Source organism: Duganella rhizosphaerae (genome assembly GCF_040364205.1).
Classification (GTDB): domain Bacteria; phylum Pseudomonadota; class Gammaproteobacteria; order Burkholderiales; family Burkholderiaceae_D; genus Rugamonas; species Rugamonas rhizosphaerae.
On record NZ_BPWK01000013.1, the window covers coordinates 166004 to 212594 of the forward strand.

Below are 46591 nucleotides of genomic sequence, written 5' to 3' on the forward strand. Positions count from 1 at the left end.
TTCGGTACGCAGCAAGCGCGGTCAGCTGATCGCCGGCGATGCGAAGCTGGAGGCCTATCCGGGGCCGCTCGCCATCGAGCAAGAGCAGTTTTTCATCACCGCGATGCGCGGCGAGCCAGCCCGCACCATCGCCTACGCCCAGGCATTGCCGAACATGCCCGCCGGCGAATTTGCCGTTACCCAGGTCGCCCAGACCTTGCGCGGCCACGAAGCCTTTCGCCATGATCTGTTCGTGTTGACCATACGCGAGCACCTGCTGATACTCGCTATCGTGATCCTCGGGCTGGTGATCACCTTGCGCTGGACCCTCAAGCCACTTGCCCGCTTCGGACAAAAATTGCAGCAGCGTAGTCCGGGGTCGCTGGAGACACTCGATGCCAGCGGCGAGGCGCTCGAACTGCAACCGCTAGCCGATGCGATCAACGATTATGTCGGACGGCTCGATCATGCGCTGTCGTCCTACGAGCGCTTTGTGGCCAATACTGCCCATCAATTGAGGACTTCGTTCGCCATCATTTCGTCGCAGCTCAATTTCGCGCAGCGCAGTCCAGGCGTACACGGGGAGCAGAAGGAAGTGTTGACGGCGATTCAGAAATCGGTGCAGCAGGGCACACGTGTCATCAATCAATTGCTGGTGCTCGCCGCGTTGGAACGCAAGCGCCAGCATGGGGCGCGCGCAGCGAGCACCCAATTTTCGGTGCCGCTGGTGGAGGCGATCGACTTGCTGGCGCCGTTGGCCCAGCAGCGGAAAATCGACCTCGGCATCGACCGCATCGACGAGACCGTCATGGTGTCGGCGCCAGCCCACCTGCTGCGGGAACTGGTGTCCAACCTGGTCGACAACGCGATCCAGCATACGCCTGCTGGCAGCACGGTGACGATTACCCTGGCGCGGCGCGCCGGCGAGGGCTGGCTCAGCGTTGTCGACAACGGACCGGGCATCCCGGCGGCCGAGCGCGGCAAGGTATTCGAGCGCTTTTACCGGCTCGACGAAGCGCGCCCGAATAGTTCGGGCCTTGGACTGGCCATTGTGAAGGAAATATGCGACGCGCTGGGCGCGCGTATCGCACTGTCGGTCCCTGCGGGCGGCCAAGGATTACAGGTAGATGTCCTGTTTTCTGCTGGCTGAACCTTAATGGCGCTTTAACGTTGGCTTTGATCTAATGTGTGGGATTTATTCCCTCATCAATAGAGCCTACACCGAATGTCTTCCCGCCGTCTTTGCCTACCCGCCGCGCTGGCTGCTTTTGTCGCGCTTGCCGACGCCCAAACCTTGAACGTCGATGCGCCCACCACGGTCGTGGTGGCCGGAAAGCGGTCCGACGTGATCAACAAGATCGATCGCAAGGTGTATCGCGCCGACGCCGACCTGCTGGCGGCCACCGGCAGCGCCGCCGACATCATGAACAACATCCCGTCGGTGGAAGTGGATATCGATGGCACCGTCAGCCTGCGCGGCGACACCAACGTCACCGTGCTTATCGACGGCAAGCCTTCCAGCCAGATGCAAGGCGCCGCCCGCGGCGGTGCCTTGCAGGGCTTTGCCGCGGCGGACATCGAGCAGATCGAGATCATCACGTCGCCGTCGGCGGAGTTCAAGCCTGACGGTTCGGGTGGCATCATCAATATCGTCACCAGGAAAAATCGCAAGCGGGGCGGAGCCGGCCAACTGTTGGCCAACGTCGGTAACGACGGCCGCCACAACGCCGGCCTGAGCGGTAGCTACAATACGGGCAACCTCGACTTCAACGGCAGCCTGGGCAATCGCAAGGACTGGCGCCAGCGCATCAGCGATAACCAGACCGGCGTGCGCGATGCCGCACAGAGCTACTCGCATCAGGTGCTGGATGAATCCAACGACCGTTGGTACGGCAAGGGCGGCGTCAAGTACGCGCCCGACGACCGGCGGGCGCTGGGCCTGACGCTGGACTATGCCAGCCGTGCCGAGCGTCGCGTCAGCGCGGAAAGCGCCAGGCCGTTCGACGCGCCGGCCTACCAGCGATCCGGTAGCGGCGGCGGCCCCCGCGCCGACGCCGGCGCGGCGCTGACCTTCGACCAGAAGCTGGCCGTTCCGGGCGAAGCGCTGTCGCTCTACCTGCAGCGCAGCCACTCGATCGAAACCAACCAGTACGACTATGTATCGGTCAACGCGGCGCCGGCGCTGCAGCGCGATTTCGGCCAGCAGGTGTACGACATCGCGAAATTCACCAGCGCCTATGTGCGGCCCGACGGCGCCGGCGCTACGCTCAAGCTGGGCTACGATATCGAATCCAACCACAACGACTTCAACAATTGGAGCGCCAGCGGCGCAGGCGAGCCGCCGGCCGTCAGTCACGCGGCCGACAACCGCTTCCGCTACCATCAGACCGTCAACGCGGCTTACTCGACCTATGGGGTCAAAGCGGGCATGCTGGAAGCACTGGGCGGCGTGCGCTTCGAACAGGTCGACATCCACACGTTGCAGAAGGTATCCGGCGATAGCAGCGGCCAGCACTACCGCAAGCTGTACCCGACGCTGAACCTGCTCTATACGCCAAACGAGCAGGACGTGTTGACGGCAGGCTTCAGCAAGCGGGTACGCAAGCCGGATCCGGAAGACTTGAATCCCTACATCAGTGCCGCCGATCCCAAGAATCTGCGCCAGGGTAATCCGGCGCTGCGGCCGCAGGTCACCGATGCGCTGGAGCTGGGGTACCGGCACGAGGGCGGCGGCGCAGCATACGGGTTGACCGCCTATTACCGCCGCAGCCGCGATGGCGACACCGAGGTGCTGACGCCGCTCGATGGCGGCGTGGTGCTGATCACCAAGGCCAATCTGCCGACCAGCCAGTCCGGCGGCCTCGAGTTCAGCTCGGCGGGCAAGCTGATGCCCAAGCTGGGTTTTAATGTCAGCGGCAATGCGTTTTACAACCAGATCAATACGCAGGCACTGGGTACCGGCGGCAACCGTTCCAGCCTGGGATTTAACGGCAAGGGAACGCTTGATTACCAGGCCGGCGCGCGCGACCGGGTTCAACTCGGCGCCAACTACCGGGGCAAGCGCTTGACGCCGCAGGGATATGTGATGCCGGTCGGCGTCATCAATGCCGGCTACCGCCATCAGATCGACGAAGTGCTGACGCTGGTGGCGACGGTGTCCGATCTGTTCAACAGCCAGCGCAACCGGCGCGTCTACGATACGGCCGATTTCAGCGGCAGCTACCGCCGTCATCAGACGGGGCAGGTGGTGTATCTCGGCCTGGCCTATACCTTCGGCGGTGCGAAGAAGAGCAAGGAGGCCGAATTCAACTACGATCAATGAACGGACTTCACAAAAAACAGGCTCGTCGCACGGCTCGACAGCGCTGTCGGGACCGGCCTGTCGTCCTGCACTATTTGTCTGCGGGCGCGACCACCAGCACCTTCAATGTTCCGTCCATTGACGCCGGCAGATATACGTACTTGGTCGCGGGATCGAACGCCATCGTCTTCGCGCCTGCCGTGGTCGGCACATTGGCCAGCACGCGATAGCGATCGGGAGATAGTTGCTGGGCCACGGTCAGCGTGGCGCTGTCGCCGTTGGAGACGTAGTTGCGGCCCGTCTCGGCGTCGTAGGCGGCGGCGTCAGGATGGGCGCCGATGGCAAAGTCGGCCACGTGCTTTCCATCCCGCGCATCGACCACCATCGCCATCTTGTTTTTGCATGCTGAAAACAAGCGCGCGTGGACAATGTCGAGCGCCAGCCCAGTCGGTTCCTCACAGCCGGCCAGCGGCCAGTGCGCGATGACCTTGCCGGCCGCGATGTCGATCACTTCGATCGCGTTTTTGTCCTCGATGTTGAGGTAGATGCGACCGGCGCCGTCGCTCACGGCGAACTCCGGACGGCCGCCGACTTTGATGGTCGAGACGATGCGCATGCTTGGCACGTCGAACACGGTGACGTTGGCGCTATTGCCGTTGAAGACGTACAACTGATGGACTTGCGGAACATGGAGGATCGCGTCAGGATTTTTTCCGCTGACCTTGACTTGCTGCTTGACGGCCAGGCTGTCGAGCGCAAACACGGTGACGCTGTCCGAGCGGCCGTTGCTGATGAAGCCCAGGTTCAGTTCCGGCGCGAAGGCAACGCCGTGCGCGCCTTCGGTGCCGGTGATGGCGCCCGCTATCTGATGCGTACCCAGTTCGACCACCTGAACCTGGTTGCCGTGTGTGATGTACAGCCGCTGGTGGCTGGCGTCGATGCTGGCATAGTCCCATTTGCCGTCGCCGCTCAAGGAGATGCGGTCACGGATGGCAAATTCGGGCGTGGCGGCCGTGCTGTATGGCGTTACGAAGGAACCCAGCAGCAGGGCAAGCAGGCCGGCAAAGCGTGTGGTGTGCAGGAGGACGAATAGCACGAGGCGCAGCAGGCGGGAGGCAGCTGCTTTCATGGGCAAGTTATCGGCGGTTGCAAGGCCGGCCCGTCGCGTCGGCAAACCATTTGCTGTGCGACTTGACTTCCAGCGCGCCGGCAGCGACCTGACCAGCAAGCCAAGCGAGCAGCAAATCCATGTTGTCGTAGGACCATTGATAAGTTGAAGACGGCGAGTTGACGATGTCATGTCCATTCACAAACACATATGAACCATCCGCCATTGCGGTTTGGATGGCCGCCTGCACTTGCACGAACGTGGCGTCATAGGTGAGATTGACCTTTGCGGTATTGAGCTTGAATACCTGCTTATCGTTGCCCGTGTAATAGAGCCCATCCATGCCGGATTCGGGGGTGTACCCGGCAGCGCGAGCAGACAGAAAGCCAGCTGCTTGCAACGCCGCAATGCTCGTATTGTCCCACACAGACTCGACCCAGACGTGATGATTTGGCCCGTCTCCAGTGATGCCCAATTCGCGCATTCCCGCGCGGCCAATCAACAGATTTTGCAGATACCTCGCGTCACCCTGCGCTGCCAGACTGTCGTGCACGCTCTGGTGCAGGACAAAGTCAAACAGTGCTTCAGGTTCGTTAAAGCGGGCCGTCACCCGTTCAGCGCTCATGTAATTGGGCTTACCCAACAAACCCGTCACAATCGCGAACGATGCCGGCAAATCGTACTGTTTGAGGCGGTCCATCAAATACGTGTCCCATGCCAAAAATCCGTCATCGAATGACAATATGACAGTGGGCAAAGTGCGCTTAGGCAGCGCGCCCACAAACCCGATCCAGATCGATTCGGTTTTCGTTGTCGTTGCTGCGAGGGTGAATGTCATCTTGCAGCGGGCCAGATTGGAGGCCGTGGGCGCGCCGATGATGGTGCCGACGGCGTTTGCGGCCTTCGGGCAGAACCACTGATTATCAACCAGCATGGCAGTATCACCAATGCCGTCGCCGTAATGCGTAGCATTGATACCGGCGCACCAGAAATTCGTATACCTGCTGTCGCCCAGATAAGTATTCGCACCATCCAGAAACAGCGACGCATTCGTCGTCTTCATGGCATAGCCAAATCGCTTCAAATCCCATGCATCTGGAATGCGCGGCACACCGTTTCCGGCTGCTCCGTTGGTTCCGACCTTGATCTTGGTCCCCTGGCTTACACCTGGCGGTATGTCGATGCGAATCGTAGGCTCGCCATCTTTAAACGTCACACTCGGATCAACGGTCACCGTCAATCCAGGCGACACGTCGCTATTCCAGTACCTGATATCGTTGGTCGGCATAAAATCGAACGGCCCGCTGCCTTTGTATGGCGGCTGAACGACAAGTATGTCCGGCGGTGAACTGGTTTGCCCTGCTGTGGCGCCGGAGGTCCCGCCACCACATGCGGACAGGGTCAACGGCGAACTGGCGACTGAAAAATATAGCGCATGTCGCATAAATTCTCGACGATTCAAGTTCAAGCCTCCTAAGATTCTGTCATGCATGGCGCGGCTGCAGCGCCATGCATGTACGCCTTCAAAGCAAAAAATTGCAGGAAGCTCGATCGAACTGCCTGCTTGATCCGGTCACGCTTTCATATCGATGCGTATTCGGCCACATAGCCGATTGACACGGACCATCCATGTCGCGTCGGGGACTATGTTAGGGCATGCCGTCAAGCGCACGGATTACGATTTTGTAATGATTGATACATCGACATTTATATAGTCACTTCAACTGTGGCAACCACACCGGGCTTGTCAACGCAGTTGACGCGTCGGCTTGGTCACCCTGGAGCGCGCAGCTTACCCCCCATCGACCTTCAAGTGCTGGTATCCAGGCAACCATCGTTTTGAAGAATGTTTTAATAAGGCGGCTCCTATTCAAGGATTCTTTAACATGGCGCCCGCCACCGGAACGACAGTCGCCATTACAAGATTGGCTGAGAGCGTCCGCGTCTTCGTCCCGCATCCGCTGCCACCGGACACGCCGCGGCTGGACACCGACTCGTACGCCAGCGCCAACCGCCTGGCAGAACTGGCCCTAGCGCGGTTCAATGGCGTCGCCGGTTTTGTGCTCTCGGAGGACTGCCTGCTGTATGGCGCCGTGCGCAAGGAAGCATGGCTGACCTCCCAGATCGGATGGACCCAAGCCACGCTCGACGATCTGTTCGAAAGCGAAGCGGGCATGGAGGTGGACAACCTGGCCGGCGTGGAAGAAATCATCAACTACTTGCGCGCATTTCGCTTGGTGCAGGTCGACCTCCAAGCCGCCCGTAGTGCCCATCAGCGTGCGCCTGATCTGCGAGGCGCACCGCTTGCTGCGGGATGGCGCGCATAGCGCCGGCAAGTAGCCCGGCGCAGTGCGACGCTCGCAAAATCGGGGCGGCGGTATCTTCACCGGCAAAGCGGCCTTCGTCGCTGCGCCGCGTGAACGCGTCACCGAATTTCTGGGTGACCTGGAACGCTTCATCCACACGAACCAGACCGGCTTGCCAGCGCTGGTCAAGGTCGCGCTGATTCACGCCCAATTCGAAACCATTCACCCCTTCCGCGATGGCAACGGCAGGATAGGCCGCCTGCTGATTCCGCCTTGCTGGAACACTGGCACTTGATGCAGGCTGCTCTACATCTGCGGCTATCTGAAGCAGTATCAAGCTGAATACTACCGCCTGCTGTTCTGTACCCGCACTGAGGGCGACTGAGAAGCGTGAATCGCCTTCTTCCCGCAGGGCATCGCCAGCGCCGTCGCCCAGGCGGAGCGCACCATCGTGATGGTGCAGATGACGTCGATATTCTCCGGTATCCTGAGCCACTCTTCCGCCACGGTGAGCAACATCGGCGCCAGCGTGTGGGTGATGGACCCGGCCGTGAACACGGTCGTCAACACCATTCCGCTGCCCGATTATCTGCTCGACGCCGTACGCAGCTTGCCTGGCGTGCGCTACGCGGTGCCGCTCTGCTCGGGCGGCGCGCTGGTCAAGCTGCGCAGCGGAGCCTTGCAAGCCGTGAGCGTGATCGGCCTGGACGACAGCAGCCCGTTCGGCCGGCGTGTGCTTGAACGCGGCAACATCGAGGACATCTACCCCGAAAACGGCTTCATTGTCCTCAGCGATGCCGAATTCAAGAAGCTGGAAGATCCCGTGCTCGGCACGGAATTCGAACTGAACGTTCACAGAGGCGTGGTGGCCGGCATCGCCAGGGTCGCCGCCGGCGGCCTGTTCGGCGTACCGACCCTGTGCACCACATACAGCCGCGCCATCCGGTATTTGCCAACGACGCGTTTCACGGCGTCATATGTGTTGGTCGAGCTCAACGATGCACAAGCGGTGGCGCGCATCAAACAGGCGGTGGCGCAGTTGGGCTACCTGGCCTTGACCAAGCAGGAATTTATCGACCGCATCAGCAATTTCTACAAGTACAAGCCTCGCATCGGCACGAATATCCCGTTGATGACCGCGATCTGCTTCATCGTCGGCCTGTCTATCTCGGGTCAAAATTTTTATACCTTCATTCTCGAAAGTCGTGACAAATTCGGCGCCCTGAAATCCATGGGTGCCAAGGGAAGGGAGCTGGCTGGAATGATTCTGTTTCAGTCCATATTTACAGCTCTGACTGGCTATGGCATCGGCGCAGGACTGTGCACATTGTTGTTGGCCCTTGCCAAGCTGCGGCTATCCGATTGCGCGTCACTGATCACGTTTGGCAACCGGGGGCTGGCGTTCGGCATGGTACTGCTGATTGCCGCGATTTCTAGCTATATCGGCATCCGAAAAGTTTTGTGGATCGAACCGTTCGACATTTTCCGGGGTTAAAATTGGTCGGCGCGCGGTGCACCTTCTACCTGTTGCAGTGTGTACCGGGAAATATGATCGAGGAGCGGTGTTTGAACAGACTGACCGATGCGGCGCGACGCGCATATGCGAATCTGTCGCATGCTAGGCAACAATGGCTGGTGTTCAGTGGCGCGCTGGCCGTGGAATTGGCAATCTTCGTCGTCGACTATCTGACTGGCAGCGACATTCGATTGCATACGCTATACATCTTTCCCGTGTCCGTGATCGCCTTGAAATGCGAGCGACGCTGGCTGCAGGGCGTCGCATTCGCGATGTCGATGGTGCTTCAGTTGGTGACATACGCGCAAGAAAAAATTCCATCGATCGAGTACATCGTCGACGCCTCCGTTGCGGCCCTGTCCTTGCTGGTGGCAATGACGCTGGCGGGGATGGCGAGAATCAACCATCAGCGTGCAATCGATCTGGCGACCAGCGACGAGTTGACGGGCATCGCCAACCGGCGCGCCTTCATCGCGGCGCTCGATGCCGAGATTGTCCGGCAGCGGCGCAGCGGCCGCGCGCTATCGCTGGCCATAATCGACCTGGACGGGTTCAAAGCGCTTAATGATACCCGTGGACACGGCGCCGGCGACGATGCCTTGCGCCTGCTGGCGTCCATTCTCGCGCGGTCGGTGCGGGCGTCCGATTTGCCGGCACGCTTCGGTGGCGATGAGTTCGCTGTTCTGATGCCAGGCATGCCGGCCGGGGAGTGCGGCCACTTCTGCAAGCAGTTGACGGAGGAGGTTGCCCAACGCATGGTTGAGGCCGGTTTTGCGATCACGGCCAGCATCGGCTTCATTTGTTTCGAGGCGCCGCCCGATTCCAGCCTGGCCGCCGTTGCGCAGGCCGACGCCGCCATGTATCGCGTAAAAGAAGCCGGCCGGCGCGCCCACGCCAGATAATTTTCGCGGCGAGTTGAACGGTGGCGCGATTGATCCACATCATGCGTGGAATTTTGCCGACGGTGCTCGCATAGAGCAGGAATGTTGGCTGGTTTGGCGCGTGGCGTGATTGCATTATCATCAGCCTATTCCGTTGACGCCTTGCGTCGGGACGGTGGTGTATGAGCGATTTCAACACACGGTAGCTCCTGAAACGACGGCCCCTGCAACGGCGTCGGACATGCGGCGGGGCAGCCGGTTTCAACTGCGGCACGGCATGAAGCGATCATGGCTGCTAGGCCTGCTCGGTCTGGCAACTCTGCTAGCGGCGGTCTCTCTTTGGCGCACCCGCGCGCCTGCAACGCCAAGCTATCTTGCCGCCTCCGTCGAGCGCGGCGCCGCCGCCCCCGCCGTCAGATCGAGTGGCACGGTCAATCCAGACACAGTGATTCAGGTAAGGTCCTAATTTTCCGGTGTCATTCGGACAATTTCCTGCGATTTCAACATGCGCGTAAATGCCGGACAACTATGCGCGAAATTCGATCCGCGTCCGTACCGGTCGACCGTAGCGCAGGAAACGGCAGTGCTGGCCAGGGCGCGCGCGCAGGTCGACAAGGACCGTCCCAATTCGCAATACCCCATATTGATCGACAACCGCAACGGCGATGCCCGTCCCGCCCCTGCATCAACGCGACGGGCCTCAGTCGCAGCTACCGTGTCGGCGACATCGACGTGCACGCCTTGCGTGGCGTGGACCTGAAGATCGAGTCTGGAGAGATGCTCGCGATCATGGGGCGTCGGGCGCGGGACAATCGCGACGCCGCTGGAAGCGCTCTACCTGGTATTCATGGGTACGACGAGGGTACGTAATAGCTTTACCTTTCTGGAAGGAGCCCGAGCAATTCGCTACGCCGAAGCCGTCCGGCAAGTACCTGCAGGCGCGCGCTGGCGTGCACTCCATTGGGGGGCGCTCAAGCAATACAAGAGCCGTGCCGAAGTGAAAAAAGCCGTGGCCGACAAACTAAACGCCATCGGCAGCATAGAAAAGCCGGCGGTCGACGACACTGTCAAAGTCGTCGCCTCGGTTCCATAGCCGACGGCCTCCACCGGAGACTACTCGATGAAATTACAGACTCTAGGCGCAACGGCCGCCTTGCTGTCAGTCGGCCATGCTGCGGCCATCGACTTGGGCGACGAGACCCTGAAGCGGAGGCGCGCACGGGCGATCGGCAGGCGCAAGGATTGTAAGCAAAGATTGCCGCCAACAAGCCTTAGAAGGCCGGACGGCCGCCGTGATGGCGCAGGTACGTAGCACGGCTTGACGGCGCTGTCGGGACCGGTCGGTCCGCCTGGATTATTTGTCTGCGGGCGCGACCACCAGCACCTTCAACGTTCCGTCCATTGACGCCGGCAGATATACGTACCTGGTCGCGGGATCGAACGCCATCGTCTTCGCGCCAGCCGTGGTCGGCACGTTGGCCACTACGCGATAACGATCGGGCGATAGTTGCTGAGCCACGGTCAGCGTGGCGCTGTTGCCGTTGGAGACGTAGATGCGGCCTGTGGCGGCGTCGTAGATGGCGGCGTCAGGATGGGCGCCGATGGCAAAGTCGGCCACGTGCTTCCCATCCCTCGCATCGACCACCATCGCCACTTTGTTTTTGCATACTGAAAACAAGCGCGCGTGGACAATGTCGAGCGCCAGCCCGGTCGGTTCCTCGCAGCCGGCCAGCGGCCAGTGCGCGACGACCTTGCCGGCCGCAATGTCGATCACTTCGATCGCGTTTTTGTCCTCGATGTTGAGGTAGATGCGACCGGCGCCGTCGCTCACGGCGAACTCCGGACGGCCGCCGACTTTGATGGTCGAGACGATGCGCATGCTTGGCACGTCGAACACGGTGACGTTGGCGCTATTGCCGTTGAAGACGTACAACTGATGGACTTGCGGAACATGGAGGATCGCGTCAGGATTTTTTCCGCTGACCTTGACTTGCTGCTTGACGGCCAGGCTGTCGAGCGCAAACACGGTGACGCTGTCCGAGCGGCCGTTGCTGATGAAGCCCAGGTTCAGTTCCGGCGCGAAGGCAACGCCGTGCGCGCCTTCGGTGCCGGTGATGGCGCCCGCTATCTGATGCGTACCCAGTTCGACCACCTGAACCTGGTTGCCGTGTGTGATGTACAGCCGCTGGTGGCTGGCGTCGATGCTGGCATAGTCCCATTTGCCGTCGCCGCTCAAGGCGATGCGGTCACGGATGGCAAATTCGGGCGTGGCGGCCGTGCTGTATGGCGTTACGAAGGAACCCAGCAGCAGGGCAAGCAGGCCGGCAAAGCGTGTGGTGTGTTTCATGTCATGGTCCAAAGAGGTGAGGGAGTATCAATAGCTGAGGTTGACGCCGGCCTGATAGGTGGCGCCGTAGAATTCCCGCTGGATGGTGCGGTTCGCTGTGCCTTCGGCAAACTTGAGCGGCGTGTCGCTGAGGTTTTTCGCGTTGAGATACAGCGAGACGTGTTTGTTGAGCGCGTATGAGCCGCCGAAATCGTATGACGTGCGGCGCTCGGAATACACGTCGAGCGCGGCGCTGCTGCCGATCGCCCACAAATTGCGCGACAGCGTGTACATGCCGAGACGGAGATTCCACGGGCCGGCTTCGTAGAAGATGGCCGCATTGACCGTGTTGCGCGAAGTCGATGGCAAGGTCGAGGTTTCGCCGGGGCGGATCTCGAAGCGCGAATCGACAAAGGTATAGTTGGCGCTGGCGCCAAGGCCGCCCAGCCAGCCTGGCAAGGCGGTGAAGCGCTGCTCGTAGTTCAACTCCAGGCCGCGCGCGACCGACTTTCCGACATTGGCGAACGAGTAGACGTGGGCGACGCCGACAAAGCCGGCAAACAAACCATTGTTGGGGAAGGTCTGGTTGGTCTGGCTGGCCGCGATGTAATTGCTGATTTCTTTGTCGAAAATGCCGATGGAGGCGATGCCGGCGTTGGCCAAATAACGTTCGAACGACAGGTCGAATGAATTTGCTGTGGTCGGCTTCAGGTCGGGATTGCCGCGGGTGACGGTGTTGGCGCCGGGATCGATATTGAGCGCAGCCGATACCTGGCTGAAGCCGGGCCTGGCGATGGTGGACGAGAAGGCCGCGCGCAATAGCGTCGACTCGCCAAGCTCATAGCGTGCCTGCACGCTGGGGAACCAGTTGACGTAGTTGCGGTCCCGGCTGTCCGGCTGGATCAGGGTATTGCCGTCGGCGTCGGCGCCCTTGGCATTGGCCGCGTAGTTGGCACGCGTCGCCTCCACCCGCAAGCCGCCGGTGATGCCCAGTGCGCCAGAACGCATCTGGTATTGGCCGTAGCCCGCGTAGACGTCTTCCTTGTCTTGCAGATACTGAAGCGCGGCGTTTTGGGCGTCGGAGGCGAACACGAACTGTTTGCTGCCATACAGGTTTTGCAGCAGCCCCGGCGTCAGTTGCGGGCCATTCTGATAGAGACCGTCATAGAACGCGATGCCGGGACCTCCCGAGGCTGCGGTCAGCGGCAATGCCGGAAGATTGGCGAACGAATAGGGCTGGCCGTTCACCACGCGCTTGCGCAGCCGGGCGCTGGCGCCGGCCTTGAAGCTCTCTTCGTCGTAGCCGCCGACGCGGGTATCCCACCTGAGATTGGCGGCCACCGACCATTCGTGGTCCGATATGTCCGTTGTACTGTTCTGCAATTTGACCAGCGCGTAATTGGCCGGATTCAGGTAGTCCGCGCCGTTCACGGTAAACGCCGGCACGCTGCCCGGTCCGCTATTGGCATAGCTGACGGTGGCCGCGCCAGACGGCGTGTAGTTAAAATCGGAATTGTAGTCATGCATCTTGTTGTAGGAGCCGCGCGTATAGCCCAGGCGGTAGTCCAGCACCGCGTGTTCCAGCTGGTTTTTGCCGCCGGCCACGAAGATCTTGTTGTTAATGGTTTCCTGTTCATCGCGCAAGGTCTTGTCGAAGCCATTGGCGCCCATGCCGTCGATAAAGCCGCTCGGGGTGGCGACCGGCGCACCGTCCGGCGTCACGGTCAGCCGCTGGCGCAACACCGACTCGGTATAGCCCGCGTCGAAGCCGCGGATGTAATAGCTGTTGCGCGCATCGGGCTGGTAGCCCAGGTCGATGCCGACACCGTGGCGGCGGCGGTGATACTGGTACCAGCGCTGGTCCCAGCCGGCATAGGTCAATGGGGAATGGACGCCATCGTCCAGGAACGCCGGTTCGACGTCGTCGATGCCGCGTTTGTCCTCATAGTAGGCAGCCGTGACCACGATCGAGAAAGGATGGTCGGAATAGACGGCGGCGTCGCCTTTGCCCGCGTCGCCGCCGAAGCGGGTGCCGGCGGTCAGCGACATGTCGGCGATATTGGTGCCGCGCAGCGATTCGCGGCCGGTGCCGATGCGTGCTTCAAGGAAGGGCTTGCCGTTGCGCGGCGCGGTCTTCGGCGTGATTTCGATGGTGCCGCCCAGCGCCTCGGCATCCTGCTCCGGCAGATTGGACTTGGTCACCGTGATCGCGCCGACCAGCCCGGTCGGAATCGCGTCCAGCGCCACCGCGCGGCCGCCGCCGAACGGCGTGGCGTTGTTCGATGGCGGCAGCCGCAGGCCGCCGAAGGTCGTGCTGTTGAGATCGGCGTCGAGGCCACGGATATTGACAAAGCGTCCCTCGCCGGTATCGGTCTCCAGCGAGATGCCGGGAATGCGGCGCACCGATTCGGCGATGTTCACGTCGGGCAGCTTGCGCATCTCCGCCGCCGTCATCAGGTTGATCAGGTTGGGCGCTTGCTCCTGCGCCTGCCGCGCATTGGAGTTGGTCGCGCGCTGCGCGTCCACCACAATCACCTGGATGGCGTCGCCGGACGGCGCTGGATCGGCCGGCTCGGCCGCGTATGCCGGCATCAGGAACAGCTGGCTGATCAGGGCGGGAAGGAAGGCTTGCTGGAATGGTCTGGTTTGCATACATGCTCTCATTAAAAATGACGAAGATTCGTGGCTGGCAGGACAATGAGCACCGTCAGGCCGCTGCCGTCGGGCCGGCTGGAACTCAGGGTGATCGTTCCAGTCATGCGCTGGACGATGTTGTGGACGATCGCCAGTCCCAGGCCGGAACCGGACTCGATGACTGCCGTGCCGCGATAGAATGCCGACAGCACCTGTTCGCGTTCGTGCTCCGGCACGCCGGGCCCGTTGTCGCTGACGCAGATGTGCAGCGCCGCGGCGCGGTATGCGATATCGATGTCCACCTGGCCGCCCGGCTGGGTGTAGCGGATGGCGTTGTCTATCAGGTTGCACAGCACGGCGTTCAAGTCCATCGCGTTGGACTGCACGCTGCAAGCCATGTCCACGCTGGCGGTGAGAACGATCTGTTTTTGGTCGGCCAGCGGCAGCAGGTCCTCCAGCACGTTCCGGCATACCGCGCCTACCGCGACGGTATCCCTGCTCAAGGCATCGCGGCCTTGCAGGCGGGCCAGCAGCAATAATTGGGCAACCAAATGACGCGCCCGCAAGATGCCGCGCTGCAGGGACTGCAACCTGGGCTGGGCCTGCTCGCACAGATCCAGGCTGGCCAGCAGTTCGGTTTGTAGCGAAATGGCGGTGAGCGGCGTCCGCAATTCATGGGCGGCGTCGGCGACAAAGCGCCGCTGTTGCGCCATGGTCTGTTCGACGCGCTGCAGCAAGCGGTTGATGGCGGCGGTGAACGGCAGCACTTCACTGGGCACGTCGCTGTCGTCGAGCGGCGCCAATTGATCGTCGCCGCGCCGGTCCAGCTCGTGGGCCAGGCGCATGACTGGCGCCAGCATATGTCGTATCAGAGCGATCATCGCCAGCACCAGCACCGGTATCAGCACGGCGATGGGCACGATGGTGGTCTTGCCGGCGTTGTGCGCCACTTCATCGCGCACGGCGGTGCTTTGGCTGAGCGCCACCCGATCGCCGCCGGGCAGGGTACGTATGAACAGGCGCCGCTGCTGGCCTTGCACCTCCAGCGTCTGCAAGCCGTCCGGCAGGTCGGCCGCCAGCGGCAACGGTAGTTCGGCGCCTTCCACTTCTCCCCACGTGCCGTTATGCAGCAGCTGGACCATGATGCGCGCGCCGACGTCCACCACATGGTTGTCCAGGTCTTGCAGGCCGTAAGGCGTGGCCATATGGCGCCGCTTCGCCAGCGCCGACATCTGGCGCAACTGGTCGTCCTGCAGCTCGTTGACCTCGTGGAAGGCTGTGCGGTAAGACACGGTGCCGGCGATGCCGGCGGCCACCAGCATCACGCCTGCCAGGCACAACGCCAGCCTCGCTTGCAGCGAGCGCAGATGCCTCATTTGGCCACCGCCCAGCCCATGCCGCGCACGTTGCGGATGGTGGATTGGCCGAATTTGCGGCGGATGGAGTAGATCAGGAACTCCAGCGCATTGCTCGACACGTCATCGTCGCCGTGATACACCTCGCGCTCCAGCGCCTCGCGCGAGCGGATCGCTCCCGGCCTGGCGAGCAGCGCTTGCATCAGCGACGCTTCACGCTGGGACAGCGGCGCCTCGATTTCGCCCACGCACATGCACAGGGAGTCGAGGTTGAGCCGGATGGCGTCGGTGCCGATGTGGCGTTCGTTTTGCTTGCGGTAGCGGCGCTGCACGCTGCGCATGCGCGCCAGCAGTTCCGGCATGTCGAAAGGCTTGAGGATATAGTCGTCGGCGCCCAGGTCCAGCCCGCGTATCCGGTCGTCGAGGGCATCGCGGGCGCTGACTATCATCACCGGCAACAGCGGCGCATTCTTCTGCAACGCTTGCATGACGGTCATGCCGTCGCAGCCCGGCAGGCCGAGATCGAGCAGCGCCATATCGTAGTTGGCGAAGAGCGCTCCCAGCGCTTTCCTGCCGTCGCGGATCCAGTCAACCACGAAATGTGCCTGCCGGAGCGCCAACTGCATCGCCTCGCCTACCATGTCATCATCTTCCACCAGTAGCACGCGCACGCTGGACCATCCTTTAACTCGTGGGCGCCGGACGATCCGGCACCTTGAACAAGCGGCAAGTATGGCAAGCAAATATGTAGGCTTGATTACAGCAAACTTAGCTGAAAGACAGGGAATGGGGGGCCAGCCATGTCCGGCGGCTTAACGCGCACTTAATTGTCTGGCCGGTACGCTGCGTGCATTGTTGGCTCTGTTTGGACTCCCCCCATGTTACTGGCACTGAAAACTTCGTTGTTGCGGCTCAGCCTGCTGCTGGCTGGCGCCTTGGTGACCGCTTGCTCAAGCTACCAGCCGTTGCCGCTACGAGAAGGCAAGCCGGCCACGCTGGTGGTCGATACCCGCAGTCTGCCGTTTCCGCCTATGGCGGCGCACCGCTTTGATCCCGACGACGGCCTCGATATCGTCGAGGTGGCGATGTTGGCGGTGGTCAATAATCCTGATTTGCGGCTGGTGCGCGACGATGCGGCGATCGCCCACGCGCAATCGTTCTCCGCCGGCTTGCTGCCCGATCCGCAGCTGTCCTTCAGCAGCGACCTGTCCAACAGCGGCGGGACGGGGGCGACCAGGGCGTTCAGCGCCGGCCTGAACTACGACATCACCAGCCTGCTGACGCATGGCGCGCTCCATCGCGCCGCCGAAAACGACGCGGCCAAAACCGATCTCACGCTGCTGTGGCAGGAGTGGCAGGTCGCCTCGCAGGCACAACTACTGTTCATCAAGGTGATGCAGGGCCGCAAGCAGATGCTTGTCTTGAACGACACGCGCCAGATGTTCGCCGACCGCTACGCGCGTACTCGTCAGGCACTCGACCGCGGCTTGGCCAACAGCGACGCGGCCGTCCCCAGCCTGATGGCGCTGCAGGATGTGGAGCGTCAATTGTTTGACCTGACGAAGCAGCAAAACCAGGCCGCGCATGAGCTGAACGTCCTGCTGGGGCTCGCCGCAGACACCGTCCTGGTACTCCAGCCAGACAGCGAGGTCGGCGCCGTGGACGCGGCGTTGGTACAGTCGGCGCTGGCCGACATGACCCAACGGCGTCCCGACCTGCGCGCATTGCAGACTGCCTATCAGGCCGAAGACCAGCGTTATCGCGGCGCGCTGCTGGCGCAGTTCCCCGCGTTGAGCCTGGGCTTTACGCGTGCCCGCGATTCCAGCAATGTGTATTCGAGCGGCATCGGCATCAGCATGTCGCTGCCATTCCTGAACCGCAATCGCGGCAACATCGCGATCGAACAGGCCACCCGTCAAAAGGCTTACGACGAATACCAGGTGCGGGTCCAGGCCGCGCGTAACGATGTCCAGCGCATCCTGGCCGAACAGGCGCTCAACCTTGCGCAGGCCGCCAGGCTGGATGCCGACGTGCAGGAACAAACCCATGTGCTGGCGCGCAGCGACCAGGCCTTCCGCGCCGGCAATGCCGATGTGCTGGCCTATACCCTGGCGCGTTCGGCGCTGCTGGCCAAGCAACTGGAGCGCATCGCCTTGCAGCAAGCCTTGCTGGAACAGCGGGTCGGTTTGCGCACTTTGCTCGGCATCGATCTCACCAACTTTGAAAGCACTCAACCATGACCCGAAAGAATTTGATCGCCGCTGCGCTGCTGCTGGCATTGGCCGCCGGCGGCGCCTGGTGGTATGTCCGATCGGGCGGCGCCAGCGCGGCGGCCGGTGGCGAGGAGGCCGGCGGCGGCAGCGTGCTGGTACAGACCGTCAAGATCAGCATGCAGCCCATGCCTTTGACCATGAACGTGTTCGGCGATATCGCCGCGGGCAAGGTCGAATCGGAGAGCCTGCCTCAAGCCGGGCAGGTGACCCGGATGGCGGTCGTTCCCGGTCAAGCCCTGCACCGGGGCGACTTGCTCGCCGTCCTGTCCAGCGATCCGACTGCGCTGGCGGCCTATGAACAGGCGCGCAGCGCGCTGGAATTCGCCGAGCATGAGCTGAAACGCCAGCAGGACCTGCTGGCCTTGCAGTTGTCGACGCAATCCCAGGTTGACGGCGCCGTCAAGGCGGCCGCCGATGCGAAAGCCATGCTGGCGGCACAGGCGCGGCTGAACGGCGCCCACGGTTCGGTCGACCTGAACGCGCAGTTCGACGGCGTGGTCGTCGCCGTCCCTGTCGCACAGGGCGACCGCGTGGCGGCCGGCGCCGCCATTGTGCAGCTCGGACGCACCGACACGCTGAAGGTGCTGCTTGCGGTCGAGCCCGCGCGCGTCGCCGAACTCAAACCCGGCATGAAGGTGACGCTCATGCCGCTGCAGGAGGGGGCGCCGGCTGTCGCTACGACCATCGCCTCGATCCAGAACATGGTCGATCCGAAGACCCAGATGGCCGGGGCGATCGCCTTGCTGCCGACCGCGGCGCAGGCGCGGATGCCGGTCGGCACCCATCTCCAGGGTTTGATCGAACTGGGCAGCCGCCCGGCATGGTCGGTGCCGCGCCAGGCGGTGCTGGTTGACGACCAGGGCGCCTATCTGTTCCAGGTGGCTAACGGCAAGGCGCGTCGCATGGACGTGCGCAAGCTGGTGGAGACCGACCGGACCATGGGCGTCGAGGGGGCGCTCGATGCGGCGTTGCCGGTGGTGGTGCTGGGGAATTACGAACTGAAAGACGGCGACGTCGTGCGCGGGAGCGCGCCATGAGCGTCGCCGCATGGGCCCAGTCGCACCGCCGTTCCATCCTGTTCCTGCTGCTGATGCTGGCCATGGCGGGGATGGTGGCGGCCTTCCATCTGCCGGTGTCGCTGTTCCCGACCATCTCCTTCCCGCGCGCCGTGGTGTCGCTCGACGCCGGCGATCAACCGGCGGAACAGATGGAGATGCTGGTGACGCGGCCGGTGGAGGAGGCGGTGCGGCGCGTGCCGGGTGTGCGCAATCTGCGCTCGACCACCAGCCGCGGCTCGGCGGAAGTGTCGATCAATTTCGACTGGGGCCGCGACATGGCCGCCGCCACGCTGGAAGTGAACGCCGCCATCGCCCAGATTCTCGGCCAGCTGCCGCCAGGCACGCAGATGACGACGCGGCGCATGGATCCGACCGTGTTTCCGATCATCGCCTACAGCCTGGTGTCCGGCACGCTGTCGCCGGTGCAGTTGCGCGACCTGGCGGAATATCAGCTGCGGCCGCTGCTGTCCAGCGTCAACGGCGTGTCCAGCGTGCAGACCATGGGCGGCGCGCTGGAGGAATATCGGGTGACGGTCGATCCGGTCCGCATGCGCGCGCACGACCTGACGCTGGACGAGGTGGCGCGCACGCTGGCGGCGAGCAATGTGCTGTCGGCGGTCGGTCGGCTTGAGGATCACTACAAGCTGTACCTCGTCATGTCCGACACCCGCCTGCAGAGCCTGGCCCAGATTCGCCAGACCGTGCTGCGCAACGCCGCCGGCGCCATGGTGAGGCTGGCCGATGTCGGCACGGTGGAGCAGGCGGTGGTGCCGGAATGGACGCGCGTGACCGCCGACGGCCGCGACGCTGTGCTGTTCTCGGTGTACCAGCAGCCGGGCAGCAACAGCGTGCAGATCGCCGCCGACGTCAAGGTCAAGCTGGCGGAGTACCAGCGCAATATCCCCGCCGGCGTGCATATCGCCCGCTGGTACGATCAGAGCGAGCTGGTGACGGAATCGGCGACCAGCGTGCGCGACGCGGTGCTGATCGGCATAGGCCTGTCCGCGCTGGTGCTGCTGCTGTTCCTGCGCAACCTCAAGGTGACGCTGATCGCGGTGGTGGTGGTGCCGGCGGTGCTGGCCAGCACGGTGTTGCTGTTGTCGGTGCTGGGCATGAGCTTTAACATCATGACGTTGGGCGGTATGGCGGCGGCGGTGGGGCTGATCATCGACGACGCCATCGTCATGATCGAGCATATCGTACGCCGGCTGCAGGGCGGGCAGGGGGCGATGCACGAGCGCGTGATGTCGGCGACGATAGAATTTACCCGTCCTCTGGCGGGGTCGAGCGGCTCGACGCTGGTCATTTTTGCACCGCTGGCCTTCCTCAGCGGCGTGACCGGCGCCTTCTTCAAGGCGCTGTCGCTGACGATGGCTGCGGCGCTGTTCATCTCCTTCCTGCTGACGTGGCTGGCCGTTCCGCTGTTGGCCGAGCGCTTCCTTAAGGCGCGTGACGCCGAGCCGCATCCGGAATCGCGTCTGCTGCAATGGGTGCACCGGCATTACCGCAGAACGTTGCAGGCGCTGTTCCTGCGTCCGCTGCTGGTGGTGCCGGCGGTGGCGCTGCTGATCCTGGTCGGCGTCCTGGCATACAGGGCGGTCGGTTCGGGCTTTATGCCTGCCATGGACGAGGGCGGCTTTGTGCTGGACTACCGCAGTCAACCCGGTACCGCGCTGTCCGAAACCGATCGCCTGCTGCGCCAGGTCGAGCAAATCGTGCGCAGCACAGCCGACGTGGAAAGTTACTCGCGTCGCACGGGCACGGGTTTGGGCGGCGGCCTGAGCGAAGCCAATAGCGGCGATTTCTTCATCCGCCTCAAAACGAGCAATCGCCGTCCGGTGGAAGCGGTGATGGACGATATCCGCGGCCGCGTCGAGCGCGACGTGCCCGGCCTGACGATAGAGATGGCGCAGCTGATGGAAGACCTGATCGGCGACCTGACCGCGGTGCCGCAGCCGGTGGAAATCAAGATTTTCGCTGACACGTCCGAGCAGCTGAATCTTGCGGCGCAAAAAGTCGCCGCGCGCATCGCGAAAATCAATGGCGTGGTCGATGTGCGCAACGGCATCAATCCGGCCGGCGATGCGCTGTTAATTCATATCGATCCGGCCAAGGCGGCGCAGGAGGGCACCGATGTCGATGCGGTCAGCAAGTCGGTCGATGCGATGCTGAACGGCGTGGTGACGACGCGCGTGGCCGTTGGTTCGAAAATGGTGGGCCTGCGCCTGTGGATACCCAAGACCTTGCGGAGTACCGATACGGCCTTGCTGCAACTGCAAATTCGCGCACCGGACGGCCACCTGTTTCCCTTGCAACGGGTGGCGACGATGCAGGCAGTCACCGGCCAGCCGCAGATCGCCCGCGAAAACCTCAAACGCATGGTGGCCGTGACCGGGCGCATCAGCGGGCGCGACCTGGGCTCGGTGATCGCCGACGTCAAGCAGGCGATGGCTGAGCCGGGCGCGCTGCCGGCCGGCGCGTATTTCACACTGGGCGGGCTGTATGAGCAACAGCAGATCGCGTTCCAGGGCTTGCTGATGGTGTTCGCTGCGGCGGCCGCGCTGGTGTTCCTGCTGCTGTTGTTCATGTACGAAAGCTTCCGCATCGCGCTGTCGATTCTGGCGACGGCGCTGCTGGCGGTGTCGGCGGTGTTCGCCGGCCTGTGGATCAGCCGGACGGAGTTGAATATCTCCGCCATGATGGGGATGACCATGATCATCGGCATGGCGACCGAGGTGGCGATCTTCTACTACTCGGAACAGCAGGATCTGTTGCGTACCATGCCGATGGAACAAGCGCTGGTCGAAGCCGGCATCAACCGCATGCGTCCGATCGCGATGACCACGCTGGCGGCGATCCTGACTTTGCTGCCGCTGGCCTTCGCGATCGGCAAGGGTTCGGAAATGCAGCAGCCGCTGGCCATCGCCATCATCTCGGGCCTGGTGGTGCAGTTGCCGCTGGTGCTGCTGCTGATGCCGGTGCTAGCCCATGTGACCCGTACCAGGATGAAGGTGTAACTGCAGGTATAGCGGCCCGGCTAAGGTCTTGGCTGCTCCGCATTGGTTTTGCCGGAAGGCGCTTTGAGTTCATGCGCTGACGGAGGTGGGTAGGGACTGATTGTCGGCGGACAGGGACGCGGATTTCTTTGCGTTGCCGCCGGCGGCCGGACAGTGTTCCAGATGCTTGGCCACCTGGATGCGGACGAACTGTTTGGCTTGTTGCGGATCGACGATATCCCTGGTCCGCAACTTGTTCCTGTTTTCCGGAAGTGGATCGAGATGCACTGAGCCATCCAGCATTTCACGCTGCGTGGCGTCGAGCCCCTGGGGCTGCACCGGCACTTCCGGGCGAGCCCTGACCGGCCTCACTTTTGCGAGCGGGCTCCCAGCGGAAATACGCTGATTCCCTTCGATAAAAATAAGTGCCAGTCCGATTCTTGTGTTTGCCGTGCACTATAAGAGCCCCAAGGGGTCTCTCGGCCACGCTTAAGAATGCCGGTGAAAGCCCTGCAACTGCGCACCTTGGGAATTTTAATGGGGGGAGGTGCCGCCTTGATCTGAAGGGGCGGTTGTATGACTACCCGTTGGCGTGAATCGAGCCATCCACGATGCGTACGTGATCGCCGGTGTGCCAACCAGGCTGCTCCGATTGATGGAACGTGCGGAAGGAACCGTCGTTCAGACGGACGGAAATATTGTAACTACGATTGGTTTTAACGCTGCCCTCGATCTGGTTGCCGGCCACTGCGCCACCTATAGCGCCGGCGATAGTTGCTAATTCCCGGCCGCGACCGCTGCCTACCTGGTTACCCAACAGCCCGCCTACGACCGCGCCGCCTGCTGCCCCTACGCCGCTGCCTTGGCCACGCGTATCAACTTCGTTGATCGCATCAATGACGCCGCAATCCGCGCACATAGTCGGGCTTGCCGAAGCGAGGTGTTCTGCAGGACGCGCATGATGGACGGGCGATGTTCTCCTGTGAAATGCCGCCTCGCCAGATTGTGGCGTCGGCGTTTGCAACGTTTGACCTGTCATCGGCTGTCCGTTGGCGTTCAAGGGAAGCTCGGAATTTTTTCCGGCGGAAGAGGGTAACCATCCCATGATTGCTGCTGCGCCGAGACCGCAAACCAACACCACCGCGACGGCAGCGACGAGAATTAATGGATGGAGGGCTGGCTTTGAAACTGGTGTGGGGGAGGTATTCATTTGTGACCTTTGTAGTGGATGTTTGCTACGGCTGCGCCTATCGTTGATAACGTTCGGCATAGCCGGCGGCGCGACTTGAACCGTGTATCGACTGTAAGAAAACGAATGTTTTAAACTGCTATTCTCAAGACAAGAGCCATTGATTTGAAGGTCTTGTTCTAACGCAAATTAGTGTCGCACTATTGCAGTGTGAACTCCGTACGCTACCGCACATGGATTTGCGCGCACGTTATGCATCGCGGTGCATAACGTTGCCGCTTCTTGCCCAATCGGCTTGCCAACCGTTAGGCGTGTTCGCCTGGGCGATGATGACATGGTCGCCGGCGAGCCAATGCGTGGGCGTGCGTCAATGTAGGATAATGACGTTCTTCAAAATACCCAGTGGCGCAAATTGTCATTCGGCGGGCAGAACGGCTTTTTATCATGGGCAGTCCTCAGCAGCCCGGCGACTTCCATAGGGCTGCGCCGGAGGCGGTTAACATCGTCGTCGTGAAAAGCCGGACGATCAAAGGCCGCCAATTATTCGTGCCTTCTTCACGGAGTGGGAAGCGGCTTCACGCTGTGCGATGGCCAAGTACAATGGTGAGCGCGCCGGTCAGTGCCAAACCGATACCGAGATGAACATTCCAGGCTGGCGTGACCCGTCAACAACATACAGCCAGCCAGCCGATTGCCATCGCAATGTAGATAGCGCCGTAGGAAGCATACACACGGCCACTCGCGGCAGGGTGCAGCGTCAACAACCAGACGAACACCATTAGGCTGAACGCCGCCGGCAGTGCGAGCCACGCAGCCCTGCGACCGTTCAGCCACAATAGTGAGAGGTTGCATCCGATCAGCTCGGCAACGGCGGTGGCGACGAACAATCCAAGAGTGCGGGCAAGCGTGATCGAATCCATAGTCATTTGCGTTTCATTTCCTTGGTGATCAATGTGGAACTGGTTTCGGCGGGAGCGGCACAGCATGTTAAGCCGGCGGTGGCGACACCGGCCGCCGGTATCGAGAGGCCGTCGATGATCACACAATCTCTCGTCAAACCACCGCTGCAAGTGATGTCGCAAGCACAGACGAAGGCCGTCAGGCGCGCTTCCAGCGCAAGCATTTCCGCCAGCATGGCCCTCACCTCATCGAGATGCGCTTGCGCCAGTCCGCGCACTTGGATTCAGGCGCGCTCTACTGCCTCGACGATGTGGTCAATCTCTGGTGCGTCTTGGGGGGGGGCGAGAGATGGTTAACTCATTCCTTTTAGCATGTTAGGCAAAGATGCGGAACTTAATCGTCGATTTCAGGAACGACATCACGTGCTGTTGGAAGCAGTGCTGTCGGCTAGCGAGCAGTTAATCCTTAGCTATGTTTTTGTGGATGAATAAGCTGCTCTCTTGACCGCAGATTCTCTGCAAGCCCGACACAAATTCTCATTTTAGCCAACACTATTTGCGACCAGTACAGTCATTCGCCAATGTTGCCGGTAGTGAATGGTCCACAATATACCGTCTACCCACTGATAATCATCGCGTGCTGTTTTAACGCGAAAGCGAAGCAGTTTCTTGCTACCAACCGGCAAATTTTCCGCCTGCTCAAACTCACGCTGCATCATCGCATCCTCATCTGGATGGATCATTGTATGCCATTCCAGGTTCTTGTCTTCTCCGTCTTCTCCTCCAGTAATGCGATGCCACGCCGGCATCCGATACGGCGGATGCCCAAATGGCATGAGCAATAGGATCTGGTCCATCGCAGCAAAGGAGGATGTGACTTCCTTGACAAAAGCACGACTTTTGCGTTGCTGAAACAGTAGTTGGTTGTAAACTTCCAATAGGGATCGACGTTGGGAGTTAACTACGCTGAGCATCAATTTTGTTGAGTAGTGCGAACGTCGAAGATACTCAAGCAAAATGATGGTGATTATTGCTATGATGAGGTTGCTCGCCATGGCGATGAAATCATCGCCTGTTGGTAGCGATAGGGTGCCGTAAGGTTCCATGAAAAAATATAAGCCCAACGACATCCCGATGATTAGGCTCACAAACGCCGCGGCAACGCCAAAAAAGAATTCCGTGACAATACTGGCAATAACAAAAAAGAGATACGGCACATGCGGCTCAATAAAAGGATGAAGAATTTTTCTAATTACAAGGGCGGCTAGGGTCAATAGCAAGCCGATGCCAAGCCGAAAAACGGGTGTTCCTGTGGCCCATTTTTTAGAATTTTTGTTTAGGTAAGACATGTCATTCACTCCAATCGAAACCAATCATCGTCGCGCTGGTCATGTGGTTATTTTGCTTCATGGACTAGCCAGCAGCTCCCTTGAAGTAGCCCGTTTAGGCAAATATCTGTCCAACAACGGACTCGCGACGTACGAGCCAAATATTACAGGGTTTTGCTATGGTCAACCATGTAGTGAATGGCGCGAGTGGATCGATGAAATACGACGTGAGTATCGACGCCTGTCGGAAATCTACCAGACCGTCTCTATTGTCGGGGTTTCTATGGGGGCGACATTGGCCTTGGCCGTGGCGGCAGAGGAAGATGGCATCGCCGCCCTGGTGCTGCTGTCGACCGCAATTGCTTATGACGGCTGGGCGATACCTTGGTACCGTTCTTTCCTGTCGATCGCTCGCCATTTTTCCTGGGCCAAAAATTATAAATACCGCGAGCGAGAGCCTTTCGGGGTTAAAAATCCTGAGATGAGAGCGAGAATTAAAAAAGCTATCCTAACCAGCGAAACCTCTGAGGCGGGTGGGGCATATATAGGATTTGATCATGTAAATCAAGCGGATGAGTTAATTGTTCATGTACGCAGGAACGTTGATCTTGTGACCTGTCCGACCTTGATCGTTCATGCAACAGAAGATGAAACAGTCAGTCCACGCAACGCGGACTGGTTGATGGAAAATATCAGCGCGAAAAGCAAGAAATTGCTCTTTCTTGGCCAGAGCTATCACATGATTACTATTGATAATGAATACGAGTTTGTTTTCCATGAATCCGAATCGTTTATTAAGTCATCGATCAATGCGCTTTCTCCAAAGCTGGTATTTGAGCAACCTGATGTTATAAGCAAGGCCCTGCAACGCGCTATCAGGCGGAGGGGGGATCGTTAGTTGTCAGTATGATTTGCGATCAATCAAGTTGGAGGGCAGTAGGACGGGCGGCGGTCTGGCTGCTGGGGCGGTTGTGCTAGTTTGGTCGGCTGGTCCAAAGATTTCCAATGATGAACGAGTGGCAGCGTAATATCGCAATATCATTGCTGGTGAACGACAGGCTTCCTTCGCCGCATAGGTCCTCCTGTCTTCTAGTTATGTTTAGGCTGTCCTCAACGACCAGATTTTCAAACAATCGACCGTCGTATAGTTGAACATCCACTAAGTGGTAGCCCATACCCAAACCTGGGGCGAGTTGATGAAGTAGATGCGAGGGAATTTTAATCATAGACATCGCCCCCTGAAGAATGCGATAGTCGGTGCCGCGGACCGTATGGTGCTTAGTCCGTCGCCACTGGCTTCGCGTCTAGCTAATTAATGCGACAAGAAGAGTGTTGATTATACCAAGTAGCATCCGTTGGATGTGTGGCTACGAGCCATCCAAAAGCGGAAGAGCTCACTGTTTTCTGAAATCTTTGATGTAGCCAGCATCTATTTTGACCTTAATCACGAGACCTAATGGATTCCACGACGATGCCAGGGAAACGATGTCGTCATTGGTCAGCGTATGGGCCACGGATTGCATTACTGGGCTGTCAGGACGTTCATCCGTCCGCTGAAATACCCTCAATTGTTTCGACACGTAATCGGCATGCTGGCCTGCCAGTCTTGGGAACGCTCCCATGCCTTCGCCGTGTGCACCGTGGCACGATGCGCAGGCTGGTGTACCGCTACTACTGATGCCGTCAGCAAAAATCGCTTTACCCCTCTTTTCGCGTACAGGATCGCTGGAATGCCCGGTGGCCGCAGGCTGTTGCGCGAAATAGCGACTTAATCCAGCGAGGGAAAATTGGATGAGGTCGAGATACCTTTTACGCCATGGCAATTCGAGCATGCCTGCAATGCCGTTGTGCTGGCTGAAATCCGCTCATCACTGAGGGAGCGCGAGCGCTCTATGGAAGAACATCCTGCGATGCCGGCGAGAAGCATCAACGCTAGCGCGCAAGCTGCTGTCTGGCGCAGTGGAAGGTGGGCGATCATCAGTATGCCCCCCATACGTAGACAAACACTGTGTTATTGCCGCTCGGATTGCGACCAGCGCCGTCGTAGTTCGCGACCGCGCCATGGTAACGCTTAAAATTGAAGTATTGAGCGCCCACGCGCAGATATTGAACCGGGGTCCAGAATACTTCCGGTACCCAGCCGCGTGTATCCGGATTGCTGGCAGCATCCGGATAGAGCGCCATGTCTGAGCTGCCGGTGGTGCTGAAGTAACTTAGGCTGCCCCCATAGCGCGCCCGGTAGACATAGCTGCCTTTGATTCGTAGTTGCCTGAGGCGATTGCTGGCGTTCGCTGCAATGCCCGCGACGTCTCCGTTGTCGATCGACTCGGCGATGTAGCTCAGTTGAACTGTGGCCGTATGCGGATCCAGCAGGTATTGGTACTGGGCGTCGATGCCACGGTCGCGGTAATGGATGGTGGGACCGGAAGGATTCAGGTTGTCCGGGTAAATGTTGGCATTCATCGCCATGATTCCGACCATGGCGCTATGAGGACCCCAGTCGTGGCTCAGCGCAAGTCGCGCGTAGGGATTGCTACCCTGTAGCTTGACCTGATCGGCGTTCTTTGTGCCTTGACTCAGGAACGACCAGGCGCCATTGGCGGTTTGATAGGCCGCCACTTCCGCGTACAGGGTTTGGTTCAGGAAGGCATACGCGGCCACGCCAGCGGCCTGAGTGCCCAGTTGCGACACAATGGGCGCAGCATCCGGACCGGTGACACCGAATTGAGTAGGCACGTACTGCATCCAGGCTGGCGCGGTATTCCAAGGGTCGGCCAGCGATGGATTGTTATTCAGGGTCAGGCCGAAGATCAAATCACGATCTGTATCGATCAGGCGATCAGCGTAGCGTAACTCAAAATTGTCGGATCCCCACTTGCCTTGCCACCTGCCGCTGTCGGGATTCTGGCTGTCGTAATTGTTGTAGGTCGCTTGCGCAAAGACGCCTACATTTTCGTTGATCTTGCCTGCGACAAACACGCTGCCGGTTTGGAATAGGGCGACAGCATCCTTGGCAAACGTGGGATCGTCAGTGGGCGACGAGCTCTTGGTATAGCTTGCAATCCCCATTGCCGACAGTGGGATGGCTCTGCTGCCGATGGTGTAGCCTGTCATCTTGAACAGGCGGCCATAACTCGTCAATTCCGGAAACTGGCCGCCAGCATGGCAGGCTACGCAGTTTTGACCTGTCTGGCGAGCAAATGCAGGCAGGGCATGCGCCAGTATCGGACTGCCGAGTAGCTGCACCAGCGACAACGCCGCAAGAACGCGGGGCCGGAGGTACCGGATGGAAGTGAGGCTGGTTATGTTCACGTGTGGGCACTCCAGATTGCTGATGGGACGCGGGCTGCCGACTAGAGGTCATGCCCCAAGAGATCAGCAGGAGTGGGATGACATGCACCATGCCAGATTCGGAAGGTGTGCTTAGCAAGTTGTTGGAAGTTATACAGAAACATACTGCTAAATTATTTGATACAGATCAAATGCATGTAATTCAAATTATTTAGATCGGACTGTGCCGATGAAGCAAGCGCTGGTCGAAGCCGGCATCAATTGCATGCCACCGATTGCGATCACCTGACCGGCAGCGCCCCTGACCTTGTCGCCGCGGGATTTCGCCACCGGCAAGGGACGGTCATGCAGCGGTCGCCGGCGTCGTCGCGGGGGCCAGTGCCGACCCATGTAAACCGGATTCGGCTTATTTAGCGCGAAGGAAGTTCAGCCGACCTCTTTGAGCAGCAAGCCCTTTTTGCTTTCCAGATCCTTGCCGATTTCCAGTGCCTGCTCGGATGGGAACTGGCGCAGCACCTTATGGGTTTCGGTGTCGACCACTTTGATCACCGATTGGCCGCTGCTGTCGTCGATGCTGAACTGGACTTCGCTGTTAACTTTGAGAAAACGGTTGATCGCGTCGACAGAATTCTTTAACTGCACTTTGTCGACCACCGCAGGCTTGTTCTCCGCCGCAGCGATTGCGGGAGCCGCCACAGGGGCGGTGCCGACGCCGCCGGCGGGCTTCACCTCGTTGACTCTGGGCTGGGCCGTCGTGCTGGAGATGTGAATGGGGTTCATCGCAGGCTCTTTCTATGATCGGCGCGTCCGGCGTCGCGAGTATGTCTGGCTACTGTGCTGATTAACGGCGCAGTAGACTAAAAGATTATGCCTGCGCGGTTTTTTTGCATGGCTATTTCTGCACGCTGACGGCTGAGGTGCAGGTCGATCCGATGGCGCCGCTGGTGCCTGCGCTCCCCGGTTTTGCACGAAGGTGCTCTGCAGGTCCGACACGGCGCTGTTGCGGCTGTCGCTGCTTCCGTGGCTGCTGAGTGTCATGGCCAGAGCGGGTGCTGGTGTTGAACAGCGGCGCGCCGCCCAGTGGCGAGACCTCATGCTGCAGCCTAGGGCCGCGGTTACGCCTGTCGGTGTCGGGATGCCTGTCGCCCCGCTTAGGCCTGCGGTCGATCTGTTCGAGGCGGGGTAGATCGAGAGCGCCTTGCGCGAGGCTGGAGGTGGCAAGCTATTCGCCGCCGCGTTCGATATAGGTGAGCGCCCCTAGTTGTACAAGCCTAAGAAGTTGGATCGCTAGTGTCGAGCACTTGGGCGCTGCTGGATGCCGGTCAAGTTCTGGCGATCTATGCCGTTAATAAGCTAAGACATTGTTTTTCAATCACAAGGAGCAAGCCATGACGACCGCAATCCGCAGTTCCACCAGCGTGCCGTACACTCCGCCGGCACAGGCCGCGCAGCCCCAGCGCGTGGGGCAAGACAGCGACGGTGACAACGACGGCAGCAAGGTCGGCGAGATCGAGAAACCCAAGGCAACCACCGGTACCGTCGGTACCATCATCGATACCAAGGCTTAGGGGGGGGCGGGCGGCGCGTTCCGGCCGCCGCTGCCAGATCGCGATGCACCCTGGCGCAGCGTTAAGTGCTGCCTAGGTCCATTTCAAAACAGGCCGGAGGCGATATTGATTGTCAGCGCCACCAGCGTGGCATTGAAGAAGAAGGCCAGCACGCAATGGACGGTACCGGTGTGGCGCATATTGCGACGGGTAAAACTGACGTCGGCGGTTTGCCCTGAGGTGCCGATCACACAAGCGAAATAAAAGAAGTCGCCATAGTCGGGGGCGTGTCCTCCTGGAAAATCCAGGCCGCCGGACATTCCGCGTGCCTGGGCCGCGTAATAGTCATGCGCGTAGTGCAGCGCAAACATCATCTGCGTGAAGGCCCAGGACGTCACGATCGTCAATGCCGCCAAGCCTGCGTGCGCGTAGCGCAGCATGCCTTGCATGTCCTTGACCACCGCCAGTTCAGCGACGATGGCGCCGATCGACATCAGCGCGGCGCACACCACCAGCGTCAAGATCAACAGGCGACCGTCGTCCTGCTGCAGTGCACGCTTGCGCATGCGCTCATGGCTGGACCAGAACATCATGCGGGCCGCCAGCGCGAGATACAGACAGGCGCCTAGATTCCAGCCCACCAGCATCCGCGTGACGGTGTGCCTGGCAAAGGCGTTTGGCAGTAGCCAGATGACGGCCAGTCCGAACAATGCGCTAATGAGCAGACGCGGGCGGGCGATGATGATACGAATAAAGAGTGGCGGATTTATCAAAACTATCTTCCGGAAAGGTTCAGTGGCGTGTATGGGAGGCGAGGAAAACAACTACCGGCATTCCAGTCCTCGATGGACAGAACCGCCAGTGCTATTATCAAATCGTTCGTTTATGCACCTGCGCACGAGGATACCAGTTCTCCAGCCGTGTCTGCGCAGTTCGTAGCGCCTCGATCTGTAGTGGACGCCGCTGTCGGCGTTGCTTCAGCACGGGGTTGATTGGGCGGGACGGCTTCTTTGACTGGTACGCTCAGGACAGGATTGTTGCCTGATTGGTTTAAATGGAGATCCACAATGCGTATACGCACAGCCCTTATTTCGACGCTTATTGTTCAAACCGGGATCACTGTCGGTGTCCAGGCTGCTGACGTGCACGGCAACCCGGCGGAGGCAGAGGCGATGGTGAAACAGGCGGTAGCACTGATCAAGTCTGCCGGCCCGGACAAGGCATACAAGAGCTTTAGCGAGCATCCGAATGGGGTGTTCAAGGATAGGGATTTATACGTCTTTGTGTATGACTTCGATGGCAATTGCCTCGCGCAAGGCGCGAATCCCAAGATGGTGGGCAAGAACTTGTACATCATGAAAGACGCGGATGGAAAACCATTTATCAAGGATATGATTGATCTCGTTAAATCCAAGGGCAAGGGTTGGTACGGCCCCTACAAATTTAACAATATAGCTACGTCCACTTATGAGTTGAAGAAATCTTACTGTGAACAGGGCGCTGGTAACTCCATGGTTTGTGTCGGTGTGTATGAAGGGAATTAGCGCTGCCGGCAGCGTAGCTGGCTTGTGTTTTGCCGTTCGTGAGACTTTGCTGCCTATTTATTGCACTGATGGTGGTTGCCGATGTTTTCCTTAAGCGTAAGGCTTGGAGCTGGAAGGGGGCATCGCGGTCGCTAGACGGGCATACGGAAATTTAACGTAATAGACGGGATCCGCCATGGTGTTGGCCGCCATGGCTTCGGCGCTCGGATAGTAGTCGAGGCTGGCCAGGATATTGAGCGTTCTTTCGCGCCAGGACGTGGGCCCGAAGCGGAATGCGGAGGCGCGGCACTGTTGGTGAAAAACGTGATAACTGAAGTTGCTGTGCCCGGCGTTGGGCATCTTGCCGATCTCGTTGTCGAAGCTGACCAGCGTGTACTCGTTGCCGAAATTGACCGGACAGCCAAGCTCGGCGGCATAACGCTGCGCATCGCCGGGGGCGGCATAACCAAACGTGACTTCACTGACATAGGCGCTGGCCGCCGGCCCGAAAATTTCGGCCAATAATTGTTGCGTGCCGCGGATGCTGATGTCGATCAGCAAGCGATAGAGTCTGCCCAAATCGGTGACCGGACGATAGCGCACGATGGTTTTTCCAGGTGACACGGCACCGATCAGCTCCGATGTAAACCAGCGGTTGGTCAATGGATGGAAGCGCCTTAGTAGATAGCCGGCATGCCCCACATTGCGCGCATTTCTCAGCAATCCTCCCATCGTGCCGATCGCATTGACGTTGATACGGGAGCCGAGTTCAAGTCCGGCCGCGCCCGGCTGCAACAGACGCTCGATATTCGCGTAGATGGCCAGTTCCTGCGCTTCGCTCAGCACGCTCTCGGGCCGATCCCAGGTCTTGCTGTCCAGGTGTGTTCCCGCCAGCACGTCGCCCAGATCATATCCCTGCGCAATCATGTCTTGAATGCAAAAGGGCAGCAGTATATGGATGGGCGAGGTGAGGTCGGAAGAATTCATTATTTGGCAGATATTCAGGTGATGGCCGGAATTGTTACTAAAGTGGCCGTTTCTAGCCTCGGAACCGGTACGCGGCCCCGGTATATTTTGCTCACCCGACGCGCGAGCGTCCAGCATTAAAGCAGTTTTTATATGTTGGCAGCGCGATATGTTTTCTAAAGACGCGGGAAATAATTCTAATTATATTTTTAACAGGAGATGACATCATGACCAAGGTAACCAGCCGCAAGACATCCAGCAAGGCGTTCTCGGTGGTCGGCGGGCGCGTCCAGAAACGCCTGGCGCAACCGGGTAAGCCAGCATGAGAACGAACGATTCCCGCGCGGCCGTGCCGGCGGACCGGGCCCAGGCTGGCCCGGCTGGACCGGACGGTTCCATCGATAGCGGAACGGTCGGCAAGGCCCCGGTCTCGACCGTCGCATCCGGCGCGAAGGCCGCCCTGTTCACGTTGTTTCTGATTAACTTCCTGAACTTCTTTGATCGCACGATTCCCGCCGTCGTCCTCGAACCGATCCGCAAGGAGTTCGCGCTCGACGACATGATGCTGGGCCTGATGGGCACCACATTTACGCTCATGTATGCGCTCGCCGGCTTGCCGCTGGGGCGCCTGTCGGACCGGGTCAGGCGCACCCGCGTGCTGGCCGGCGGCGTCTTCGTGTGGAGCCTGATGACCGCCGCTTCAGGCCTGGCGTGGAATTTCGGCTCTTTCCTGCTGATACGCCTTGGTGTGGGAATCGGCGAGGCAAGCTGCGCGCCGGCGTCCAATTCGATGATCGGCGACCTGTATCCATCGAAGCAGCGGGCGCGGGCGCTCGGCCTGTTCATGCTCGGTCTGCCCTTGGGCAGCCTGGCCTGCTTCATGCTCGTCGGATATCTGGCGCACAACTATGGCTGGCGCGCGCCGTTTTACCTCGCGGCCGTACCCGGCTTCGTCGTGGCCTTACTGGTGCTCCGGCTGCGCGAGCCAGTGCGCGGCGCCCAGGAGGGGCATGCGGCGGGCACGCTGGCGCCGGTAGCCCGGCCATACCGCAGCGTGCTGGCCATTCCGACGCTGTGGTGGATCATCGTGTCGGGGGCGGCGCTCAATTTTGCTTCGTACGCCATGAGCACCTTCCTGCCGTCTCTGATGATACGTTACCACCACGTCAACGTGGCGCAGGCGGGCATGGTGGCGGCCATCGTGTTGGGCGTGACGGGCCTGATCGGCTTGACGGCTGGCGGATGGATCGCCGACCGGGTGCACCAGGCTTTCGTGCGCGGGCGCCTGCTGCTCGGCGCGATCTGCCTGCTGGTCTCGGCGCCTTTGCTATGGCTCGGCCTGACGCGCGCCGCCGGCGATGTGGTCGCGGTGACGGCGCTGCTGTCACTTGGCTGGCTGTTGTACTTCATGTATTTCGTGACCGTTTATGCGTCGATCCAGGACGTCGTGGAGGCGCGTTTGCGCGCGACGGCGATGTCCGTGTATTTCTTCTTCCAGTACATACTTGGCGCGGGCTTCGGCACCATCGTCACCGGGGCGCTGTCGGACCGGCTTGCCGTACGGGCCATGCAGGCAGAGCATGCGCAGGCCATGACGGACGGGTTCCGCGCCATCGGCCTGCAAGGTGCGCTGAGCCTGGCCGTGCCGGGTGCGATCTTCATCACCGGCCTCGCGTTGTGTTTGGCGGCGCGTAGCTTCGCCGCCGACGCGGCGCGGGTCGCCCCGCTTAACGGCCCTTCGCCGGTCAAGTAGAGGAGACCGAGATGCGCGCAAGCGCGAACGAGCATGCCAGGCAAGACGAAAAATGGCATGCAGGTGAGAGTTGTATTAATTGACAACTTTTCGCGTACGCTGTAGCATGGAATTTCATCAAAACACTTGAAATTCGCCATGCGTCAGCGTTTGTCTACCTATGGTCGGGCCAGGATCGCGGCCGGGCCACGGTCCGTCACTTGAACGGCGCGACTGCCGATGCCTTGCCTCTGGTCTTGCCGGAGCGGGCAGCGCACGTCTGGCTTGCCAATCCGGAACTGATCTCGCCTGAGCGCCTGGTGGCGCGCCACTACCACCTGCTCAGCGCCGAGGAGTGTGAGCGGTACCGGCGTTTCTATTTCGAGCGTGATCGCCATTTGTACCTGGCGGCGCATGCGCTGCTCAGGCTGACCTTGGCGCGTTATGCCGCGCTGTCTCCGGAGCTGATCCGCTTTTCGCAGGGTCTGCATGGCAAGCCTTACGCGGAGTTGCCGCCCCCCTGCGCAGATCTTACCTTCAACCTGAGCCATACCGCCGGTCTGGTCGGCTGCGTGATCGCACGCGGCGGCGACTGCGGCATCGATATCGAGCGGCCGCGGCCGATGGAGGATTTGGCGGCGATCGCCCGCCCGCTATTTTCGCCGGAAGAGCTGACCCGGCTGTCGCAAGGCAGCGCAAGCGAACGGCTGGCGTATTTTTTTGATATCTGGACGCTCAAGGAGGCCTACGCCAAGGCCACCGGGCGCGGTATCGGCGACCGCCTGACCGGGGTATCGTTCAGCATCGGCCCGCAGGGGGCGGCGTGTCGGATCGATGGCGTCGACGCCGGGGAGGGCTGGAGTTTTCATCGCATGGCGCCGACCGGCGAGCATGTGCTGGCGTTGGCGCTGCGCTACCCGGCATCGGCGGTGAAGGTCCGTACGCTGGCCTTGTAACGCCCGGCGCCGGCGTGGCAGCCAGCCGGGGTGTTAATGCTATCCTAATTTTCCTATTCTGCCAAGAAATCCCGCTCGTATCCCTTCCTCTTCCGCTCGTTGATAATTCGGCCAGTCCGCTCCCTGGCCGCCAACCCCGTTTTGCCTGTCCTGCCGCCGCTGCGGGCGGCGACGGCATGGCTGCCCCGCGTGCCTGCCATGCCGGCCGCCTCCGGTATGGAATTGCTGAATTCCCTTTTATGCGAGTGTTCTATGCCATGCCTCTCAGGAAGTACGAATCTGGTCGAGTTGTTGCTGAGCCGTGCGGCTTCGGCGCCCGATGATGTCGCCTATATTTTCCTGGCCGATGGTGGCGAGGCGGAGCAGCGTATCAGCTATGCCGAACTGGACGCCCGAGCCCGCGCGATCGGCGCCGACCTGCAGGCCCGCCAGCGGGCGTCCGGCCGGCCGGTGCTGCTGTTGTTCGCCCCCGGCATCGACTACATCTGCGCGTTTTTTGGCTGCCTGTACGGCGGTGCCATCCCGGTGCCGGCCTATCCGCCGACCAGCGCGCGCCAGTTGCCCCGCCTGCAGGCGATCCTGACCGACGCCCAGGCGGAAACCGCCTTCACCACGGCGGCCGACTTGCAACGCATCAGCGCGATGGAGCGCAAGGGCGCCAAGCTGACAGTGAGCGACTGGCTGCTGGTCGACGCGCCGGCAGTGCCGGCCGAGCACTGGCGCGATCCCGGCCTGGACGGAGCCAGCCTGGCCTTCCTGCAATACACCTCGGGTTCGACCAGCACCCCCAAGGGCGTCATGGTCAGCCACGCCAATGTGATCACCAATATGACGCTGGCCGGACTGCGCATGGGCGCCTGCGAAGGCGACGTATCGTTGTACTGGCTGCCGCCGTATCACGACTTCGGCCTGATCGGCGGCATCATCTATCCGCTGATCTGGGGCCATCCCTCGGTGCTGATGCGGCCGGCTTCCTTCCTGCTCAATCCGTATCGCTGGCTCAAGGCGATCAGCGACTACCGGGCCACCATCACCGGCGGCCCGAATTTCGCGTTTGACCTGTGCGTGCGCAAGATCGACGCGGCGCAGCGCGCCTCGCTCGACCTGAGCCGGCTGCGGGTGGCGCTGAACGGCGCCGAGCCGATCCGCGGCGACACGCTGCGCGCCTTCAGCGACGCCTTCGCCGGTTGCGGTTTCCGGCCGCAGGCATGGCTGCCGGCCTACGGTCTGGCGGAGTCGACCTTGATGGTGAGCGGGCGCCTGCAGCTGCAGGCCTCGGCGGACGAGGTGGCGCTCGAGAGCGCGCTGTCGAAGCACGCGCTGGCGCAAAAAACGGTGGCGCCCGGCGCCGGCGCGGACCGCGTGATGCTGGCCAGCTGCGGCCCGGCGCTGGACGACACCGAGTTGGCCATCGTCGATCCCGCGACGCGGCGGCGTTGCCATCCCGAGCAGGTCGGCGAGATATGGGTGCGCAGCACTTCGGTGGCGCAAGGCTATTGGGGCCGCCCGCAGCAAACCGAGGAGACCTTCCACGCCGTCATCGCCGACGACGGGCAGGGCGGTTACATGCGCACCGGCGACCTGGGCTTCCTGCGCGAGGGCGAACTGCATTTGTGTGGGCGCCTGAAGGATTTGATCGTCGTCAACGGCCGCAATGTCTATCCGCAGGATGTGGAAAACGCCTCCTGCGAGTCGGACGCGCGCCTGCGCATCGACGGCGCGGTCAGCTTCTCGCTGAGCGAGGGGCCGGTCGAGCAGCTGGTGCTGGTGCAGGAGCTGGAGTTCCGCGCCGAGGCCGACGCCGCCTTGTTCGGCGTCATCGCGACGGCGGTGCTGCAGCTGGTCGGAGTGGCCCCGGACGTGGTGCTGCTGCTCAAAGCGGGCCACCTGCCGCGTACCTCCAGCGGCAAGGTGCAGCGCCAGTTGTGCAAGCGTTACTTCCTCGACGGCGAACTGGACGTGGTGGCGCGCTGGGACCGGCCGGCGCCGGCCTCGTCTGCGCCGCCGTTGGCGTCCGCGGTGCTGATCGGCGACTGGCTGTGTGAGCAGCTGGCCGGGCGCATTGGTCTGCCGGCGGCGCAGATCGACCGCCATCAGCCGTTCGCCTATTACGGCCTGGATTCGCAAGGCACGGTGCAACTGGGCGCGGCGCTGGGCGCCTGGCTGGGCCTGTCGGTCGAGCCGACCGTGTTCTGGGATTATCCAACCGTCGCCGCGCTGGCCGCGCACCTGGCCGCGCTGCCTGCCGCCGCGCCGCAGGCGCCGGCGGCGGCGCCGGACGGCGACGCCATCGCCATCGTCGGCATGGCCTGCCGGCTGCCCGGCGCGGACGGCGTCGACGCCTTCTGGCGCCTGCTGGAGCAGGGGCAGGCGGCGACCGGCGCCGCACCGGAGGCACGGATCGCGGCCGGCACGTTTACGCGCGCCGCCATACACCCGCCGCGCACCGGCCTGGCCGGTTTCCTCGCGCAGGTCGACCAGTTCGAGCCGCAATTTTTCGGCATCTCGCCGCTGGAGGCGGCGCGCCTGGACCCGCAGCAAAGGCTGGCGCTGGAGGTGGCCTGGGAGGCGCTGGAGGACGCCGGCCTGGCGCCGGCGCGGCTGGCGGGCACGAACGGCGGCGTCTTCCTCGGCATCGCCACCCACGACTATGAACATCTGCAGGGCCTCGACGGTGGCGACGCCGGCGTCTACGCCGCCACCGGCAGCGCCGCCAGCATCGCCGCCAACCGGCTGTCGTATGTGCTGGACTGGCGTGGCCCCAGCCTGGCGATCGACACCGCCTGCTCGTCGTCGCTGGTGGCGCTGCACCTGGCTTGCCAGAGCCTGCGCAGCGGCGAATCGGGCGTGGCGCTGGCCGGCGGCGTCAATCTGATCCTGGCCAGCGAGGCCAGCGCGCCGTTCGCCCAGGCCGGCATGCTGTCCGCCGACGGCCGCTGCAAGAGCTTCGACGCGGCGGCCGACGGCTATGTGCGCGGCGAGGGCTGCGGCATGCTGGTGCTCAAGCGCCTGTCCGACGCCCTGCGCGACGGCGACCCGATCCGGGCGCTGGTGCGCGGTTCCGCGGTTGGCCAGGATGGCCGCAGCAACGGGCTGATCGCGCCCAATGGCCAAGCCCAGGTCGAGGTGCTGCGCAGCGCGCTGCGCGCCGCCCGGGTCGAGCCGGCCCGCATCGCCTACGTCGAGACCCATGGCACCGGCACGGTGTTGGGCGATCCAATCGAGCTCAACGCCCTGAAGGCGGTGTTGTTGCCCGGCCGTCCGGCGCAGCAGCGCTGCGTGCTGGGCGCCCTCAAGACTAATATCGGCCACCTGGAGGCGGCCGCCGGCGTGGCCGGCGTGCTCAAGGTGGTGCTGGCGCTGCAGCGGCGCGCCATCCCGCCCAATCTGCATTATCACCAACCCAACCCGCATTGTTCGCTGGCCGGCACCGCGCTGGCCATCCCCACCAGCGTGCTGCCGTGGCCTGACGAGGCCTTGCCCCGCGTGGCCGGGGTCAGCTCGTTCGGCTTTGGCGGCACCTTGGCGCATGCCATCGTCGAACAGGCGCCGCAGCAGGCGCCGTCCGGCCCTGGCCGGCCGTTGCAGCTGCTGACGCTGTCCGCCCGCAGCCCCGAGGCGCTGGCGCAATTGAGCGCCGCGCTGGGTCGTCACCTGGAGGCCTGCCCCGGGCTGGCGCTGGCCGACGTGGCCTATACCCATCAGAGCGGACGCAACGCTTTCGCGGCGCGGCGCATGCTGCTGTGCCGCGACAGCGCCGAGGCCGCGCTGGCGCTGGCGCGGCCGGCGCCGCAGGCGAACCAGCAGCTGGCCGGCGCGCCGGCGCCGCTGGTGTTCATGTTCCCCGGCCAGGGCGCGCAGCAAGCGGGCATGGTGCGCGACTTGTACCGGCACGTGGCGCTGTTCCGCCAGCAGCTTGACGCCGGCGCCGACATCGCGCTGCGGCTGGGCCAGTTCGACCTGCGCGCCGTGCTGGGACTGGACGGCCGCGACGACGACGCGGCGCAGGCCCTGATGCAGCAGACCCGCTATTCGCAGCCGGCGCTGTTCGTCATCGAATATGCGCTGGCGCGGCTGTGGATGGCCTGCGGCGTGCAGCCGCAGGCGCTGGTAGGCCATAGCTTGGGCGAATATGTGGCGGCCTGCCTGGCCGGCGTGTTCTCGTTCGAGGACGGGCTGGCGCTGGTGCTGGCCCGCGGCGTATGGATGCAGCAGACCGCCGACGGCGCCATGCTCAGCGTCATGCTGTCGGAGCAGGAGGTGCTGCCGCTGCTGACCGCTGGGCTGTCGCTGGCCGCCGTCAACGGCGCCCAGCGCTGCGTGGTGTCCGGCGCTGCCGACCCGATGGCCGCTTTCGAGCGCGTGCTGACCGCGCGCGGCGTCGCCAGCCGGCCGCTGCGCACCACGCGCGGCTTCCACTCGGCGCTGATGGACCCGGTCATGCCGGCGCTGCGCGCGCTGCTGGGCGGCATGCGGCTGAACCGGCCGCAACTGCCATTGCTGTCGAACGTCAGCGGCGGCTGGATCAGCGACGCCGAGGCCTGCGATCCGGAATACTGGGTGCGCCACATGCGCGCCCCGGTGCGCTTCATGCAGTGCCTGGACAGCCTGCACGACTGGGCCGCGAACGGCCGCCTGACGCTGCTGGAGGTCGGCCCCGGCCGCACCCTGAGCAGCCTGGCGCGCCAGTACGCCAACGAGGTGGCGGCGCCGGCCTGGAGCACGCTGGCCTCGCTGGCGGCCGATCCGGCCCGGGACGCCGATCTTGAGACCCACCTGCATGCGCTCGGCCAGTTCTGGCTGGCCGGCCACGCCATCGACTGGAACGCGGTGCACGCCGGCCAAGCCGTGCAGCGCCTGCATTTACCGACTTATCCGTTTCAACGGCAGCGCCACTGGGTCGAAACGCCCGCCGCCGCCGTCCCCGATCCGGCCGCGCCGAACGACGCCGGCCAACCGAACCGACCCTTGGAGCAATCTCGCATGTCATCAAGTCATCAAGCCACCGCCGCCCGCATCACGCAGATCGAACGCAACATCACCGACGTCATCGGTGCGCTGCTGCACATCGACCCAAGCCAGATCAACGCCAACGCGCCGCTGCTGGAGCTGGGCGCCGATTCGCTGATCCTGGTGCAGGCGGTGCGCAAGATCGAGGGCGACTACGCGGTCACCATCACGATACGCCAGCTGTTCGAGGAGCTGTCGACGGTGGCCGCGCTGGCCAGGTTCATCGAGTCGCGCATGGCGCCGCCGCCGGTCGTCGCGCAGCCCGATCCGGCGGCGGCGCCGTCGGCGATGGAATCGCTGTTGGCGCGCCAGATGGAGAGCATGAGCCAGATGGCGGAGCTGATGGCCAAACAGATGGCCATGCTGAACGGCCAGCAGGCGGCTGTCCAGGCGCCGTTGACGGCGGCGCCGGCCGTGGCAGCCGCCGCGCCGTCCGCGCCGGCCAGCCAGTTCGACCCGTATCGCGCGCTGTCGGCGCGCCAGGGCGCCTACCTGCAGCAATTCATGCAGCGATTTATCGCCCGCACCCAGGGGTCGAAGGCGCATACCGCCACCCATCGCCCGGTGCTGGCCGACTATCGCGCGCGCGCCGGCTTCCGCTTTTCCGCCAGCGACCCGGTGCTGCCGCTGACGCTCAAGCCGCTGTTCTACCCGATCGTGGTGGAGCGGTCGCAGGATGCGCAGTTGTGGGACGTCGACGGCAATCAATACGTCGACCTGACCATGGGCTTCGGCGCCCACCTGTTCGGCCACAATCCGGCCTTCGTGCGGGAAGCGCTGCAGCGCCAGATCGGCCTGGGCCTGCAACTGGGGCCGCAGTCGCCGCTGGCTGGCGAGGTGGCGCAACTGGTCAGCCAGCTGACCGGCATGCAGCGCGTGGCGTTCTGCAACTCCGGCACCGAGGCCGTCATGCTGGCCGTGCGCCTGGCGCGCACCGCGACCGGCCGCAAGAAGGTCGCCATGTTCCTGGGCTCGTATCACGGCTGGGCCGACCCTACGCTGGTCGGCACGCAAGCCAATAGCGACCAAGCCGGCGCCGCCGCGCCGCTGATGCCGGGCCTGCATCCCGGCATCGAAGAGCATGCGTTGATGATGGACTACGACAGCGCGCAGGCGCTGGCCACCATCCGCGCCCACGCCCACGAGCTGGCCGCCGTGCTGGTCGAGCCGGTGCAGGGCCGCCGTCCCGAGATCCAGCCGGGCGCCTTCCTGCGCGAGCTGCGCGCCCTGACCACCGAACTGGACATCCCGCTGATTTTCGACGAGATGATCACCGGCTTCCGCCTGGCCCCGGGCGGCGCCCAGGAATGGTTCGGCGTGCGCGCCGACATCGCCACCTACGGCAAGGCCGCCGGCGGCGGCATGCCGCTGGGGATAGTCGCCGGCGCGCCGCGCTACCTGGACGGCGTCGATGGCGGCGCCTCGCCTTACGACGGCGGCGCCCGCGTGCCGACCACCTTCTTCGCCGGCACCTTCAGCAAGCATCCGCTGACCATGGCGGCCACCAAGGCCGTCATGCAGCACATGATCGCGGCCGGCGGCGCGCTGCAGCAGGAGCTGACGCGCCGCACCAGTGCGCTGGTGGAGCGCCTGAACCAGCTGTTCGCGGCCGAGCAGGTGTCGATGCAGATCGTGCAATGCGGCTCGCTGTTCCGCCTCAACACGGTCAACAACCTGGACCTGTTCTGCTATCACCTGGTGGCGCGCGGCATCTACATCTGGGAAGGCCGCAATATGTTCGTCTCGACCGCCCACACCGATGCCGATCTCGAACAAGTGTTCCAGGCGTTCGCCGCCAGCATACGCGACATGCGCGAAGGCGGTTTCTTCCCCCCGTCCGGCGGCGCCGGCGGTATCGCCTTCGACCACGGCACGCCGGCCGCCATGACGCCGGCCGCCGTCACGCCGGCGCCGGTGGCCGCACCGGTGTTGTATGAGGCTTCGGCCGCGCAGCGCCGCCTGTGGCTGCTGCATCAGCTCGATGCCGGCAACACCGCCTATCACGTGGCGGCCCAGTTGCCGCTGGCCCAGGGCGTGACCCGCGCGGCGCTCGAGCGCGTGCTCGGCATCGTCGTCGCCCGCCACGAGAGCCTGCGCACCGTCTGCGTCGAGGATGCCGACGGCCAGCTGCTGCAATCGGTGCAGGCGGCCGCGCCGGTGATCCTCGAAGAGCGCATCATCGCCTCCGAGCCGGCGCTGCGTCAGCATGTGCGGCAATTCTCCACCCTGGCGTTCGACCTGCGGCGCGGACCGCTGTTCCGCGCCGAGCTGCTGCGCACTTGGGACGGCCGCCTGCTGCTGGCCTGGTGCATGCATGAAATCGTCGCCGACGGCACCTCGGCCGTCATCCTCGAGCGCGAGGTGCTGGCGTTGTTGCACGCCGAAACCGCGGGGCACGCCGCCGCGTTGCCGCCGCTGGCGATCCAGTACCGCGACTACGCCGCGCGTCAGAATGCCGCGCTGGCCCGGCCCGGCGAAGATCCCAGCCGCAGCTACTGGCACCAGCAGCTGGAGGGCGAGCTGCCGCGCGTGCAGCTGCCGTTCGACTTCCCGCTGTCGGCCACCACGCCGACCGCCGGCGCGATGTACCGCTTCAGCCTCACCGGTCCAGGCTACGACAGCCTGAAGGCGCTGTGCCGTGGCAGCCGCGCCACCTTGTTCATGGTGCTGCAGGCGGCGTTGTCGGTCTGGCTGGCGCGCCTGAGCGGCACGCGCGACATCGTGGTCGCCACGCCGGTGGCGGGGCGCGACTCGGCCGAGGTTGAACCGCTGATCGGTTTCTTCCTCAATACCGTGCTGCTGCGCACCCAGGTGGCGCCGGACGCCTCGTTCGAGCAGGTGCTGGCGCTGAGCAAGGAAGTGGCATTGCAATTGCTGGAACACCAGAACTATCCGTTCGAGCAGCTGATCGAGGAACTCGATCTGCCGCGCCCGGCCAACCAGTTCCCGGTCACGCCGGTGCTGTTCAATGTACTCAACTTCCTCGACAAGCAACTGCCGTTGGCCAGCACTGCGGCCAGCCACCACGTGGTCGACCTGGACGTGCGGGTCGAGCTGGAGCTCAACATCCAGGAGCATGCCAACGCCATCTCGTTTGAATGCCAGTACCGCAGCGCGCTGTTCACGCCGGCCACCATCGAGTACCTGATGGGCCAGTGGCTGTCGCTGCTGGAGCAGGTGGCGCGCGCGCCGCGCACGGCGGTGGCGCAGCTGGCCCTGTTCGAGCGGGCGCCGCTGGCGTCGCCGTACCTGGCGTTCGCCAACGCCTTGCCGGCCACGCCGGCGCCGGCCACGGTGCTCGAGCGCCTGCGCGCGGTCACGGCGGCCACGCCGGACGGCGTGGCGCTGGAATGGCAGGGGCAGCAATGGAGCTACGCGACGCTGGCGGCCGAGAGCGACCGCGTGGCGGGCCAGTTGCAGCAGCTCGGCTGCGCGCCGGGCGAGGTGGTGGGCCTGCTGCTGGAGCAGCCGCTGGCCCACATCGCCGCGGTGATCGGCACGATGAAGGCGGGCGCGGTGTTCATGACGCTCGACCCGCAGGACCCGGAGAGCCGCCTGCGCACGCTGGTGGGACGCGCCGAACCGGGTTGGTGGATCGCCGAAGACGCGGCCGCCGGCGCGCTGGAGGCGGTGGCCGCCCAGCTGGGCACGCCGCCGCGCGGCATCTGGATCGGCGCCGGCGCGCCGGCCGCCGGGCTGACGCCGCAGGTGGCCCAGGCCAGTTGCGCGCCGCTGGCGCAACAGCTGCGCGATCCGTGCTACCTGTTCTTCACGTCCGGTTCGAGCGGCACGCCCAAGCCCATCCTGGGATCGGTGGGCGGGCTGGCCCAGTTCATCGACTGGGAGATCAACGCCTTCGGCCTGGACGCGCAGTGCCGCGTGAGCCAGCTGACGGCGCCGACCTTCGACGCCTTCCTGCGCGACCTGTTCGTGCCGCTGTGCGCGGGCGGCACGCTGTGCCTGCCGCCGGCGCGCAAGCTGGCGCTGGACCAGATGCTTGAATGGCTGGGCAGCTCCGGCGTCACGCTGGTGCACTGCGTGCCGTCGTTGCTGCGCGCGCTGCTGTCGTTCGACCAGTTGCAGGCGGCCGACGTGGCGCGCCTGGCTGCGCTGCGCACCATCTGCCTGTCGGGCGAGGTGCTGCTGCCGGCCACGGTGCAACAATTCCGCGAGGTGTTCGGCGACGGCGTCGAGCTGGTCAACTTCTACGGCGCGTCGGAAACGACGATGATCCGCTGCCACCACCGCATCGTCGCGGCCGACGTGGAACGCGGCTACATCCCGATCGGCAAGCCGATCGCGGCCACGCAGATGATCGTGCTGGACGCCGACGGCGTGGCGTGCCCGGTCGGCACGCCCGGCGAGATCTATGTGCGCTCGGCGTTCTTCACGCTGGGCTACTACCGCGACGCGGCGCTGAGCGCGCAGGTGTTCGTGCCCAACCCGCTGCGTCCCGGTGCCGACGAAGTGGTGTACCGCAGCGGCGACATGGGCGTGCTGCTGGCCGACGGCAACCTGCGCTTCCTCGGACGGCGCGACGGCCAGGTCAAGGTCAACGGCGTGCGCATCGAAGTGGGCGAGATCGAGAACGCGCTGCTGAGCCATCCGGAGATCGCCGAGGCGGCCGTGGTGGCGCGCAGCGCGGAGGACGGATCGACCTCGCTGCACGCCTATGTGGTGGCGCGCGGCGAACTGCCGCCGGACCTGCGCCAGTTCCTGGCCACGCGCATGGCGCAGGCGGCGCTGCCGCACAGCATCGATGGACTGGACGCGCTGCCGATGACCTCCAGCGGCAAGGTCGATCGCAAGGCGCTGGGCGCCCGCAAGGATGTGGATGCGCCGTCGGCGACCGCCTATGCGGCGCCGGTGACGGCGACCCAGGAGGCGCTGGCCAAGCTGTACGGCGAGGTGCTGGGCCGGGAACGGGTCGGCATCCACGACGACTTCTTCGCGCTGGGCGGCCATTCGCTGCGCGCGCTGATGGTGCTGGCGCGCATCCGCAAGGCGTTCGACGTGGTGTTGGCGTTGCGGGTGCTGTTCGAGACGCCGACGGTGGCCGGCCTGGCCGAGCGGGTGGACGCGCTGCGCGCCGCCAGCACGGCGGCGCTGCCGACGATTGCCGCGTTGGCGCCGCAGGAATCGTATGCGGTGTCGGCCGCGCAGCGCCGTCTGTGGCTGCTGCATAAGCTGGACGCGTCGAGCACCGCGTACCACGTGCCGGCGCTGTTGCCGCTGGACGCGGCGGTCACGCGGGAGGCGCTGGAAAGCGCGCTGGCGGCGGTGGCGGCACGCCACGAAACGCTGCGTACCGTGTTCTTCGAGGACGACGACGGCCAGCTGCGCCAGCGCGTCGAGCCGGCCGTCGCGGTCGCGGTGGCGGAGCGCGTCATCGGCTCCGAGGAGGAACTGCGCCGGCACGTGCTGGCGTTCACCACCCGCGCGTTCGACCTGCGCGACGGCGCGCTGTTCCGCGGCGAGCTGCTGCGCACCTGGGACGGCCGCCTGCTGCTGGCCTGGTGCATGCATGAGATCATCGCCGACGGCAGCTCGGGCATGTTGCTCGAGCGCGAGGTGATGGCGCTGCTGAAGCAGGGCGCCGAGGGCGGCCCCGCGCTGCCGGCGCTGGCGATCCAGTACCGCGACTTCGCGGCCTGGCAGAACGGTTTGATCTCGGCGCAGGCCGAACACCCCAGCCGTGGCTACTGGCACCAGCAGCTGGAGGGCGAGCTGCCGCGCGTGCAGCTGCCGTTCGACTTCCCGCTGTCGGCCACCACGCCGACCGCCGGCGCGCGCTACAGCGTCAGCTTGACCGGCGCGGCGTGCGAAAGCTTGAAAGCGCTGTGCGCAGCGCGCGGCAACACGCTGTTCATGGTGCTGCAGGCCGCGCTGTCGGTGTGGCTGGCGCGCCTGAGCGGCACGCGCGACATCGTGGTCGCCACGCCGGTGGCGGGGCGCGACCTGGCCGAGGTGGAGCCGCTGATCGGCTTCTTCCTCAATACCGTGCTGCTGCGCACCCCGGTGGCGCCGGACGCCCCGTTCGAGCAGGTGCTGGCGCTGAGCAAGGAGATCGCGCTGCAGGCGCTGGAACACCAGCAGTATCCGTTCGAGCAGCTGATCGAGGAACTCGATCTGCCGCGTCCTGCCAACCAGTTCCCGGTCACGCCGGTGCTGTTCAATGTGCTCAACTTCCTCGACGAGCAGCTGCCGCTGGAGAACGGCGCGGCGCATCATTCGGAAGCCGAACTCGATGTCAAGGTCGAGTTCGAGCTGACGGTGCAGGAACATGCCAACGCGATCGCCTTCACCTGCCAGTACCGCAGCGCGCTGTTCACGCCGGCCACCATCGAGTACCTGATGGGCCAGTGGCTGTCGCTGCTGGAGCAGGTGGCGCGCGCGCCGCGCACGGCGGTGGCGCAG

Annotated in this window: 30 protein-coding genes and 2 pseudogenes (1 of these 32 only partly in view); 16 read left to right on the top strand and 16 right to left on the bottom strand. The window is 63.0% G+C overall.

Translation table 11 applies throughout. From position 1 onward, the window contains the following. Together RUGAMON1_RS24440 and RUGAMON1_RS24445 are read left to right on the top strand one after the other, a co-directional pair. Positions 1-1129, top strand: partial view of a sensor histidine kinase gene (locus RUGAMON1_RS24440; protein WP_445232955.1) — the 3' portion only. Its footprint begins 260 nt before the window's first position; the window shows 1129 of its 1389 coding nt (coding positions 261-1389); the start codon falls outside the window, past its left edge; the stop codon is at positions 1127-1129. Positions 1130-1204: 75 nt separating this feature from the next. Further along, positions 1205-3301 (top strand): TonB-dependent receptor domain-containing protein, encoded by a 2097-nt coding sequence (locus RUGAMON1_RS24445; protein ID WP_445232956.1) that lies wholly within the window; start codon positions 1205-1207, stop codon positions 3299-3301. Positions 3302-3371: 70 nt separating this feature from the next. On the opposite strand, the gene RUGAMON1_RS24450 is transcribed toward RUGAMON1_RS24445, so the two are convergent. Then, positions 3372-4409 carry a YncE family protein gene (locus RUGAMON1_RS24450; RefSeq protein ID WP_445232957.1) on the bottom strand — a complete coding sequence of 346 codons (1038 nt, stop codon included), beginning with the start codon at positions 4407-4409 and terminating at the stop codon, positions 3372-3374. A gap of 7 nt (positions 4410-4416) precedes the next feature. Beyond that, on the bottom strand, positions 4417-5850 hold the full coding sequence (locus RUGAMON1_RS24455; RefSeq protein WP_445232958.1) for a polysaccharide deacetylase family protein: 1434 nt from the start codon (positions 5848-5850) through the stop codon (positions 4417-4419). 424 nt (positions 5851-6274) lie between these two features. On the opposite strand from RUGAMON1_RS24455, the gene RUGAMON1_RS24460 reads away from it, so the two are divergent. From RUGAMON1_RS24460 to RUGAMON1_RS24480, 5 genes and pseudogenes are all read left to right on the top strand, one after another. After that, entirely contained in the window at positions 6275-6715 is a 441-nt protein-coding gene (locus RUGAMON1_RS24460; RefSeq protein WP_445232959.1) for a Fic/DOC family N-terminal domain-containing protein, read from the top strand. Positions 6716-6737: 22 nt separating this feature from the next. Beyond that, the gene (locus RUGAMON1_RS24465; protein ID WP_445232960.1) at positions 6738-6989 is read left to right on the top strand and encodes a Fic family protein; all 252 of its coding nucleotides are present in this window, start codon (positions 6738-6740) and stop codon (positions 6987-6989) included. Between the two features lie 156 nt (positions 6990-7145). After that, positions 7146-8189: pseudogene (locus tag RUGAMON1_RS24470) on the top strand (FtsX-like permease family protein); the annotation flags it as partial. A 71-nt stretch (positions 8190-8260) separates the two neighbouring features. Continuing rightward, the gene (locus tag RUGAMON1_RS24475; protein ID WP_445232961.1) at positions 8261-9112 is read left to right on the top strand and encodes a GGDEF domain-containing protein; all 852 of its coding nucleotides are present in this window, start codon (positions 8261-8263) and stop codon (positions 9110-9112) included. A gap of 826 nt (positions 9113-9938) precedes the next feature. After that, positions 9939-10184, top strand: coding sequence for a hypothetical protein (locus tag RUGAMON1_RS24480; protein WP_445232962.1), 246 nt, complete (start codon positions 9939-9941; stop codon positions 10182-10184). Between the two features lie 261 nt (positions 10185-10445). Here the strand turns inward: RUGAMON1_RS24480 and RUGAMON1_RS24485 are convergent, their stop codons facing one another. From RUGAMON1_RS24485 to RUGAMON1_RS24500, 4 genes are read right to left on the bottom strand one after another with little or no spacing between them, the layout of a single operon-like run. Beyond that, complete coding sequence (locus RUGAMON1_RS24485) at positions 10446-11438, bottom strand: YncE family protein (RefSeq protein ID WP_445232963.1); 993 nt, start codon at positions 11436-11438, stop codon at positions 10446-10448. A 27-nt stretch (positions 11439-11465) separates the two neighbouring features. Continuing rightward, complete coding sequence (locus RUGAMON1_RS24490; RefSeq protein WP_445232964.1) at positions 11466-14069, bottom strand: TonB-dependent receptor; 2604 nt, start codon at positions 14067-14069, stop codon at positions 11466-11468. 11 nt (positions 14070-14080) lie between these two features. Further along, positions 14081-15427, bottom strand: a complete 1347-nt coding sequence (locus tag RUGAMON1_RS24495) for a sensor histidine kinase (protein ID WP_445232965.1) — start codon at positions 15425-15427, stop codon at positions 14081-14083. Further along, positions 15424-16077 (bottom strand): response regulator, encoded by a 654-nt coding sequence (locus RUGAMON1_RS24500; RefSeq protein ID WP_445232966.1) that lies wholly within the window; start codon positions 16075-16077, stop codon positions 15424-15426. The genes RUGAMON1_RS24495 and RUGAMON1_RS24500 overlap by 4 nt, the downstream gene beginning before the upstream one ends. A 207-nt stretch (positions 16078-16284) precedes the next feature. Here RUGAMON1_RS24500 and RUGAMON1_RS24505 point away from each other — a divergent pair, with 207 nt between their 5' ends. From RUGAMON1_RS24505 to RUGAMON1_RS24515, 3 genes are read left to right on the top strand one after another with little or no spacing between them, the layout of a single operon-like run. After that, on the top strand, positions 16285-17646 hold the full coding sequence (locus RUGAMON1_RS24505; RefSeq protein ID WP_445232967.1) for a TolC family protein: 1362 nt from the start codon (positions 16285-16287) through the stop codon (positions 17644-17646). Beyond that, the gene (locus tag RUGAMON1_RS24510) at positions 17643-18716 is read left to right on the top strand and encodes an efflux RND transporter periplasmic adaptor subunit (RefSeq protein WP_445232968.1); all 1074 of its coding nucleotides are present in this window, start codon (positions 17643-17645) and stop codon (positions 18714-18716) included. Before RUGAMON1_RS24505 ends, RUGAMON1_RS24510 begins: the two co-directional genes overlap by 4 nt. After that, positions 18713-21754 (top strand): efflux RND transporter permease subunit, encoded by a 3042-nt coding sequence (locus tag RUGAMON1_RS24515; protein WP_445232969.1) that lies wholly within the window; start codon positions 18713-18715, stop codon positions 21752-21754. Before RUGAMON1_RS24510 ends, RUGAMON1_RS24515 begins: the two co-directional genes overlap by 4 nt. Before the next feature lie 69 nt (positions 21755-21823). Here the strand turns inward: RUGAMON1_RS24515 and RUGAMON1_RS24520 are convergent, their stop codons facing one another. From RUGAMON1_RS24520 to RUGAMON1_RS24540, 5 genes and pseudogenes are all read right to left on the bottom strand, one after another. Further along, complete coding sequence (locus RUGAMON1_RS24520) at positions 21824-22072, bottom strand: hypothetical protein (RefSeq protein WP_445232970.1); 249 nt, start codon at positions 22070-22072, stop codon at positions 21824-21826. Between the two features lie 241 nt (positions 22073-22313). Next, on the bottom strand, positions 22314-22943 hold the full coding sequence (locus tag RUGAMON1_RS24525) for a glycine zipper 2TM domain-containing protein (RefSeq protein ID WP_445232971.1): 630 nt from the start codon (positions 22941-22943) through the stop codon (positions 22314-22316). 659 nt (positions 22944-23602) lie between these two features. Further along, positions 23603-23842: pseudogene (locus tag RUGAMON1_RS24530) on the bottom strand (YnfA family protein); the annotation flags it as partial. A gap of 2 nt (positions 23843-23844) precedes the next feature. Beyond that, positions 23845-24057: a hypothetical protein gene (locus tag RUGAMON1_RS24535; protein WP_445232972.1), complete on the bottom strand. Its 213-nt coding sequence runs from the start codon at positions 24055-24057 to the stop codon at positions 23845-23847. A gap of 306 nt (positions 24058-24363) precedes the next feature. Further along, entirely contained in the window at positions 24364-25170 is an 807-nt protein-coding gene (locus tag RUGAMON1_RS24540) for a DUF4118 domain-containing protein (protein WP_445232973.1), read from the bottom strand. On the opposite strand from RUGAMON1_RS24540, the gene RUGAMON1_RS24545 reads away from it, so the two are divergent. After that, positions 25169-26047, top strand: coding sequence for an alpha/beta hydrolase (locus RUGAMON1_RS24545; protein WP_445232974.1), 879 nt, complete (start codon positions 25169-25171; stop codon positions 26045-26047). The two genes, RUGAMON1_RS24540 and RUGAMON1_RS24545, sit on opposite strands and share 2 nt — an antisense overlap. Before the next feature lie 496 nt (positions 26048-26543). Here the strand turns inward: RUGAMON1_RS24545 and RUGAMON1_RS24550 are convergent, their stop codons facing one another. The 3 genes from RUGAMON1_RS24550 to RUGAMON1_RS24560 all read right to left on the bottom strand — a co-directional run bounded on the left by RUGAMON1_RS24550 (position 26544) and on the right by RUGAMON1_RS24560 (position 29220). Then, entirely contained in the window at positions 26544-26981 is a 438-nt protein-coding gene (locus RUGAMON1_RS24550; protein WP_445232975.1) for a c-type cytochrome, read from the bottom strand. Between the two features lie 145 nt (positions 26982-27126). Next, on the bottom strand, positions 27127-28461 hold the full coding sequence (locus RUGAMON1_RS24555; protein WP_445232976.1) for a cytochrome C: 1335 nt from the start codon (positions 28459-28461) through the stop codon (positions 27127-27129). Positions 28462-28866: 405 nt separating this feature from the next. Then, a complete protein-coding gene (locus RUGAMON1_RS24560) occupies positions 28867-29220 on the bottom strand; it encodes a flagellar protein FlaG (RefSeq protein ID WP_445232977.1) in 354 nt (117 codons plus the stop codon). Positions 29221-29828: 608 nt separating this feature from the next. Here RUGAMON1_RS24560 and RUGAMON1_RS24565 point away from each other — a divergent pair. Next, the gene (locus tag RUGAMON1_RS24565; RefSeq protein WP_445232978.1) at positions 29829-30008 is read left to right on the top strand and encodes a hypothetical protein; all 180 of its coding nucleotides are present in this window, start codon (positions 29829-29831) and stop codon (positions 30006-30008) included. An 83-nt stretch (positions 30009-30091) separates the two neighbouring features. On the opposite strand, the gene RUGAMON1_RS24570 is transcribed toward RUGAMON1_RS24565, so the two are convergent. After that, positions 30092-30811, bottom strand: a complete 720-nt coding sequence (locus tag RUGAMON1_RS24570) for a DUF1345 domain-containing protein (RefSeq protein ID WP_445232979.1) — start codon at positions 30809-30811, stop codon at positions 30092-30094. A gap of 243 nt (positions 30812-31054) precedes the next feature. Here RUGAMON1_RS24570 and RUGAMON1_RS24575 point away from each other — a divergent pair, with 243 nt between their 5' ends. Then, complete coding sequence (locus RUGAMON1_RS24575; RefSeq protein WP_445232980.1) at positions 31055-31531, top strand: cache domain-containing protein; 477 nt, start codon at positions 31055-31057, stop codon at positions 31529-31531. A gap of 90 nt (positions 31532-31621) precedes the next feature. Here the strand turns inward: RUGAMON1_RS24575 and RUGAMON1_RS24580 are convergent, their stop codons facing one another. Continuing rightward, on the bottom strand, positions 31622-32497 hold the full coding sequence (locus RUGAMON1_RS24580) for an AraC family transcriptional regulator ligand-binding domain-containing protein (RefSeq protein WP_445232981.1): 876 nt from the start codon (positions 32495-32497) through the stop codon (positions 31622-31624). Positions 32498-32798: 301 nt separating this feature from the next. On the opposite strand from RUGAMON1_RS24580, the gene RUGAMON1_RS24585 reads away from it, so the two are divergent. The 3 genes from RUGAMON1_RS24585 to RUGAMON1_RS24595 all read left to right on the top strand — a co-directional run. Then, entirely contained in the window at positions 32799-34229 is a 1431-nt protein-coding gene (locus RUGAMON1_RS24585; protein WP_445232982.1) for a spinster family MFS transporter, read from the top strand. Positions 34230-34429: 200 nt separating this feature from the next. Next, positions 34430-35164, top strand: coding sequence for a 4'-phosphopantetheinyl transferase family protein (locus tag RUGAMON1_RS24590; protein ID WP_445232983.1), 735 nt, complete (start codon positions 34430-34432; stop codon positions 35162-35164). A gap of 252 nt (positions 35165-35416) precedes the next feature. After that, positions 35417-46591: non-ribosomal peptide synthetase (locus RUGAMON1_RS24595; protein ID WP_445232984.1), on the top strand; the 11175-nt coding region annotated here is incomplete at its 3' end.

Coding starts and splice junctions, on each gene's coding strand:
- RUGAMON1_RS24445 (WP_445232956.1), top strand. CDS start 1,205: ATGTCTTCCCGCCGTCTTTGCCTACCCGCCGCGCTGGCTGCTTTTGTC.
- RUGAMON1_RS24450 (WP_445232957.1), bottom strand. CDS start 4,409: ATGAAAGCAGCTGCCTCCCGCCTGCTGCGCCTCGTGCTATTCGTCCTC.
- RUGAMON1_RS24460 (WP_445232959.1), top strand. CDS start 6,275: ATGGCGCCCGCCACCGGAACGACAGTCGCCATTACAAGATTGGCTGAG.
- RUGAMON1_RS24480 (WP_445232962.1), top strand. CDS start 9,939: ATGGGTACGACGAGGGTACGTAATAGCTTTACCTTTCTGGAAGGAGCC.
- RUGAMON1_RS24485 (WP_445232963.1), bottom strand. CDS start 11,438: ATGAAACACACCACACGCTTTGCCGGCCTGCTTGCCCTGCTGCTGGGT.
- RUGAMON1_RS24490 (WP_445232964.1), bottom strand. CDS start 14,069: ATGCAAACCAGACCATTCCAGCAAGCCTTCCTTCCCGCCCTGATCAGC.
- RUGAMON1_RS24495 (WP_445232965.1), bottom strand. CDS start 15,427: ATGAGGCATCTGCGCTCGCTGCAAGCGAGGCTGGCGTTGTGCCTGGCA.
- RUGAMON1_RS24505 (WP_445232967.1), top strand. CDS start 16,285: ATGTTACTGGCACTGAAAACTTCGTTGTTGCGGCTCAGCCTGCTGCTG.
- RUGAMON1_RS24510 (WP_445232968.1), top strand. CDS start 17,643: ATGACCCGAAAGAATTTGATCGCCGCTGCGCTGCTGCTGGCATTGGCC.
- RUGAMON1_RS24515 (WP_445232969.1), top strand. CDS start 18,713: ATGAGCGTCGCCGCATGGGCCCAGTCGCACCGCCGTTCCATCCTGTTC.
- RUGAMON1_RS24525 (WP_445232971.1), bottom strand. CDS start 22,943: ATGAATACCTCCCCCACACCAGTTTCAAAGCCAGCCCTCCATCCATTA.
- RUGAMON1_RS24535 (WP_445232972.1), bottom strand. CDS start 24,057: ATGCTGGCGGAAATGCTTGCGCTGGAAGCGCGCCTGACGGCCTTCGTC.
- RUGAMON1_RS24545 (WP_445232974.1), top strand. CDS start 25,169: ATGTCATTCACTCCAATCGAAACCAATCATCGTCGCGCTGGTCATGTG.
- RUGAMON1_RS24540 (WP_445232973.1), bottom strand. CDS start 25,170: ATGTCTTACCTAAACAAAAATTCTAAAAAATGGGCCACAGGAACACCC.
- RUGAMON1_RS24550 (WP_445232975.1), bottom strand. CDS start 26,981: ATGCTCGAATTGCCATGGCGTAAAAGGTATCTCGACCTCATCCAATTT.
- RUGAMON1_RS24560 (WP_445232977.1), bottom strand. CDS start 29,220: ATGAACCCCATTCACATCTCCAGCACGACGGCCCAGCCCAGAGTCAAC.
- RUGAMON1_RS24565 (WP_445232978.1), top strand. CDS start 29,829: ATGACGACCGCAATCCGCAGTTCCACCAGCGTGCCGTACACTCCGCCG.
- RUGAMON1_RS24575 (WP_445232980.1), top strand. CDS start 31,055: ATGCGTATACGCACAGCCCTTATTTCGACGCTTATTGTTCAAACCGGG.
- RUGAMON1_RS24580 (WP_445232981.1), bottom strand. CDS start 32,497: ATGAATTCTTCCGACCTCACCTCGCCCATCCATATACTGCTGCCCTTT.
- RUGAMON1_RS24585 (WP_445232982.1), top strand. CDS start 32,799: ATGAGAACGAACGATTCCCGCGCGGCCGTGCCGGCGGACCGGGCCCAG.